The sequence below is a fragment of the Magnetococcus sp. PR-3 genome (assembly GCF_036689865.1).
Lineage (GTDB): Bacteria > Pseudomonadota > Magnetococcia > Magnetococcales > Magnetococcaceae > Magnetococcus.
Window position 1 is genome coordinate 1 of record NZ_JBAHUQ010000017.1, and the last position, 57,671, is coordinate 57,671.

Annotated in this window: 55 protein-coding genes and 1 pseudogene (1 of these 56 running past the window's edge); 17 read left to right on the forward strand and 39 right to left on the reverse strand. The window is 51.2% G+C overall.

Annotation, left to right across the window (positions count from 1 at the left end; genetic code table 11):
• The 17 genes from V5T57_RS11215 to nifH form a co-directional block, all read right to left on the reverse strand.
• On the reverse strand, positions 1 to 182 hold a 182-nt coding region (locus V5T57_RS11215; protein ID WP_332891305.1), incomplete at its 3' end, for a transposase.
• Between the two features lie 484 nt (positions 183 to 666).
• Complete coding sequence (locus V5T57_RS11220) at positions 667 to 978, reverse strand: hypothetical protein (protein WP_332891306.1); 312 nt, start codon at positions 976 to 978, stop codon at positions 667 to 669.
• A 2-nt stretch (positions 979 to 980) separates the two neighbouring features.
• Positions 981 to 1,175, reverse strand: coding sequence for a CCE_0567 family metalloprotein (locus tag V5T57_RS11225; RefSeq protein WP_332891307.1), 195 nt, complete (start codon positions 1,173 to 1,175; stop codon positions 981 to 983).
• Positions 1,176 to 1,193: 18 nt separating this feature from the next.
• On the reverse strand, positions 1,194 to 1,808 hold the full coding sequence (locus V5T57_RS11230) for a hypothetical protein (protein WP_332891308.1): 615 nt from the start codon (positions 1,806 to 1,808) through the stop codon (positions 1,194 to 1,196).
• Complete coding sequence (locus V5T57_RS11235) at positions 1,805 to 2,176, reverse strand: 2Fe-2S iron-sulfur cluster-binding protein (RefSeq protein WP_332891309.1); 372 nt, start codon at positions 2,174 to 2,176, stop codon at positions 1,805 to 1,807. Before V5T57_RS11235 ends, V5T57_RS11230 begins: the two co-directional genes overlap by 4 nt.
• 24 nt (positions 2,177 to 2,200) lie before the next feature.
• Positions 2,201 to 2,719 (reverse strand): nitrogen fixation protein NifZ, encoded by a 519-nt coding sequence (locus V5T57_RS11240; RefSeq protein WP_332891310.1) that lies wholly within the window; start codon positions 2,717 to 2,719, stop codon positions 2,201 to 2,203.
• A 54-nt stretch (positions 2,720 to 2,773) separates the two neighbouring features.
• Positions 2,774 to 3,949, reverse strand: a complete 1,176-nt coding sequence (gene nifV / locus V5T57_RS11245) for a homocitrate synthase (RefSeq protein ID WP_332891311.1) — start codon at positions 3,947 to 3,949, stop codon at positions 2,774 to 2,776.
• 23 nt (positions 3,950 to 3,972) lie between these two features.
• Complete coding sequence (gene fdxB / locus V5T57_RS11250) at positions 3,973 to 4,287, reverse strand: ferredoxin III, nif-specific (protein ID WP_332891312.1); 315 nt, start codon at positions 4,285 to 4,287, stop codon at positions 3,973 to 3,975.
• 43 nt (positions 4,288 to 4,330) lie between these two features.
• Positions 4,331 to 4,780: a NifX-associated nitrogen fixation protein gene (locus V5T57_RS11255; RefSeq protein ID WP_332891313.1), complete on the reverse strand. Its 450-nt coding sequence runs from the start codon at positions 4,778 to 4,780 to the stop codon at positions 4,331 to 4,333.
• Between the two features lie 41 nt (positions 4,781 to 4,821).
• Positions 4,822 to 5,307 (reverse strand): NifB/NifX family molybdenum-iron cluster-binding protein, encoded by a 486-nt coding sequence (locus V5T57_RS11260; RefSeq protein WP_332891314.1) that lies wholly within the window; start codon positions 5,305 to 5,307, stop codon positions 4,822 to 4,824.
• On the reverse strand, positions 5,273 to 6,694 hold the full coding sequence (gene nifN / locus V5T57_RS11265) for a nitrogenase iron-molybdenum cofactor biosynthesis protein NifN (protein ID WP_332891315.1): 1,422 nt from the start codon (positions 6,692 to 6,694) through the stop codon (positions 5,273 to 5,275). The genes V5T57_RS11260 and nifN overlap by 35 nt, the downstream gene beginning before the upstream one ends.
• The gene (gene nifE / locus V5T57_RS11270; RefSeq protein ID WP_332891316.1) at positions 6,694 to 8,082 is read right to left on the reverse strand and encodes a nitrogenase iron-molybdenum cofactor biosynthesis protein NifE; all 1,389 of its coding nucleotides are present in this window, start codon (positions 8,080 to 8,082) and stop codon (positions 6,694 to 6,696) included. Before nifE ends, nifN begins: the two co-directional genes overlap by 1 nt.
• A 537-nt stretch (positions 8,083 to 8,619) precedes the next feature.
• Entirely contained in the window at positions 8,620 to 9,303 is a 684-nt protein-coding gene (locus V5T57_RS11275; RefSeq protein ID WP_332891317.1) for a NifB/NifX family molybdenum-iron cluster-binding protein, read from the reverse strand.
• Positions 9,304 to 9,338: 35 nt separating this feature from the next.
• Entirely contained in the window at positions 9,339 to 9,554 is a 216-nt protein-coding gene (gene nifT, locus V5T57_RS11280; RefSeq protein WP_332891318.1) for a putative nitrogen fixation protein NifT, read from the reverse strand.
• 72 nt (positions 9,555 to 9,626) lie between these two features.
• Complete coding sequence (gene nifK / locus V5T57_RS11285; protein ID WP_332891319.1) at positions 9,627 to 11,198, reverse strand: nitrogenase molybdenum-iron protein subunit beta; 1,572 nt, start codon at positions 11,196 to 11,198, stop codon at positions 9,627 to 9,629.
• A 237-nt stretch (positions 11,199 to 11,435) separates the two neighbouring features.
• Complete coding sequence (gene nifD, locus V5T57_RS11290; RefSeq protein WP_332891320.1) at positions 11,436 to 12,881, reverse strand: nitrogenase molybdenum-iron protein alpha chain; 1,446 nt, start codon at positions 12,879 to 12,881, stop codon at positions 11,436 to 11,438.
• A gap of 116 nt (positions 12,882 to 12,997) precedes the next feature.
• Positions 12,998 to 13,882 carry a nitrogenase iron protein gene (gene nifH, locus V5T57_RS11295; RefSeq protein WP_332891321.1) on the reverse strand — a complete coding sequence of 295 codons (885 nt, stop codon included), beginning with the start codon at positions 13,880 to 13,882 and terminating at the stop codon, positions 12,998 to 13,000.
• 214 nt (positions 13,883 to 14,096) lie between these two features.
• Here nifH and V5T57_RS11300 point away from each other — a divergent pair, with 214 nt between their 5' ends.
• The 12 genes from V5T57_RS11300 (at position 14,097) to V5T57_RS11355 (ending at position 25,744) form a co-directional block, all read left to right on the forward strand.
• On the forward strand, positions 14,097 to 14,960 hold the full coding sequence (locus tag V5T57_RS11300) for an NAD(+)--dinitrogen-reductase ADP-D-ribosyltransferase (protein WP_332891322.1): 864 nt from the start codon (positions 14,097 to 14,099) through the stop codon (positions 14,958 to 14,960).
• A gap of 333 nt (positions 14,961 to 15,293) precedes the next feature.
• Positions 15,294 to 16,934 (forward strand): nif-specific transcriptional activator NifA, encoded by a 1,641-nt coding sequence (nifA, locus tag V5T57_RS11305; RefSeq protein WP_332891323.1) that lies wholly within the window; start codon positions 15,294 to 15,296, stop codon positions 16,932 to 16,934.
• A gap of 323 nt (positions 16,935 to 17,257) precedes the next feature.
• Entirely contained in the window at positions 17,258 to 18,646 is a 1,389-nt protein-coding gene (gene nifB, locus V5T57_RS11310; RefSeq protein ID WP_332891324.1) for a nitrogenase cofactor biosynthesis protein NifB, read from the forward strand.
• An 11-nt stretch (positions 18,647 to 18,657) separates the two neighbouring features.
• Complete coding sequence (locus V5T57_RS11315) at positions 18,658 to 18,942, forward strand: 4Fe-4S binding protein (RefSeq protein WP_332891325.1); 285 nt, start codon at positions 18,658 to 18,660, stop codon at positions 18,940 to 18,942.
• A gap of 11 nt (positions 18,943 to 18,953) precedes the next feature.
• On the forward strand, positions 18,954 to 19,397 hold the full coding sequence (locus V5T57_RS11320; RefSeq protein WP_332891326.1) for an ArsC/Spx/MgsR family protein: 444 nt from the start codon (positions 18,954 to 18,956) through the stop codon (positions 19,395 to 19,397).
• A 79-nt stretch (positions 19,398 to 19,476) separates the two neighbouring features.
• Positions 19,477 to 20,094, forward strand: a complete 618-nt coding sequence (locus V5T57_RS11325) for a nitrogen fixation protein NifQ (RefSeq protein ID WP_332891327.1) — start codon at positions 19,477 to 19,479, stop codon at positions 20,092 to 20,094.
• A complete protein-coding gene (draG, locus tag V5T57_RS11330; protein WP_332891328.1) occupies positions 20,067 to 21,029 on the forward strand; it encodes an ADP-ribosyl-[dinitrogen reductase] hydrolase in 963 nt (320 codons plus the stop codon). The genes V5T57_RS11325 and draG overlap by 28 nt, the downstream gene beginning before the upstream one ends.
• 25 nt (positions 21,030 to 21,054) lie before the next feature.
• Positions 21,055 to 21,612, forward strand: a complete 558-nt coding sequence (locus V5T57_RS11335) for a nicotinamidase (protein WP_332891329.1) — start codon at positions 21,055 to 21,057, stop codon at positions 21,610 to 21,612.
• The gene (locus V5T57_RS11340) at positions 21,612 to 22,967 is read left to right on the forward strand and encodes a nicotinate phosphoribosyltransferase (protein WP_332891330.1); all 1,356 of its coding nucleotides are present in this window, start codon (positions 21,612 to 21,614) and stop codon (positions 22,965 to 22,967) included. Before V5T57_RS11335 ends, V5T57_RS11340 begins: the two co-directional genes overlap by 1 nt.
• A 187-nt stretch (positions 22,968 to 23,154) precedes the next feature.
• Entirely contained in the window at positions 23,155 to 23,715 is a 561-nt protein-coding gene (locus tag V5T57_RS11345; protein ID WP_332891331.1) for a hypothetical protein, read from the forward strand.
• A gap of 103 nt (positions 23,716 to 23,818) precedes the next feature.
• Positions 23,819 to 24,169 carry a HesB/IscA family protein gene (locus tag V5T57_RS11350; RefSeq protein WP_332891332.1) on the forward strand — a complete coding sequence of 117 codons (351 nt, stop codon included), beginning with the start codon at positions 23,819 to 23,821 and terminating at the stop codon, positions 24,167 to 24,169.
• A 135-nt stretch (positions 24,170 to 24,304) separates the two neighbouring features.
• On the forward strand, positions 24,305 to 25,744 hold the full coding sequence (locus tag V5T57_RS11355; protein ID WP_332891333.1) for a hypothetical protein: 1,440 nt from the start codon (positions 24,305 to 24,307) through the stop codon (positions 25,742 to 25,744).
• Between the two features lie 12 nt (positions 25,745 to 25,756).
• Here V5T57_RS11355 and V5T57_RS11360 read toward each other — a convergent pair whose 3' ends face one another.
• The 3 genes from V5T57_RS11360 to V5T57_RS11370 form a co-directional block, all read right to left on the reverse strand.
• Positions 25,757 to 26,143 (reverse strand): hypothetical protein, encoded by a 387-nt coding sequence (locus V5T57_RS11360; RefSeq protein WP_332891334.1) that lies wholly within the window; start codon positions 26,141 to 26,143, stop codon positions 25,757 to 25,759.
• Between the two features lie 402 nt (positions 26,144 to 26,545).
• The gene (locus V5T57_RS11365) at positions 26,546 to 26,827 is read right to left on the reverse strand and encodes an aldolase/citrate lyase/malate synthase family protein (RefSeq protein ID WP_332891335.1); all 282 of its coding nucleotides are present in this window, start codon (positions 26,825 to 26,827) and stop codon (positions 26,546 to 26,548) included.
• A 123-nt stretch (positions 26,828 to 26,950) separates the two neighbouring features.
• On the reverse strand, positions 26,951 to 27,151 hold the full coding sequence (locus V5T57_RS11370) for an aldolase/citrate lyase/malate synthase family protein (RefSeq protein WP_332891336.1): 201 nt from the start codon (positions 27,149 to 27,151) through the stop codon (positions 26,951 to 26,953).
• 374 nt (positions 27,152 to 27,525) lie between these two features.
• Here V5T57_RS11370 and V5T57_RS11375 point away from each other — a divergent pair, with 374 nt between their 5' ends.
• The 4 genes and pseudogenes from V5T57_RS11375 (at position 27,526) to V5T57_RS11385 (ending at position 28,799) form a co-directional block, all read left to right on the forward strand.
• On the forward strand, positions 27,526 to 27,675 hold the full coding sequence (locus tag V5T57_RS11375; RefSeq protein ID WP_332891337.1) for a hypothetical protein: 150 nt from the start codon (positions 27,526 to 27,528) through the stop codon (positions 27,673 to 27,675).
• Between the two features lie 303 nt (positions 27,676 to 27,978).
• Positions 27,979 to 28,110 (forward strand): annotated as a pseudogene (locus V5T57_RS20945) (Rossmann-like domain-containing protein); the annotation flags it as partial.
• 153 nt (positions 28,111 to 28,263) lie between these two features.
• Complete coding sequence (locus V5T57_RS11380) at positions 28,264 to 28,452, forward strand: hypothetical protein (protein ID WP_332891338.1); 189 nt, start codon at positions 28,264 to 28,266, stop codon at positions 28,450 to 28,452.
• A 23-nt stretch (positions 28,453 to 28,475) separates the two neighbouring features.
• Positions 28,476 to 28,799, forward strand: coding sequence for a hypothetical protein (locus V5T57_RS11385; protein ID WP_332891339.1), 324 nt, complete (start codon positions 28,476 to 28,478; stop codon positions 28,797 to 28,799).
• An 805-nt stretch (positions 28,800 to 29,604) separates the two neighbouring features.
• Here the strand turns inward: V5T57_RS11385 and V5T57_RS11390 are convergent.
• From V5T57_RS11390 to V5T57_RS11450, 13 genes are all read right to left on the reverse strand, one after another.
• Positions 29,605 to 30,834: a hypothetical protein gene (locus tag V5T57_RS11390; protein ID WP_332891340.1), complete on the reverse strand. Its 1,230-nt coding sequence runs from the start codon at positions 30,832 to 30,834 to the stop codon at positions 29,605 to 29,607.
• Between the two features lie 58 nt (positions 30,835 to 30,892).
• Entirely contained in the window at positions 30,893 to 31,975 is a 1,083-nt protein-coding gene (locus tag V5T57_RS11395; RefSeq protein WP_332891341.1) for a class I SAM-dependent methyltransferase, read from the reverse strand.
• A gap of 655 nt (positions 31,976 to 32,630) precedes the next feature.
• On the reverse strand, positions 32,631 to 33,611 hold the full coding sequence (locus tag V5T57_RS11400; RefSeq protein ID WP_332891342.1) for a glycosyltransferase family 2 protein: 981 nt from the start codon (positions 33,609 to 33,611) through the stop codon (positions 32,631 to 32,633).
• A gap of 322 nt (positions 33,612 to 33,933) precedes the next feature.
• Positions 33,934 to 35,892 carry a B12-binding domain-containing radical SAM protein gene (locus tag V5T57_RS11405; protein WP_332891343.1) on the reverse strand — a complete coding sequence of 653 codons (1,959 nt, stop codon included), beginning with the start codon at positions 35,890 to 35,892 and terminating at the stop codon, positions 33,934 to 33,936.
• 20 nt (positions 35,893 to 35,912) lie between these two features.
• Positions 35,913 to 36,854 carry a transketolase C-terminal domain-containing protein gene (locus V5T57_RS11410; RefSeq protein WP_332891344.1) on the reverse strand — a complete coding sequence of 314 codons (942 nt, stop codon included), beginning with the start codon at positions 36,852 to 36,854 and terminating at the stop codon, positions 35,913 to 35,915.
• A 2-nt stretch (positions 36,855 to 36,856) separates the two neighbouring features.
• Positions 36,857 to 37,684 carry a thiamine pyrophosphate-binding protein gene (locus tag V5T57_RS11415; protein WP_332891345.1) on the reverse strand — a complete coding sequence of 276 codons (828 nt, stop codon included), beginning with the start codon at positions 37,682 to 37,684 and terminating at the stop codon, positions 36,857 to 36,859.
• Between the two features lie 11 nt (positions 37,685 to 37,695).
• Positions 37,696 to 39,210, reverse strand: a complete 1,515-nt coding sequence (locus V5T57_RS11420; RefSeq protein ID WP_332891346.1) for a B12-binding domain-containing radical SAM protein — start codon at positions 39,208 to 39,210, stop codon at positions 37,696 to 37,698.
• 99 nt (positions 39,211 to 39,309) lie between these two features.
• Positions 39,310 to 40,479 (reverse strand): DegT/DnrJ/EryC1/StrS family aminotransferase, encoded by a 1,170-nt coding sequence (locus V5T57_RS11425; RefSeq protein WP_332891347.1) that lies wholly within the window; start codon positions 40,477 to 40,479, stop codon positions 39,310 to 39,312.
• 84 nt (positions 40,480 to 40,563) lie between these two features.
• Entirely contained in the window at positions 40,564 to 41,139 is a 576-nt protein-coding gene (locus tag V5T57_RS11430) for an NUDIX hydrolase (protein ID WP_332891348.1), read from the reverse strand.
• Between the two features lie 11 nt (positions 41,140 to 41,150).
• Positions 41,151 to 42,167 (reverse strand): GHMP family kinase ATP-binding protein, encoded by a 1,017-nt coding sequence (locus V5T57_RS11435; protein WP_332891349.1) that lies wholly within the window; start codon positions 42,165 to 42,167, stop codon positions 41,151 to 41,153.
• Entirely contained in the window at positions 42,164 to 42,901 is a 738-nt protein-coding gene (locus tag V5T57_RS11440) for a sugar phosphate nucleotidyltransferase (protein WP_332891350.1), read from the reverse strand. Before V5T57_RS11440 ends, V5T57_RS11435 begins: the two co-directional genes overlap by 4 nt.
• 43 nt (positions 42,902 to 42,944) lie before the next feature.
• Positions 42,945 to 43,889: an NAD-dependent epimerase/dehydratase family protein gene (locus V5T57_RS11445; protein ID WP_332891351.1), complete on the reverse strand. Its 945-nt coding sequence runs from the start codon at positions 43,887 to 43,889 to the stop codon at positions 42,945 to 42,947.
• Positions 43,890 to 44,054: 165 nt separating this feature from the next.
• Complete coding sequence (locus V5T57_RS11450) at positions 44,055 to 46,055, reverse strand: hypothetical protein (RefSeq protein WP_332891352.1); 2,001 nt, start codon at positions 46,053 to 46,055, stop codon at positions 44,055 to 44,057.
• 279 nt (positions 46,056 to 46,334) lie between these two features.
• On the opposite strand from V5T57_RS11450, the gene V5T57_RS11455 reads away from it, so the two are divergent.
• Positions 46,335 to 47,960 (forward strand): ArnT family glycosyltransferase, encoded by a 1,626-nt coding sequence (locus V5T57_RS11455; protein ID WP_332891353.1) that lies wholly within the window; start codon positions 46,335 to 46,337, stop codon positions 47,958 to 47,960.
• A 179-nt stretch (positions 47,961 to 48,139) separates the two neighbouring features.
• Here the strand turns inward: V5T57_RS11455 and V5T57_RS11460 are convergent, their stop codons facing one another.
• The 6 genes from V5T57_RS11460 to V5T57_RS11485 all read right to left on the reverse strand — a co-directional run.
• Positions 48,140 to 49,558, reverse strand: a complete 1,419-nt coding sequence (locus tag V5T57_RS11460) for an FAD-dependent oxidoreductase (protein WP_332891354.1) — start codon at positions 49,556 to 49,558, stop codon at positions 48,140 to 48,142.
• A 433-nt stretch (positions 49,559 to 49,991) separates the two neighbouring features.
• On the reverse strand, positions 49,992 to 51,866 hold the full coding sequence (gene asnB / locus V5T57_RS11465; protein WP_332891355.1) for an asparagine synthase (glutamine-hydrolyzing): 1,875 nt from the start codon (positions 51,864 to 51,866) through the stop codon (positions 49,992 to 49,994).
• A gap of 218 nt (positions 51,867 to 52,084) precedes the next feature.
• On the reverse strand, positions 52,085 to 53,227 hold the full coding sequence (locus V5T57_RS11470) for a DegT/DnrJ/EryC1/StrS family aminotransferase (RefSeq protein WP_332891356.1): 1,143 nt from the start codon (positions 53,225 to 53,227) through the stop codon (positions 52,085 to 52,087).
• Between the two features lie 3 nt (positions 53,228 to 53,230).
• Positions 53,231 to 54,235 (reverse strand): NAD-dependent epimerase/dehydratase family protein, encoded by a 1,005-nt coding sequence (locus V5T57_RS11475; protein WP_332891357.1) that lies wholly within the window; start codon positions 54,233 to 54,235, stop codon positions 53,231 to 53,233.
• 243 nt (positions 54,236 to 54,478) lie between these two features.
• Positions 54,479 to 56,071 (reverse strand): Gfo/Idh/MocA family oxidoreductase, encoded by a 1,593-nt coding sequence (locus V5T57_RS11480; protein WP_332891358.1) that lies wholly within the window; start codon positions 56,069 to 56,071, stop codon positions 54,479 to 54,481.
• 239 nt (positions 56,072 to 56,310) lie between these two features.
• Positions 56,311 to 57,671, reverse strand: partial view of an MATE family efflux transporter gene (locus tag V5T57_RS11485; RefSeq protein ID WP_332891359.1) — the 3' portion only. It continues 142 nt past the right edge of the window; the window shows 1,361 of its 1,503 coding nt (coding positions 143–1,503); its start codon lies off the right edge, out of view; the stop codon is at positions 56,311 to 56,313.

Consider the following 57,671-nt stretch of genomic DNA (forward strand, 5'->3'; position numbering starts at 1 on the left):
GTTTCAGGAGATTTGCCGCCTGCTTTCTTGGTTGCCGCTTGTGCCCGCCAGTTGTAAAGGTTCTTTGAATTGACATCCAGTTGCTCGGCGATCTCCGGCACGGATTGATCCGTGCTGTTTATCAGGTCGACAGCACGATCCTTGAACTCCTGGGTGTACCGTTTCAATTGTCGTTTGCTCATCAAGACACCTCTTCTTATGTGGGAGTCCTATTCTCCCTCAGAAATAGTGTCCAAAAAAGTGTAACCACCTCAACTTTGTTGTACATAACGACCAGAAAATGGCGGCCCTGTTCATTGAATCGTACCGACTTGGTGTTTGGTACTTTGGCGCACGAATAAGAAAAGGTTACGTCAATACCGAGTTCCCACACAGGGCTGTTTCCCACAATTCCACAACCCCGAGGGAATTTGTGGGGTTCTTGTGGGCTATGGAGATATGGAAAACAGCCCACTGGAATTTGGTTGACAGGGGTGCCTCAGAAGAAGTGTATCCACCTCATCAATGAGTGTAGAAGATTTACTGGAAGATATGGAACAGCCAAGGTGTTGATTGTGCTGTGAGGGGAGATGAAAGGGCGGCTCATCAGAGCCGCCCTTTGCCACAGCGGGTGTAAGGAGTGAGGGAGAAGGCACACCCACTGTGATGGGTGGGACGCGTGGCGGGTTAAGCCTGCGCCCCCTTCTTTTTGAGATCTGCAAAGAGATCCCTAAGAAAGAAAGTGCAATGCAAGGGGTTGTCAAAATGTTCCACGGCCAACTCATCTTTGGTGTGATAAGCTCGTGCCGAATGACGTAGAACCATAGAAATCCGCCGGTTAAAGGGTGAGGGTTTGACCAACAGGGTAGCTAACGCCTCAAACAGTCCCTTCACCGCCGCGCTATTGGCCCCTTCTTCCAGTAGCTCCTCCCCGTGCTGAGTCAGTAGGGTGTAGTAGTCCTGCATCTGAGGCTCTTCAACTGTGGTGGGGTCCAACATGATTACAGTCCGTTCTCTTTTTGGAATGCCTTGGCCTCTTTGCACTGGCTTACGAGCGCTTCACTCAGCTCTGGCAGGCGATCAAATTCACTCCAGAGGGTATCTTCCACAATATCGTGGATCTCCCCGGCGGTCTCTGATGCAATACGTTTGAGCTTTGCTAAGCTCTTTTTTAACTCTTTTACTTCATTTGACATGGTATCTCCTTACTGTCTCTATGTGGTGGGGTCTGCCTCCCGCGTAGCCAAGCCAGTGGAGAACTGCTCCAGACTCAGGGCCACCTCACCAGGCATAAGATTCTCCAGATAGTCGGCGTACTTCACCGCTTTGTAGCGGGCCAAAACCGCATCCACATCCATCTCGTCGGTCAAACGTTCCCCATCCAGAAAATCCAACGCATAGGTGGCCATGGCCACCTTCTCATCCCTACCTCGCCAAGGCTTGCCGCCGACCTCCTCAAAGTGACCCTCATCATCCACCTGTAGAATCCAGTAGCAAGGTTCAATACCCAGCGCTTGCGGGGATTGGCCCACCCAGGAGAGTCGTTTAGAGGTTTCCTCATCCACCTGATGCTGACGGCACCACCCTTGGGCCTCTTCCTGCTCGTAGGTAAAGTTCAAGCAGCCAGACATGGAGGTGGTGAAGCGGTGGTAGGCGTTATCTGGGGCGGTGGTCTCCAGGCGTCGCAGATAGCCTACAAAACGTCCATTGCGAAAGCCAATGTGAAAGGAGAGGGGAGGCCCGCTATTGATATCGGGCCGCTCCGATTCTTCTAGAGGGGCTTGTGCAATGGGTATAATGCCCAATCCACTAGGGGTTGTGTTGATCATGGGGTAACCGTCGGCTGCCCTGAAAAGGTCACCAGAACGTCCTCATCTCGGGCGATAAACTGACACGCCAAACGGTATTTGGGGGGGATATCATTGACCTCACACTTCTCAATCTCATCTTTGCTGATTTTACCCAGAGAGAGCAGAATCTCTTTCTCTTTATCGGTCAGGTGCATACCCATGGTGGGTTTGCCAGAGAGCTGTTTTACTTCAATAATGCAGGAGCCACACTCACCATCCTGGCAATCAAAAGGGATCTTGATATCCTCTTTGTGCGCGATGCTCAGCATGGTGCCGTTGTGTCCGGCAATGGCATAGACGGTCTTATCCCGGCTCATGGTGGGGGAACTGAATGTAATGTTAGGCATAACTTACTCCTCTAGGGGGGGCCGTTAAACAATAGGGGTTTCCAGCGCCTTTTGGGTCTGGTTAAAGACATACTCCGGGTGGTTATCCAACTCTTGGGCATGCATTAAAAGCGGTTCGGGCAGGGTGAAAAAGCGTTCACCAAACTGAACCTGATAGCGCACTTTCTGGGGGGCATCAGTGAAAACATCGGTGATGGTGCCGTTCTCCCCCTCAGGGATGAGCAACTGTCCCTCTTTGTTAATCTCCACCTTGGCAACCACCCGGTCACGGGGTTCAAATTCGGTGTTAACCCAGGGAAGCTCCGCATCTTGCAACTCCGACTCGCGGCACCCGACCACTAGATCCTCATCAATGAAGTGCATCTCATAAATGACATACTCCTGCAGGAAGACCCCTGCGCGACGCACATATCCCACCGTACCTCGGCGGATGAGAATCTCCCCGGTCCGTTTTCCCGGAAAGGTGCCATCGTTACGAATAGTTTTGGTCAAGCGAAGGGCCTGCCCATCCTGATATTTTTGCTCAATAATGGCTTGATCCATTGTCTCACTCCTTTTAAAGCCTTCCTTAACAGGGGGCCGATGGGCCGCCTGTGATTATCCCGCTCTGCGCTGCCATGGCCTCACTCCATGGGGCACCGGGGTGGAAAAAATTTGGGTCTGTTGATAAAAGCGGCGTAATTCATTGGGTTGAGGGGGGCGCTTGTGCCGGGTGGCAAAACGACGCACCTTAGCCAGCAGATGGCTGGCCTGCTCGCTGGATAGGATAATCCCCAGACGTGCGTAGGCAGCCTCCACCCCACGACGGCCAGAGTGTTTACCCAAAATCAGCTCATGCTCCCGACCCAAGGGGATGGGATCCACCCCCTGATAGTTGCGATGATCCTTAAGCAGGCCATCGACATGGATGCCCGACTCATGTTGAAAGACGGCACTGCCAACGACGCTCTTTTGGCACGATATAGCCCGCCCCGAAGCGGTAGCCACTGCTTCAGAAAGGGGTTGTAGATGGTGATAGGCAATACCACTGTAACCCCCGTGGAGGGTCTCCAGAGCCACCGCAACCTCTTCCAGAGCCGCGTTGCCAGCCCGTTCACCCAGGCCATTGACTGTGGTGTTGGCGTGGGTGGCGCCACCTCGGATGGCGGCCAGGGTGTTGGCGGTGGCCAAGCCCAGATCGTTGTGGGCGTGGATCTCCAACTCCAGATCCAGGTTTTCCCTGAGCCGCTTAAACCGCTCATAGGTGGTAAAGGGATCCATAATGCCCATGGTGTCGGCAAATCGCAGGCGCGTGGCCCCCGCCCGTTGGGCGGTCTCCCCTATCTGTAGGAGAAAATCCATATCGGCCCGCGAGGCATCCTCACATCCCAGACAGATGGCAATGCCGGTGCTGTCGATGGTGTGACGAACCAAACGGTCAATGGAGGAGAGTACCCAGGCACGATCTTTTTTCAGCTTGTGCACAATCTGCTGATCCGATGCAGAGGTAGAAAGGTCGGCCATATGCACACCTAGTCCGGGGAGGTGTGCGATATCGGCTGTGTGCATGCGCAGCCAGACTAGAAGGCGGGCCTTCAGCCCCAAACCGGCAATGGCTTGAATCTCCTCCCGCTCCTGACGGCCCATAGCGGGAATACCTACCTCCAACTCTGGCACACCGGCTCTGTCCAGTAGGGTGGCGATCTGCAGCTTCTCTTCCTGTGTGAAAGCCACACCAGCTGACTGCTCCCCATCCCGCAAAGTGGTATCATCAAGAATTACAGGCAGTGTCATGACCTCTCTCCTTACGCAGCTGGTTAGGCTGCAATCTCCATCTCGGCGTGGCTGTGACAATCCTTGGGGCAGACCCGGGAACAGGCGGCACATCCGATACAGTCATCGGCATCGGCGATGCTCATTACATAGGCCACATCATCATCGAAGCCGTCGTCATCCCAATCTTCTTCCTCCTCATCACTCTCAATTTCATCGCTCTCAACCAGCTCAAAAACATCCCGTGGGCACACCTTGTAGCAGCGCCCACAGCCGATGCAGTTTTTGTGGTTTAGGTTGACGATAAATTCGGGAGTCCAATCATTGCCTCCCCGTGTGATGCTGGTAAAAACACCCATTGTTTCACTCCAGTTCAAAGGGTTACTTGCTGTGTCGTTATGCTTACATGCCAGCTACATCGGGATATTTTCCAATCAGTGCAATGGCGACGCTGAGCAGTTTGTCCGCCTCATCTTTCATCTTGGAGGCATCCTCAAAACCGAAGCGGTGGACATCCCGCAGCACTCGATCCAGTGCCACCAACTTGCCAACCAGAATGTGCACTGTGCCGAACCCTTCGTGGCTAATGTTGATGATGGGCTTAGCCATTAGGTTGCACTCTTGCTCAATGAGCATGGATATGGCGTTGTAGAAGGCAGCCACGCGGGAGATGGTAGCTGGATTCGGATCCCCCACAACGGGGATCTCTTTACGCTGTGCTTTGGTGATAAAGTAGGGGGTGAGTAGCTTTTCCGGGGTCTGCTTGTCTTGTACTCCATAGGTGTCCAGGGCGCGGAGTTGTTTGATCATCTCCTGAAAAAAGTCAGACTCATAAATGGTTGTATCACTCATGATATTGATTTCCTTGATTTCTGGGGCAGGTTATGCCCCGTTTATTCTTCCCACTGCTCGTCCAACTCAGCGTCGAAATTGCAGATTTTTTTATCCATTAGGCTTTTACTCCAGCTCATCCATGGGGCTGGGTCATACTGCATCTTGTGGCGGATTTCGCCGATCAATGTTTCGATGCGCATTTTCTCATCGAGTCGGATGGGGCTTGTACCCTGGGCCAGCAACTGACGGGCGGCGGAACCTCCTACGGCCAAACAGTAGATTGCTTGGCAGGGGGCAAGGGCCTTTAGTCGAGGGGGCAGTTTGGCTTCATTGCCATCCTGTTTTTCCTCCTCAAAGGTAATCACCTCCTGTAGTTGGCTGCCGCTGGGATGGATTAGATAGAGGGCAAACTTGCGGCAGGTGCCGAAGTGTTGATCCACGTTCTGCAAATCCCCTGTGGCAAAGGCAACGGTGAGTCCAGGCTGTACCGCGACCTCATGGGAGGTGGAATCAACCACCTTGAGACGACGCGGTGAACTGCTCATGGGTCTGCTCCTCCTGTGGTTGATCATTCACCGCTGGTTCCACTCGGTAGGGGGAGCGGTAGGGCTCCAGGCCATGTTTCTCCCGATGCATCATCAGATTGGCCAGGTCAAATAGGGCCTGACATCCTCCCTGATAGCCGATCCAGCAGCGGGACTGAGCCCCAATCTGATCGTAGAGGGGGTAGCCGGCACGCAGGATGGGGCTGTGGTTCCGCTCCGCCAACTCCGCCACATGGCTGTTGCCGATGAACAGATCAGCCTCACTGCTCTGGGCCATATCCTGAAGATCTTCCAGATCTCCAATCTTGACCGTTTCGTAAGGGCTCGCTTTTAGCTCATTGCTGCCCATGGAGCTGACTATCGCTACAGGATCCAATCCACACTCCATAAAGAAGGGGTGCCAACTGAGCAGCATCTCGGGATCCCCCGCGATAGCCACTTTGCGCCGAGTGAGGAAAAAATGGGTGTCCAGCAAGGCATCCTGGTACTGTTTGCGCTGGTGGGTGTAGCGACTGGGAACTGGTTTGCGACTCAGTTTGGAGAGCAGCATAAGCAGTCGATCCATGGCCCCGGCACCCATAAGGCTCTCAAAACGATGATCTTCCACCCCGGTGCGCTCCTTAAGGAGGTCGGCGCAGATGTTCATGCCGCTGCCGATCACCAATGTAGCGTGGGCGTAGCTCGCTTTTTTGAAGTCTTCAATAGTGGCTCCCCCGGTGGTCACAGGGGAGAATTCCGAGTCGTTCAGGTGGCCATCGAGAGAGCGGGAGATGTCCGGCATCACGATGGGGTTGAGATCAAATTCCTGTACGATGTCTTTGAGCGCTTCAATATCCCCTGGGGTGAGATTGGGGCCGACTAAAATATTGATGCGTTGTGAATCCCGTTGCAGTAGAGCCATTCTCTCTTCGGGCACCCAGCTGCGAATAAAGGCGCCCACCGCCCGGCCATAACCACTCTCCAGCGCGCCACTGAAGTCGGGGGTATTCACTGTAATTACCTCTGTCTGGGCATGCTGGGGGTAGTTTTCACGAAACTGGCGCACCACCCGGTGCACATCGGAACCCTGACATTCGGTTAACCCAGTGGTTACCAGACCCACCACACGGGTCTGCTCATTGCTGCACAGTACATTCAGTCCTTCGGTAATGTTATCATCCCCCCCCATCACCGTAGAGACCTGATCCATGGCGGTGGTTTGCAAAGGGATGGGTTCGCGGAAATGGCGCACAAAGAACACTTTGGTAAATGCGGTGCAGCCTTGTGAACCGTGAAGCATGGGGATGGCCCCTTCAATGCCCATGAAGGCCAGGGTGGCCCCTACCGGTTGACTCGCTTTGGCCGGCTCTACAGCCAGCGCTTTTTTGCGTCCAATTAACTGAGCCATTACACCATCTCCTCTTGCTGCCAAGGGGCATCGCTGCGGGCGATGGACCAGACGGGACTGTCTATGGTGATGCAGAGCTGCTTGGCAAGTTCTAGCATTCCTTCATACCCGGCATAGGCGTATTCCCGCTCCTGGTTGATATCCAGGAAGGGGACCCGCCCTTTGAGGGCGGTGAACATGTTGCGTCCACCGGCAATCAGCACATCTGCTTTCTGTTGCGCTACAATATCCAGCAGCAGACGGGGTTTGCCCTCTTCAAGCATAATCGCTTCTTCCCCCATCAACGCCTTGATGCGGGCCTTATCCTGTTCGGTGGATTTACGTGTACCGGTAGCCACCACTTCCATCCCCAAATCCTGTAGTGCGGAGACCACAGACCAGGATTTTACTCCCCCGGTGTAGAGCAGTGCTCGTTTGCCTTTCAGCTTCTTTCGCCAGGGCACCAAAGCGGCATCAATGCGGGCCTCTTCCTGTGCAATGAGCGTCTCGGTGCGTTGGGTGAGATCTGGGTCATTGATCAGCTCAGCAAAGCTGCGCAGCGCGTGGGACATATCCCGTACCCCATAAAAGCTGCCCTCAAACCAAGGCGTGTGGTAGCGCTCTTCCAACTTGCGGGAGAGGTTGATCAATGCTTTGGAGCAGACCAGCATGTTGGCCTCTGAGCGGTGCATGACCTGCACATCGTTAAAGCGGGTATCCCCTGAGAGCGTGCAGAGCACCCGCAAACCCAACTTATCCAGAAGAGGGTGCACATGCCAAAACTCACCGGCAATATTGAACTCACCAATCAGATTGATGTTGTGTACCTTGATACCGGGGCGTTGGGCGGATTCAGGAATGGGATCCGGCTCAGCGCTGCCTACCACATGTTTTAAAACCGCCTCACCGGCGATTCGGTTACCCAGGTTCTTGGTGCCGTAAAAGCCAGCAGAATCTACTGGAATAACGGGAATATCGTAGCGCTCGGAGGCTGCTGTACAGATGGCATCTAAATCATCACCGATGAGTGCCGGGATGCAGGTTTGGTAGACAAACACGGCAGCCGGTTTATAACGGGTGATGGCCTGTTTGATGCCGTGTAGCAGCCGTTTTTCCCCCCGACCCATAATGATGTCCTGCTCTGTGAGGTCGGTGGTCATACCCAGGCGGTAGAGTGCAGGCCCCGAAGAGCGCGCGCCCCGACCATCCCAGGAACTACCTGCACAGGCGATGGAGCCGTGTACAATGTGTGCCACATCCGCAATGGGGAAAAGGGCGATCATGCTGCCATCAAAACTGCATCCCCCAGCGGTTGCTCCGGGTTTTAGCTTGGCACACCCCGATTTAGACTTATCGTTGTGTTCGCATGCTGGCTCATCGAGCAACTCCGCAATCTCTTGCTGTTTCATGGGCCCTCTCCATGAAGGTTTAATAAAAAATAACTCACTCCTACTGTTCTCTGCTTCAAACAGAATGCCAAGTATAAGATTATGAAATAAAAGGATAACAGTTGAGTTTGTGTTGTCGTTGTTGTGCGATTGAAGGGTTTTTGTAAGCTTTGCGACACGGCTTTAGGGCAGGCTGTTTTTATAATGGAAAAGCGGAGGATGGGAAGGAGAGAGCGAATGCAACTGTAGGGGGGAGATAGAGAGGTTCGGTTTCCCTGGAAATGAGCGTATAGCGTATCTAGAGGAGGTCTAGGGGAGGGGATAGCTAAACGAATAGCAGAAGTTTAAACCTAGATTCGGTAGTTGTGTGCCTTACTTAACGCACCCTCTAAGCGCTTGCAAAAGCCTTATGACCAACAAGGTGACTGCGGTTTTTACAAACGCACGATGCACACTCCTATAGTACACCTTGTCATCACCCCTAACTGCCGAATCTAGGTTAAATGGGTGTGCTCAAAGCCAGGGAGCCTATTCTCCCCGGCCAGAGACCCGTTCCCTTTACGCCACGGACTTAGCCATTACTTTGGCCAGCCAGGGGGGTGGGGCATCTGCTAAGGTTTTTTGCAGATCCTCGAGCAGGGTTTGGGAGGTCCCCCCTTTTGGAAACTTCATGGGGTGGATGCCCGCCCGTACTACTTTGGCCGCAGCAGGGCCACCAACGGAGACCACAAAAAGCAGATTGCAGTCATTAATCAGCGCCACACGAGGATCGTTCTTAATGGCGGGATCATCGGTCATCTTCTCCGCATAGAGATGCAGCGTTGAACGTCGATCCACCTGTGTAATAGCACCGGGGGAGACATCATAGATCTCAAACTGGCTGCAGGAACCAAAGTGGCCATCGGTCTGTCCATCGGTTTGTGACGCGGTGGCGACACGCACCGAGTTGGGCTCTTTGGGAATCTCTTTTCGGTTCTCCTGCAACGTCTCTAGAATCTGCGCATTGGGGCCTTCTACCAGCAGGGTATAAGCGCTGTCTAACTGGGCCGTATCCGGGGCACTGCCCAGGATCTTCTGCAGGCCGGAAGAGAAGGCACTCTTGTCCAGTTTAGCAAATTTTTTAGGGGTAAAGGGTAGACCCAGCAGGGACTCCAGAAGGGTTACTAACTGCTTGGGTTCCAGATTGGAGATCTGCTTGGTCGCGATCCCCATGCGAAGGGCGAGTTCGGTGTTCTTGGCCATCTTCCACCTCGTTGGGTTAAGAGGGGTGGGGGAAATTAGTCGCCCCGGTTGGCACGTACCTCAATGGGGAGGTTCGGTACGGGGCAAATGGGATCAAACTTGAGCCGTGTGCCATCATCCAACTCAAAATTACCGCCAAATTTTTCTGCATCATCAAACTCGATGGAGATCACTTTGGCCTCTAGATCTTTCTTGGGTATATAGCAGGTCAGTACCCCTTGATCGTCTCTACGCATCATCACCTTGGGCATGGGCTCTCTCCTTATAATATAAAAGGGTAAGCCACTCCACCCAGGGGTGGAGTGGCTCTGGTGGTATCTGAATTAACGTACTAAATCGTAGTTATAATCCGTCGTACCATAGCCCATGGTCTTTTCGTCCAGATCTTCCAGTACCGCGTTAACCAGGGTGGTGAGAATGGTCATAGCTCCCTCGTAACCCAAGGTGGTGGAGCGGTGTAGGTGGTGACGATCATGGATGGGGAAGCCAAGGCGAATCAGCTTTACTTCATGCTCTTTACCTTTGTGCAAGGTGTCTCGCTGGATGAACTTGCCGTAGCTGTTGCCGATCATGAAGTCGGGCTTGCGGTCAAACACCAAAGAGCGGAAGTGCCACAGATCTTTACCAACATGCACTTCGGTTTCTTGACCATAAGGGGAGTCGCGCAACATTTTGGTCATCGCTTTGCCCCAACGTTTATTGGCATTGTTGCAGAGAATATGTACCGGCTCGGCCCCAAGCTCCATGAGGAAGTTGCTCATCCCCATGAGGAAGTCTGGATCACCAAAGAGGCTGAACTTCTTACCGTGTAACCAGGAGTGGGAGTCGGTAATCATATCTACCAGACGGCCCCGTTCCAACTCGATGGATGCAGGGATAGGCTTGCCAGTGAGTTCTGAGATCTTCATCAGATACTCATCGGTCCAGGTCAGACCCATGGGGGGGTTAACGACGTTGAGGGGCTGCTGCCAAGTATCCTTGAGATACTTTTTGGTCTTTACCAGACCCCAAGGCTGAAGTAGCAGTGTATCGATGGCATTGGGGGTATCTTTTACATCCTCCAGTTCGGTGCCGCCTTCGTACATGCGATACTTACCATCCGCTGGTGTGTCGAGCACCTCTGAGGGATCGGAGAGCAGGGTGTAGGGGACATCCATCTCTTCCATGTAACGTTTAAGAATCCGGTAATTGCCCAGATAGGTCTCAAAACCGGGAACCAGATTGATCTTACCGTTGGAACCCACCACGGCACTCTCGTGCTTATCCAGGGTGAAGTAACGGATGATCCCTTCCATCATGTTGTCCCACCCGGTGATGTGGCTACCCACAAAGCTGGGGGTGTGAGCGGAAGGTACAGGCAGTTCCTGGGGAACGCTGCCTTTTTTCTTGGCGTTGGTGATGAAAGAGTGCAGATCATCACCGATCACCTCCGCCATACAGGTGGTGGAAACAGCGATCATATCTGGCTTGTAAAGAGCGTTGGCATTCTCCAGGCCAGCATCCATGTTCTTGTGGCCACCAAACACAGCGGCATCTTCAGTCATGGAGTCCGATACACACGCGATGGGCTCTTTGAAGTGACGGTTAAAGTAGGTGCGGAAGTAAGCTACACATCCTTGGGAGCCATGCACATAGGGCAGGGTACCCTTAAAGCCCAGCGAGCAGAGCACAGAACCCAAAGGCTGACACGCCTTAGCTGGGTTAATGGTGAGGGCTTCCCGCTGGAAGTTCAGCTCTTTGTACTCTGGAGATGTGGTCCACTGGTACATCTCTTCCAGCTTCTCATCATCCACCTTCTCTTCATACTTCTTCTGCTTGTTTGTGATGGACTCGATGTACTCTTCATCACGAAACAGGGGGAAACAGGGTTTGATATCTTCGACAGTGTTACTCATTTTATCGCTCCTTCCGCGCCACTAATCTGTGGACTGGCGGATAAGATGTCTATTTGAGGCAAGCCAATTCTGTTCGCGCCACAGAGCGCGGGTGGGCAGGTGGTCTGTTTTACCATGTGACAACACACCTGCTACCCGCTGCTCCCAGGCCCGTTTGAACTCAACCAAATCGCATGCCGTACTTGAACGGAATCGGCTTGTGATACCCGCTATCCAGGTGTCACGAAGATCCGCAGATTACTGCTTCCAAGGGGCCTTCATAGTGCCCCAGCAGGGGTTGTTCACGGTCATATCCATATCTCGTGCAAAGATGGAGAAGCCATCGTAACCGTGATAGGGGCCGGAGTAGTCCCAGGAGTGCATCTGACGGAAAGGAATACCCATCTTCTGGAAGATGTACTTCTCCTTAATGCCACTACCGATCAGGTCGGGTTGAACCCGCTCAACGAACTTTTCAAATTCGTAACCGGTGACATCATCATAGATAAGGGTGGAGTCCTTCATCTCAGGCAGGGTTCGGTCGTAGTCATCATTATGACCAAACTCATAACCGGTACCCACCACCTCCATGCCTAGATCTTCATAGGCCCCGATGACGTGACGAGGGCGTAAACCACCGATGTAGAGCATGACCTTCTTGCCTTCTAGACGAGGGCGATACTTGTCGATAACCCCTTGCATGATGGGGGTGTACTTGGCGATCACCCGCTCAGCACCCTCTTTGATGGTGTCATCAAACTGTTCAGCAATCTTGCGCAGAGATTCGGCAATCTTGGTGGGGCCAAAGAAGTTATACTCCATCCAGGGAATGCCAAACTTGGCTTCCATATGACGGGAGATGTAGTTCATGGAGCGGTAGCAGTGGATCAGGTTCAGTTGTACTGCAGGGGTCATCTCCATCTCGGAGAGGGTGCCGTCACCGGACCACTGAGCCACCACATTCAGGCCCATCTCTTCCAGCAAGATCCGGGAGGCCCAGGCATCTCCGCCGATGTTGTAGTCACCGATGATGGAGACATCATAAGGGCCGGGCTCAGGCAACTTACCTTCGCGGCGATCTAAGACCCAGTCCCGTACCGCATCGTTGGCGATGTGGTGACCCAGAGATTGAGAGACCCCACGGAAACCTTCACAGCGAACAGGAACAACCGGCTTGTTGATCGCTTCTCCAGTTTTACGGGCAACCGCCTCGATATCATCCCCAATCAGACCGATCGGGCACTCAGACTGAACGGACATACCTTTCATTAAGGGGAAGAGACCTTCCGCTTCATGAACGATCTTCTCCAGCTTTTTGTCCCCACCGAACACCACATCTTTTTCCTGGAAGTCGGATGTGAAGTTCATGGTACCGAAGGTGTTTACCCCGGTGTGACCCACATAGTAGTTACGACGCCCAGCCCGGGAGTACTGACCACAACCCACCGGACCATGAGAGAGGTGGATCATATCTTTAATGGGCCCCCAAACCACACCCTTAGAGCCTGCGTAGGCGCAACCGCGAATGGTCATCGTGCCGGGCAAGGATTTACGGTTGGAGGTGATGCATTTTTTCGATTGGGTTACTTCAGGATCGTTGACAGCCAAATGCTTTGCGCGATCCTTCTTGGCACTATCGGGATAAACCTCAAGTACCTCATCAATGAGGCTTTGCGCCTCTTCACGGGTCAATGTAGCAGCCATTTTTTTCTCCAATTCACACCCTGGGAGCACTAATCTGTGCATCACGTCAGGGAGATTGGCTCTCTGACACACGGCTGGTGTGCCAGAGAGTGGATTCTAAAAGAGGGATTAGTTGCTTAAGCTGTTGCTACTTCTTCATCAGCGGTCTGACCGATGATGGACTCATCCTCTTCCTCCAGCATGCCGTATTTCATCAGCAGGTCTTCCAACTCATCCATGGTTAGAGGCGTTGGGACAACCATATTTTTGTTATCATAGATCTTTTTTGAAAGCTGGCGGTACTGGTCTGCCTGGCCTGCTTTAGGATCGTACTCAATCACAGTCATACGACGGATCTCAGCACGTTGAACCACGTTGTCACGAGGAACAAAATGAATCATCTTGGTGCCCAGAGCTTCAGCCAGCGCTACAATCAGCTCATCTTCACGGTCTACATTACGGGAGTTACAGATCAGACCGGCCAGACGCACGTTACCGGAGCTGGCGTACTTCACAATACCCTTGGCGATGTTGTTAGCGGCGTACATAGCCATCATCTCACCGGATACCACAATGTAGATCTCTTGTGCTTTGTTCTGACGGATAGGCATAGCGAAACCGCCACACACCACGTCACCGAGCACGTCGTAGAATACAAAGTCCAGGTCCTCTTCGTAGGCCCCTTCCTCTTCCAGGAAGTTGATGGCGGTGATCACACCACGGCCTGCACAGCCCACGCCGGGCTCAGGACCGCCGGACTCCACACACTTGATGCCGCCGTAACCCTCTTTCAATACATCTTCCAGCTCCAGATCTTCCACACTCCCGGCTTCAGCAGCCAAGTGCATGATGGTGTTCTGTGCCTTGGAGTGCAGGATCAGACGTGTGGAGTCTGCCTTAGGGTCGCAGCCCACGATCATGATTTTATTTCCCGCTTCAGCTAAACCAGCCACCAGGTTCTGAGTGGTGGTGGATTTGCCGATACCGCCTTTACCGTAAATTGCGCATTGACGCAGTGCCATGGTGATTCTCCTTAAGTCCGTCAGTAGTTTCGTTGCGAATAGATCGCTTGTTATGAAACTTCGATCCCGTCCAAGCTGGTCACCGGGAACAACAGAAATTTCGTTAGCCTGCCCTGCTATAACGCAGACCCTGTACCAAGCTGGTACAAAGAGTGCAAGGTGTTGGAATGATTGAATAAAAAACAGTGTTTTAACGGTGCCGGGAGGGTGTTAAATGCGACAAAATAAGAAGGATTGTAGGGTTGCAGACAATTGGAGTGAGCTGAGCCTGGAGTTGCCAGAGCATGGGCAGCAGAGATTCAACCGTTGCAACTTTACCGCTGATGTTTTGGGCTCGTTAGGCTATCAGAAACACCCTGTGCCACTGGAGATTGTGGGCAGCCATACCCTGCACAAACGGCTTTTTGAAAAATTGGATACGATGAAGAAGAAAAAAGAGCGCGCCCAACTTTTTCAGGACTATATGACAGTACATTTTACTCTGGAGCACCCGGAGGAGGCGGGGTATACGCCCGGTAGCCGTTTTCAACGCATTAAGGCAGATTACCGGCGCATGCTCAGGGGGTGGTTGTTTAATCCGGATGGTCAGGAGGCAGCGGTGATCAAGGGGTGGGTGGTCTCCCGATTTGGGCTGTTGCCCCGCTGGCATGAAGGGGTTTTGGATGATTGCCACAGCGAGGCCTACACCCGCTATTTAAGCATGCAGGCCAATGGACTCTACAACACCAATGCTCTGGAGTCTCAGTTGGATCTGGTCTATGCGTACTGTCAGTATGAGCTACAACGCCGTTTTCCCAGTCAAGTTCACTGGATGCTCTATCGGGGTGTGAATCAGGTGGATCAATATGAGGTGCTGGCGCGGGGTGAAAAGGGGCGGCGGGTGGTGCTGCTTAATAACCTTAGCTCGTTTACCGAAGATCGGGACCGGGCCGATGAGTTTGGCGACTATATTATGGAGGTAGAAATCCCTGTCTATAAGGTGTTCTGCTACAACGCTCTCTTTCCTGGTCTGCTCAAGGGGGAGGAGGAGGTGATGGTGATCGGTGGCTTAGTGGATGTGAAAATCTGCACGATGTAAAGTTACGCAGTGAGAGAGAATGGGTAGAAAATAGGCCATGCCCGATGTGATGAACAATCAATGGAACTGCCTTTTTTTTATCCAAACAGGGGGAGGGTGCATAGTAAATGAGCGGATAAAATGGGTTAATTGAATAGTAATGTATGCATAACATCTTGACAAAGCTTAGAAACGTGGTTGGCATGCTTTATGAAGTGAGAAGTCGGTCTGTAGAGCGCGACGTACTATGAATAAAGCGCCACGGCTTGCTGGATTTCCCTATGGTGGAGAGGGTGGGCTGAAGATGCCATTACCGCATGGGCGGATGACAACTCTGTGTTTTGGAGAATCAAGATGAACCCGACTTTTATTCCTGTTGAGCGACGTGAATCTGGTTCCTTTTTGCACCTGACGCGGGCTGCTCTCATCTCATCACAACTAGAAGCGCTCCATCAGGTTAGTCGAATTTTGGGAGAAGAGGGTAATCTCACCACCCTTCTTGATGGTGTTTTGGAAGCTGTCGAGCAGATGGCGGGTATGAGCAAGAGCGTCATTACCCTCAGTGACCCGGAGAGTGGGGGGTTGTTGGTGCGGGCCATCCATAATAACAACGATGGCTTTATGCCGATCAGTGATCCCATCACCTACCGTCCTGGCGAGGGAATTATGGGGTCCATCATCGAGAATGGAAATACCTACATTTGTGAAATTCCCGCCAATGAGCAGCGTTTTTTACACCGTCTGGGGTTGCTGGATCCTGAGTTGCCCTTTATTGGCGTTCCTCTGCTGCTGAATGATAAACCGGCTGGGGTGCTAGCGGCTCAGCCAGTGTTTGGCAACCGAGCTTTTTTGCAGGAGCAAGCCCACTTTTTGGAGATGGTGGGTAATCTCATCGCCCAGAAGGTGCGCTGTGCGCAACGTTATGATCAACTCCAATCAATGCTCAATGAAAAGCAGGCAATAGATAGTAGCCGGGCCAGTTTAAGTACCGCTATGCGCATCCAGCGGGATGTTCCCTCCGATAAGGTGCTGCTGGGGGAGGATCCCTCTATGCAGGCGGTAATGGATCTGGCCCTTAAAGCGGCCCAGTGGGACAGCACGGTATTAATTACCGGGGAGTCCGGGACAGGTAAAGAGCTGGTGGCCCACACCATCCACTATCACAGCGCCCGAGCCAATCGCCCTTTTGTTAAGGTCAACTGTGCCGCTCTTTCAGATAATCTGCTGGAGTCAGAACTGTTTGGTCATGAAAAAGGGGCCTTTACTGGCGCCATTGGCACCCGTAAGGGTCGTTTTGAGATGGCCGACGGGGGGACGCTTTTTTTGGATGAGATTGGAGAGATCTCCCCCTCATTCCAGAGCAAGCTTTTGCGCGTACTGCAGGAGGGGGAGTTTGAGCGTGTCGGGGGCACCCGTACCATTCGGGTTAATGTGCGCATCGTCACCGCCACCAATCAGGATCTGCTGGCCCGCTCCCAGAGTGGACAGTTCCGTGCAGATCTCTTCTACCGTCTCTATGTGCTGCCCATTGAGATTCCCGCCCTGCGGGAGCGGATGCAGGATCTACCCATGTTAACCGAGGCACTGTTGGGGCGTATTGCCAATAAGCAAGAGCGGCCTTTGAGTATCACCAAAGAGGCCATTCGTCGTTTGATGATGTATGAGTGGGCCGGTAATGTGCGTGAGCTGGAGAACTGTCTGGAGCGGGCCTCTGTGCTCAGCCATGAAGGCCATATTGATGCATCCAACATTCAGTTTGCCCACGGGGCAGGGCGGGAGCCGTTGGTACTGCCTGCGCAGCACAGCATCCAGAATAGCACCACCCCCCTTAAAAGTGATCTGCAGGATCCCACCTTGGAGGAACGGGAGCGTGTGATGGCAGCTTTGGAGCAGGCAGGATGGGTGCAGGCCAAGGCGGCCAGGTTGTTAGGGATGACCCCGAGGCAGGTGGCCTATCGAATCAAGGTTCTGAATATCCCCATGCGTAATCTCTAAAAAGACCTTTTACAGACCAAAAAAGCCGGTGATCATTCACCGGCTTTTTTTTTAAAGAGGGTCTAGCCCTTGACTGGATTAATAAGGCAGCTCCGCTATGCCTGTTTCTCAATTGACATGAGAGTAAGGCCAAGCAGTCATGCTCCCTCCATACACAAAATGTCGCATCTGCGACAAACCCTTCTTCCAATTGTCATCCATGCAACAATGTTGCAAGTCAAATAGCTCATAAAAAACAAATAGATATAATGCTATTAAGTTGGCCTTTGCTTTGCCCTATAGAGTTACAGAAATTAATTTCTGTAACTCCATGGGAGGAAAGCATGTCTGCATCCTGTACCCCATCCAACGGTGACCCTTCGGTGAATACCCATCCCTGCTTTTCCAAGGATGCCCACCATAAATATGCCCGTATGCATCTGGCGGTAGCCCCTGCCTGTAATATCCAGTGCAACTACTGTAACCGCAAATATGACTGCACCAACGAGTCCCGCCCCGGCGTAGTCTCCGAACTGCTCACCCCTGATGAGGCGGTGGCCAAGGTGGCTGCGGTGAAAGAGAAGATTCCCCAGCTCACCGTGGTGGGCATCGCTGGACCAGGGGATCCCCTGGCCAACCCGGAGCGCACCTTTGAGGTGTGTGAGAAGGTGGGTAAGGCATTTCCCGATATCCAGCTCTGCCTTTCTACCAACGGGCTCACTCTACCGGCCCATGTGGATCGCATTAAGGCGCTGGGGGTACACCATGTCACCATCACCATAAATACCTTGGACCCCACCATCGGCAGCTATATCTACCCCTGGATCTACGCCAAAAACCGCCGCATTCGTGGGGAAAAAGGGGCGCGCCTTCTGCTGGAAAATCAGCAAAAAGGGCTCAAGGCGCTGGTGGAACAGGGGATGTTGGTGAAGGTTAACTCGGTGCTGATTCCTGGTGTAAATGATCAGCATCTGCTGGAGGTGAACCAGTGGGTGAGTGATCAGGGGGCCTTCCTACACAACATCATGCCCCTTATCAGTGCCCCGGAACACGGCACCTACTATGGCCTGATGGGGCAGCGGAACCCCTCTGATGAGGAGTTGGAGCAGATTCGTATGGCATGTACCGGTGATGTGGAGCAGATGACCCATTGTCGCCAGTGTCGTGCAGATGCCGTGGGCATGCTGGGTGAGGACCGAAATGCAGAATTCACCAAAGATCAGATTGAACTCCCCTCTCCCGCGGTCCTTGAGTTGCCCAGCTTTACCGGCCGTTCCATCATTCCCATCTCTGTGGAGCGTCCTACCAGTGAGTCTGCCTCCGTCAATCATGGGGCCCCGATGGTAGAGTCCGGGCCGGAACGGCTCATCGCCATTACTTCTGAAGATGGGGTAACCATCAATCAGCATTTTGGCCATGCAAAGCGGTTTTTGGTCTATCGGGCCAGCGCAACGGGGGTCACCTTCCTGGAGGAGCGAGACGCCAGCCGCTACTGCCATGGGGATCAGCAGTGTGGGGAGAAGGAGAGTGCCCTGGAGTTGGCCCTCAACAGCCTCAACGACTGTGAAGCGATTCTCTGTGAGCGTATCGGTTTTATGCCGTGGCAATCCTTAGAAGAGGCGGGTATTCAACCGGTTAACAAGTTTGCCGGAGAGGTCATTGAAGACGCGCTGAAGGCCTACTGTCAGGATCTGCTGGCCAAATCATCCATCAATGTGGCACAAGCCGGTTAAGGAGAAGCCCCATGGCACTAACCATTACCGACAAATGCGTCAACTGCTGGGCCTGCGATCTGGTCTGCCCCAGCGATGCCATCTCAGCGGCTGATCCGGTCTTTGTAATCGATGCCAACGCCTGCAGCGAGTGTGAGGGGGACCACGCAGAGCCCCAGTGTGCCGCCATCTGTCCTATTGAGTGCGCTATTTTGGACAGTAGTGGCACCCCCATCAATCCAGAAGGCTCCCTCACCGGGGTGCCTCCTGCGGTGCGGGCGGATTATGAAGCCCGGCAGAGTAACCAAGCCAACTAAGGGGCGCAGCCATGGCACACATCATCTTTTATGAAAAGCCGGGATGTCTAAACAATCGCCTACAAAAGGTGATGTTGACCAATGCCGGACACACCCTGGAAGTGAGAAATTTGCTGGAAGCGGCATGGAGCCCCATGACCTTGCGTCCTTTCTTTGGCAGCAGCCCGGTGACCGACTGGTTTAACCGCAGCGCACCTCAAATCAAGAGCGGGAAGTTAGACCCAGCCACTTTTGATGAACTCTCTGCCCTGCAGATGATGGTGGAGAACCCGCTGCTTATTCGCCGTCCTCTGATGCAGAGCGGCAGTGTGCGCAAAGCGGGTTTTGAACCGGAAGAGGTGGATAGCTGGGTGGGGCTACAGAAGGGACCTCTTTCGGCTGAGGAGCAGGGAGCAGTGCTGGAACTCTGTCCCGCAGAGCATCGGGCGCAAAAATGTACCGTACGTGCGGTTTAGAAGAGGTTTGGGGGCTGCAGCAATTGAGCCCATGCCCTTTTTAGGTGTCCAAACAGGTTCTCAGAGGAGGAGTCTGAGTATGAATATGAGTGCAGCAATTCGGTTGGCTTCCAGCCTGATATCCTCTCGCCCCGAGAGTACACCATTGAGCTACCGACTACGTATGCATCAGTCCGGTAATCCCAACAGTATCTTTCTGCTGGAGATGCTCTGTAGTGCAGCCATTGGGGTGGGGGGTATGCCCCGCTACTTGGGGCTGGATTGGGAGGGCTTTCGGATCCTCATGCAGCGGCATTTCTCCGGTTTGGAGCTGCACCACCTCTCCTTTATGGAGACTGCCCCTACGATAAGCGATTGTCGTAAAGAGGAAATTGATGAACTGCTACAGCTTTTTTTGGAGCATGTGGGACCCGATGGGGAGCTTGAGAAGGTGCTGATGGCCCGTATTTTGGCCGCAGGCTGCATGGCGGATAACCATCTGTGGGAAGACCTTGGCCTCACCTCCCGTACTCAACTCTCCTCCTTGATTTTAACCAATTTTCCAACCCTAAGCCAATTAAACAGCAAGAACATGAAGTGGAAACGCTTTTTTTACAAACAGCTCTGTGAGCGTGAAGGGATCTATACCTGTCGCGCGCCCTCCTGTGCCGCGTGTGGAGATTATGCTCTATGTTTCAGTCCCGAAGAAAAGTCGTAACCTCCCCTCTTGCCATCACAGATCAGGAGTCCCGTGGGGTGGCTGCCTATTGGGGGATGGCTATGGGGGATGCGTTGGGTGCGACGGTGGAGTTTATGATGCCCGCCGAGATCCAGGTCAAGCATGGCACCCACGACGCCATCATCGGTGGTGGTTGGTTGCACCTGAAAAAAGGGGAGGTTACCGACGACACCACCATGGCGCTGGCCCTGGGTGAGGGCATTCTGAATAGCCAACAGGGGATTGACCCCATTGCCATTGGGGATGCCTACGACCGTTGGATGAAGTCCAAACCGGTAGATTGCGGCAACACAGTACGCCGGGGCATCGTCCACTTCCGCCAAAAGCGGGAGAGTGGGGGTGTGATGGTGGAGGAGAATGAGTTTGATGGGGGAAATGGGGCCTGCATGCGAACCCTACCCATGGCACTGGCCACCTTGGGGCTGGCCGATGAAGAGATGGTGGCTGCCTCTCGCCTGCAGACCCATCTGACCCATAACCACCCCCTCTCTGATGCCGCAACCGAGTGTGTTAACCGTATGATTCAACAGGCCGTGCTGGGTAAGGATATCTCAGAGATTCATGCCGGGCCGGTGGTGGACCTAATTGAGAATCATAAAACCTTCACCTACCGTCGCAAACGGGCCCCCATCAATCCCGATGGCTATATTGTGGATACCATGCGGGTGGTGCTTTGGAGCCTCTTTACCACAGACAGTTTTGAAAGTTGCTTGGTGGATGTGGTGAACCGCGGGGGAGATGCAGATACCACCGGAGCCATTGCCGGGGCTATCGCAGGGGCGTTGTACGGTCTGGAAGGTCTACCCCAGCGCTGGTTTAAGGCGATGAATCAGCAGGTAATGCAACAGTGTGAAGAGCAAGCGGTGGCCTTGATTCGTCAGAGCCCGGAAAATCAGATGAAAGCGGCAGGTTAAGCCCGCTTGAGTGAGGAGTATACCGATGTCATTCAGCTCGCATGACGCCTTGATTATCGTAGATCTGCAGAAAGATTTCTGCCCTGGAGGTGCCCTTGCGGTGCCTGGTGGGGATGAGGTGGTTCCGGTGGTCAATATCTGGCAGCGCAAGATGGTTGAGGCAGGGGCGCTGATTGTGGCCTCGCGGGATTGGCATCCGGCCAACCATGTGAGCTTTCAGGGTACCTGGCCTCCCCACTGTGTACAAGAGAGTGAAGGGGCAGCTTTTCATGAGAGTTTCAACCTTCACCCCACGGCAGAGGTGGTGAGCAAAGGGGATCAGGTGGATCATGATAGCTACTCCGCCTTTAGTTCACCGGCTCTCCCCCCGCTACTTGAAAAGAGGCAGATCAAACGTGTGTGGGTATGTGGGCTGGCACTGGATTACTGCGTCAAAGCCACCGCTTTGGATGTGTTGAAAGCGGGTTATGAGACATTCCTGATCGAACCGGCCACCCGTGCGGTTAACGTGCAGCCAGAAGATGGCTCCCAGGCTCTGCAGGCGTTGCGGGATGAGGGCGTGCAGATTGTGAGGATATTCTGATGAGTCCATCCCCCCTAGCCCCCATCTCCGCCCTGCTTACCGATCTCTATCAGTTGACCATGCTGCAAAGCTACTGGCAGGAGAGCATGCAGGGGGAGGCGATCTTTGAGATGACCATCCGCCGTCTGCCCCACCAGCGCAATTTTCTCATTGCAGCGGGTATTGAAGAGGCGGTTGCCCAACTGGAGCAACTCCGGTTCAGTGAGGAAGATATTGATTACCTTCAGCAACAGGGGTTGTTTAAAGGGCCTTTTTTGGCTTGGCTGAAGGGGTTCCGCTTTAGTGGGGATATTTATGCCCTACCGGAAGGAACGCTCTTTTTCCCCCCGACACCTCTGCTGCAGGTGGTGGCCCCGCTGCCCCAGGCCCAGTTGGTAGAAACCCTATTGATGAACCAGATTCACTACCAAACAGCGATAGCCAGCAAGGGGGCGCGGGTGAAGATTGCCTGTGGTGATAAAGGGTTCATGGAGTTTGGTCTACGGCGTACCTATGGGCAGGATGCAGGTATTCAGGCCAGCCGCTGCTCCTACTTGGCTGGGGCGGATGCCACTTCTAATGTGGTGGCGGGTCGTCTTTATGACATTCCTATCTCCGGTACCATGGCTCATGCTTTTGTCATGGCCCATGAGAGTGAGTTGGCTGCTTTCCGTGCCTATCAAGCGCTCTACCCCAAGGGTGCGCTGCTGGTGGACACCTACGACACCCTGGAGGGGGTGAAAAATGTAATTCGCCTGCGGGATGAGAACCCCTCAGAGTTTGCCATCCGCGCCATCCGATTGGATTCCGGGGATCTGAATAAACTGGCGCGAACTTGTCGGCAGTTACTGGATGGGGCGAGCCTGCAAGGGGTGGCAATCTACGCTTCCGGGGGGCTGGATGAGCAGAGTATCGCCCAACTGGAAAGTCAAAAGGCCCCTATCGATGCCTATGCGGTGGGCACTAACTTGGGGGTCTGTGCCGACGCCCCCTATCTGGAGTGTGCCTATAAGTGTGTCTGGTTTGATGGCCGCCCTTTGATGAAAAAGGCCCCCGGTAAGCTCTCCTATCCCGGTCAAAAACAGCTTTACCGCCATTTTACCAAAGGGGGGGGGCTCAAACATGACCTGTTGGAGTTGAGCCATTTGCCCGCACCAGAAGGGAGTACCCCACTGCTTCAGCAGATGATGCGCGGTGGCCAACTCTTGGCTAAACCTTCCAAAAATAGCTTGGTGCAGGCCCGGAGCCGTGTGGCCGAGCAGTTAAGCAGTCTGCCGGAGCCCCTGAAAAATCTAACACCGGCCGATCCCCAGTGGCGTGTCGAGTTGGGCAGTGGCTTGTTACGTGAGATTGAGCAACTGACACAGGTAGGGTGAAGGGTGTCGCAGCTCCGACAAGGGGTTGGAATTGTTATGAATAGGACATTAAATGTTTTTAGTTTAATTGTGAAAGATCAAGTAAATCAAACTGATGTATGGCTTGAGCTGGTGGCATGCGGGGTGCTTTTTAAGGGCAGTAGTCCTCAAACCATCAATGAAAGAAATTTCAACAGGAGGAAGCGTAATGCTGCTGGATACCTACGACAACGAAGAGTTGCTGATCAACATCAATGTCAATGGCGTCACCAGTGATGGGGCCCAGCGGGCCTTTCGTGGCGACTTGGTTTTGATTGAGGGAGAGTTCCATGAGCTTTCCGGTAAGAAACTGGCTCCAAAGGCGGTTTTAAACGATGCCGTAATGCTCACCGATACGGACAAGATCAAGTTTATGGGGGGCTGCTTACGCAACTTGGATCTGCTGCCTGGATTTATTGAGAAGTATGGTGCTGCGTTGGCTGAGGAGTGTACTCCTATTCTCTATGTCAACAATCTGCGTGACAGTTTTATGGTGGATCTGGATGGTAAAAAATATGTTCTGATCGGGCTCGAAAAGGGCATGGTTTGGAACGAGTTGATGGAAGAGCTCTATCTGGAAAAGTCCGACTTTAAAGGTCAGGCCGGTGCCGATAAGTTGATTACCATGTATGACGGAGCCAAAGATTATAAGCCCAAATACCCGGAAACCCCCTTTACAGAAGTAAAGAGTAAAACTGTGGAGCTGGACGAAGGGCGTGGACCGGTATAACAGCCTGTTCATAGTAGGACCTGAAGCGTAAAAAATAGGTGTCTGTACCCTCTGGGTGCAGACACTTTTTCCGGGGGGGATAACCACTCATGATAAAGGCAAAATGATGTTTAATCTGACACCAGGGGCTGTGAAAGCGGCCAAACAGTTTATGCGTTTTTCAGAGGAGCCGGTCTTGGGCCTGCGTATTGGCGTAGGTGGTGGCGGCTGTTCCGGTTTTAAGTATGAAATTGAGCTTTGTAAAGCCGAGGAATCCGGTGATGAAATTATTGAAGTAGAGGGCGTGAAAATCTACTCCGACCCCACCAGCATACCCTACATCAAGGGGATGACCATCGATTTTAAAGAGACCGTGCTTGAAAGTAACTTTGTTTTTGATAACCCCAACGCGTCCAGTTCCTGTGGATGTGGTAACTCTTTTGATATTCATACCATTGAAGAGGTTAGCCATTAATCCTCTGCGTATCCTCCGTTGGATGCGAGAGCGTAAAACAGGCTTTATACGTTACGAAAAAACTAGATTCCATTTTCTCCAGCTTAGCCGCTCTGCACGTTCAGTAGAGTGGCCTTTTTTTGAAATGGTGTCCTCATGTGGATCTCCCCATGGATTGATGGCCCGATTTTTTTCTTGCTGACACCTCTGTTTACCTGGAGTGGTGCATTACTCTATCGGCTGGCATTACCTTCAGGAAAGAGCCATGTTTTGGCGATGCAGTTGGGTGGGGGAACCACCCTCTCTCTCCTGTTTTTCCTCTTCTGTTACCTGCTACTTATCCCCTATATATCGCCTGTTGCTGCTCTGTTGAGTGGTGTCGTGCCGTTGCTGGTTCTGGCACTGTGGCAGCGGAGGCAGGGGGAGGCGTTGCTAAAAGGGGTGAAAAAAGCCTTCTTCAGCCAGGGGGTGAAACAGCAGCTTTTGGGATCGTTTCTGCTGGTTATGTTCTGGGGAGTAGGGTTCTGGGCCGTAGCTCAGAACAGTGAACAGGTCCACCGTTCTACGCCCCAACTGCTGCAAAGTTACCCCCTCCTAGTGCTCTTGATTCTGGCCACCTGCTCTCAACTCTTTGGATTGTTGCGCTGGTTTGGCATCAAGGGGCGTCGGCAGTGGATGGGGTTGGCTGTTGTGTTGGGGGGGCAGAGTGCCCTCTCTGCTTTGCCCATCGTGTTGAGTGGGGATCAAATTGCTCTGTTTAGTGTGTATGAAAGCACAGTTTGGTTGGCCGTGAGCGGTTCAATTCTGCTGTTACTCCACCTTAATGGCACCCTTAGAGCAGGAGAGAGCCTCTCTCCGACACGCTTTATTTTGCCTCTGGGTATTGGCCTGTTCTGGGCGGTTTGGTTGCCGATGATGGGGTGGCTTTTCCTACCTGGGATCATACTCTTTATGGCCTGGATGCAGTTTCGTATCGGCTGGCCAAAACGATATACCATCTATTTTGGTATGCCGTTGATGACTCTGCTTATGCTCAGCTTCTGGGTACAGGCCCCCCCTTTGTTTATTCAGGTGGGGTGGGTATCTCAGCAGTCGGTGATGGGGGTTGGTCATACACCGCTCCCTGTAGAACAGCTTCAACAGACTTGGCAGTTTGGTCAAGCACAAGGGGCGCTGTATCATCTGGAGCATCAAGCCTGGATGGGAGTTAAAGCCCTGTTCTATCCCCTGGTGGGAATGATTTTAATGACCGTTTGGGTGCTGACGGGCCAGGAACATGCGTTGGGGCCTCCTGCTGAAGGTCGGTTGCTTGGGGCGCGGGAGGGGCCGTTTGTGGTGCTCTCTTTGGGACTTTTTCTCACCGCCTATCTGATGGTGCTGTTGACTCAGGGGGCGGATGGTAAAGAGATACTGGCCCTTTGGTTGCGGCCCGGTGTGGTGTTGGGTTTGTTGTTCCTGGTGGTGGGGTTGAAGCGGTTTTTGGCTGCCCTGCAGGGGTGGCATCGGGAGATGATGTGGGGGCTGTTGATGGTGGTCACTCTTTTTGGCCCCCTCTCTAACCTGCTGGCCCTGCTATACGATAGGTTGGTGAGCTGAAGCGTTTTCTTATTACAGAAGGCTCCAAGGCGTAGGCTGAAAAATCTTGGTTAAGGTGATCTCAATAGTCTGGTAGGCCCGGTCCAGCCCATTGTTGATCTCCTTCGTAGTGGCATAGTTGGGCAGGTTGGGTAGTTCAAAGGCGATACTTCGTGCATCCAGTTGGAATAGGACCCGTTCAAAATGGAGGTCCCGGTAGTGGGCAGTGATACGAAAACGGCGATGGCTCGCTTGCTCCATCTCTGCGGTGGCATCTAGCCGTTTCTCCCGCTCATCTGCAGTCAGCGAGGTCTGTTGTTCCATCAAGCTTTTATCGGTAGCTTTGGTTTTGTGCCAGTGTTTCTGCCACTGGGCATCATAACGCGGCAGTGAATAAAGTAGGTTGTTGTTTCTGTTCATACTACTCGGTATGGGCGGCTAGGGTGGCATCCATGACCTCCCCGTGGGTAGTAAACCTGCGGGGGCGTTGCTCACGCAAAAAAGTGATGATGGCTAGAGCGCTCCCCTGTTTGGAAACACAGCTGAGCATGGCACTCTAGGCTGGGAGTCGTTGATGATCTCCCGTATGTTCAGAAGGTGGCACAAAAACCGTTGATTCGCATCCGTTCCTGCTCTTTGGCAACGTGTTGGGTTAGCGGCTCTCCAAAATGTGAGGAAACTGGGCCATAAAGGTGCTCTCCTGAGCCTCCTGAAGGTCATGTGGGGGCTGAACAAATGGAGCATGCCTAGAGGAATCATCTTGGCTTCTCTCATGAGCGCTCTGCGGCCTGTTTGAGTACCTTGATAGATGGGTAAATCAATTCATCCCCGCGCTTTATGCACAAATTCGGTGGTTCCGAGGGCCCGTTTTTCTTCAAATCTCTTGATGATTCCGCGAGTACGCAGCACCGTCGCCTCATCTGGCGAACATCCTTGGTTGATGATCTCTGCCTGGGCCAGTGCGATACAGCCCATAGTGGTGAATCCCACTTTACGTAGCTTGGTGCTCCACAGGGTCAGGCCAGCCTTATCCTTATAATCCTGGTAGGTAAAGCCGATGGGTAGGAGATCCGCCCGGCGGCCGTCGAGAAGATACTTGGCCAACAGATAGTGAATGGTCGGGTTGTCCGGTTATAAGATGGATTGGGTCATATTCATGTCCGAAAGCAGATCCAGCATTCCCAGGTAGACGGCTGTAAAACGACTGTCGATTGTAAACCGAGTGATCTAATTCAGTGTCCGAGCGGTCTCTACAGTAAAATGAAGCTCCACCTCATCGGGGATTCTCTGAAGCGCCATGTGCAAACGCTCTTGATGATCTACCTTGGGTAGATGAAAGGCATGCGGTTTTAACTTCCGCAGTGCGCACAGATCTTTTAACTCCCCTTGCTCTAAGGGGTTAATGCGAATAACCGCACGATCCTGCAAGAGGGTGGGGTTCAGGGTGGCGAGCTTCTCTTTGATCAGGGTGCGGGCTACCTGTTTTTATCTCCAAGCCCATCTTCCCGATTGACCATGGCCTAATCTGGAAGATGGGCTGGGGAATCTTTTCCAAATACCTGGGCTTGTCGCCAGCGACCATCATCACACTGCGTACGGTTGATATCTATTTCTTCACATTGTGGGATCGCTTTTTGCACTGAATCCACCTGTGGTTCTGAATGAAAACATTTATGCCGCTAATGTATAAGAAATTTCAGACGCTTGTTGATGTTCTTGGGCAGGTTGTCCGAACAAGAATGTCGTGTTTCTAACAAGGTTGGTGAAGAGATGACAGCTCAGATGATGGTTTCTCATAACCGGTGGAAATCCATGATGGGCTGATGGAAGAGGCGATGGTTCAATTGGGAGAGCAACAGGTTGCTCAAGTGGTGTGGGCTCAGTCTGCAGTTTGGTCGCTGGCCAGGATGGGGGGCATGACACCCACCCAAGGAGCGCAAACCCTCACCTAGCCAAGCACACTACGTCGAGAGATGTTAAAGCTGACCTCTTGGGTAAAAAGTTGGAACCCTTATGAGGCGACCGTAGGGGCCGCTACCCTTAACGATTCTTTGAACCCTCTGCCCAAGGGAGCACAGCCCTTTGGCCAGGTGAGCTCGGCTAACCTCTCTCTATTTCATCATTTTCACCCCGCTTATTAAAGAAAGAGGGTGGTGGTGATTGGGGGTTGTCCTGGCTTGGACCCGTTGAAACCCGAGGGCGCATGGCAGGTGCTTGAGCGGCAACCAGGGTGTGGGGAATAACCTGATAGTACAGCAGAGTATCTGCTGTCGGAGGCCGAATGGGTCTTCATTACCGCCAGCAGTTTAATTCATAAAATCCTCCCCCATCTGCTGGCCTTGAGTCAAAATACGATTACGGCACTCATGGGGTCGACAACTCCGTAGAGTGTTCATTGTACCCAGTAGGGGGTGGGTTTTATTGCTGGGGTAGAGGTCTCCTTCCCAGAGCTGATGGTGTAGGTGGCGTCTGAGGAAGGAGGGATGCCGCTATTTGAGTAGGGGGTGACCGACCATCAGTGGGATGTTGGAGCCCCAGATATGGCCTTTGTGAAAGGGCAAATTAAACGGTGTTATGAGCAACGTGCAGCACTGAAAAAAGAGATGGCTCAGTGGTATGAGAAGGGAACAGGAAAGCGGTTTCCCCAGCGGGCAGAACTGGACCGGTTACAGCTTGCTTTCTCTGAGCTGGATATCCGTTACCAACGACAATGGGCCGCACAAAACTGAATGCTGGACGAGGGGTGAACAGTGTGAGTAGCCAGAGCGCCGTAAAGATGCGGCAACCCGAGTTAAATGACTATCAGAACCTGTTTAAGCTCTATCCCGATGTGGAGTTTTGGAAGCTGGATAGTCATCTAAAAGGGCAGGCAGATCCCTACCTGTTCCTTTTTCGGCAGATGATGGGGCTGATGGAGGAGGAGTCCCCCTTCAACCGCACCCTACCCATCACATTTCGTGAAACGGCCAAGCGGTATATGAAGGGCGACCCGGTGACCACCAAACATTTCAATGGACCAGAAAACCGTTACTTTCTCCTCTCCGACCTGAAAGATTGGCTACATCTGCAAGGGTAGTTGAGTGGAGAAGGATTACTGAAAGGGAGGAACCGTCAACAGTGATGAGGCAACACTTCCTTATGAGGCGCCCCTGTCAACCAAATTCCGGTGGGCTGTTTTCCATATTTCCATAGCCCACAGGAACCCCACAAATTCCCTCGGGGCTGTGGAGTTATGGGGAACAGCCCTGTGTGGGAACTCGGTATTGACGTAACCTTTTCTTATTCGTACGCCAAAGCACCAAGTACCCATTCGGTACGAAACGTGTGTTTTACTGGATCTCCCTGGCAAAGTATGCTGCGGTTTGTTTTGGGATGGCTTGCTCTTCTTTCAGTTTGGCGATCTCTTTTCTCAGTTTTTTATCTTTGTGCGGAAGCTTTATTATCTCGGGAGAGTAGCCAGCAGCTTTCCTTGCCTTAGTGTGTACTCGCCATTTGTAGAGATTCTATGGATTGACATCCAATGGCTTGGCAATCTCAAGTACCGATTGGTCGAAAGTGTTAACCAAGTCAATCGCTTGATCCTTGAAGGCCTGTGTGTATCATTTCAATCTTTGATTGCTCTTTAGGACACCTCTCTACGGGCGTATTATTCTCCCTCAGAACTGCTATTCATAGAAGTGTACTTCCCTCAAAAATAGCCTGACAACAGCAGCGGACATCATGGCTTTATTCAATAAGTTTGGCTTCTTTTTGTCTTCCTGTGAGATCCATCCGACCCTCTTTTATGTCAATAATAGAGTAAAGCGGTCAATCGTATATTTTATGAGAACACTATAGATTTATAATGTGTTGTCTATATGTGTGGTGTGTTGGCATTGTTGTTAGCAGCCCAAAGCGTTTTGTATAATGATCTGCAACCCGCTACTGGAAGTGGGTTGTTTTAGCAGTGCCGAATGAAGGGTGTCCCGCCGTTGTTTTCGATCTTGTGGATTTTCAATTAACTGTGTGACTTCCTTGGCCATGGTGATCTCATGATCAAAAATAGGGGCATCTGCAACTTGACCAAAAAACATGTGTGTATCAGGGCGGCGATAACTTAGAAGTGTTCCCTTCCACTTAATAATCTCTAATGTGCGGGGAAAAAAGCAGGTTTCAAAAGATGTAGAACCAAAATCAATGCTTATCGGTATTTGGTTATACAGGGCGTGTCGTTCAACCAACGCTTTAGGGTTGCCGCCTAGACCTTGTTCAATCCATGCATCTCCGTAGAGAAGTAGCCGATCTTCTAGCTGGCCAACCAATGCTTTGACAAAACGGCCCCGAGTCAGGCGTGCGTGATGATAGAAAAACCAGTTATGGAAGTGATCAAATGCTTTTAGGCTGTTCGGTGAACCATCTGGAATAATCTCTGACCAGAGATCTGTTGATTGATAGCGGCTAATGCTGGTATCTGCAACGCAGTATTGGGCAACCTCTAAAGCAAGTTGTTGTAGCTCTGGAGAACACGTGGGGGGTGTTTTTAGAAGGTCGCCAAGATAAACAACATCATAATCATTGACCTGTTTGTCATTAACAACCGCTTGTGAAAAGTTGATTTGACTGGGGGCAAAGTAGGAAACACGATCTTTCTGCAGCCATTGATAACGATAATCACCAGCCAGCATGATATCTAAGAGCGGCAGTGGTGCATAAATACCATTTTCATAGCCCAGTTTTTTATACTCCATGGCCGCAAAGGGGCATGGAATCCAAAAATATATACGCTGTTGTTTAAAAAAGGCATTACAGGCTTCCACCCCTTGGCGCCGCCACGGTTCGGGGATTTCTGAAACAGGGTGGCTCCAGGTAATATTTATTAGGGGAAAAGAGCCTTCAATACGATCTGCTGTTTTAGATACTTCTGGATTTCTGAAAAAATTGGCGCATAGGACCAGATCAATGGTCTGTGTATGGGAGTCTGGTACAGCAATATGCCCTTCACGTTTGAGTTGATCTTGCATAACCGCTGCATCAACACAATAGACATAGGTTTCAATACCGATGGCCACAAGTTGACTGGCAATAGTCCGGAAGGTCTCGTATGTACCGGATTCTAAGATTAAAGCTCGCATAAAATGAATACTTTCTAGAGATTGAGAAGGCAGGGGAAATCATTTTTTAACGCTATGTTTATCCGTCTACTGGCTTGGGTTCTGCGCTTAAGTGAGATGCGATCTCTGCCCAGGTGTTTTTAATGGTATTAAAGCGCTGAGACCATGACTGTTCATAATCACTAAAGCTCAAATGGTTAAACTGTTCGACCATCTGTCCATAAGTGTTGGCCATCTCTTCATACCGGTGTGGATTCGCGTTACGAACAATGGCTAGGCCGGATGGCGCTGTGGGCACCATGGTGATCTCAAGATCAGGTCTAAAATGCATAAGTGTGGGTATAAGTTTCCAGACATCTCCCGTCCAAAAACCAGAAATTCGATTGGGGTTTGATGTGACGGGGTCTAAGGGTAAGCAGTCGTGAATGCAAATGACGGTATTGGGGTTGGCATAACGCTCTACATGGATGAAATCTTTTAATACTTGTACATAAACATGGAGTCCATCGATAAAAGCCATATCCAAAGGACGATTTTTCAAAATTTCATTTAAATCATGCTGTTGAAAAAAAGCATCACTGGTTAAGTTGAAAAAATCACAAGAGGCCGCGATGGGTCGATTAACGGCTGGCTGAGGATCAATGGCTACCGCATCGGTTTCAGCTTGTACCCGGCAGAGTGACTCCCCAACTGAAACACCAATTTCCAAGTAGGTCTTGGGGCTTAATAGCTGATGAAGTTGAGCCAACCTTTCAAGATAGTTTTCACCTTTCATCTCCAGTTTAACCAGTGATTGAACCGCTTCATCTGACATCGGGTTGATCTGTAGCGCTGTACGATAAAGTTGCCGCGCCTCTTCATCTCGGTTCTGGGTTAAGGCTTTATCTGCGATGTGAAGAAGTAAATGCGCAAAGTCTTGCCGGCATGCATGATCACTGGGTTCCATTTGTAGGGCTTTTTTATACCAGGCCATCGCCTTCATTGAATCCTGATCTTGCGCGGCGATTTTCCCTTTAAGGTGGAAAAGACGACTTGGCGTGTCTGTCTCCGACTGCTCCAATACTGTGTCACAAACACGATCAGCCATACGATATTCACCTTGATTAAATAAGTGAAAAGCGTGTTCTAGGCTGGATTGCGTATTGGCGGGCTCAGTATTCATGATAAAGGGCTCCCGTAACATTAGAAGATAGGATGGCGCTGATATCCTCTTAGAGCCGCAAAGTTTGTGCCGATCGTACGGTATCGGTAGGTGAAAGAACCATCATAATGGTTGCCCTGATAAGAAAATGAATGGGGAAGGTTTGATAAGATTAGAGGCTTCAGTGTGTGCCTTAAATAGCTGATCACGGTTTTGAAAGTGCCCGCTTGTATGAGAGGTCTTGATGGTCGTAGGCGCTCGAGCATGTCGCTGGGTAAACCATCGTAACCAAGTATAGATTTGGTTGCTATGAAGATGTTTTTGATCGTAAAAAGCTAAGATTTTTAGTGTATTGTTGTGTGAATGTGTTGAGATTACAGGATGATAGAATGTTCTGTTTGGGCCGGGTATTTAGGGTGTTATGGTGTGCGAATGAAACGGTTCTCTCAAGCGGCAAGAGCGTAAGACGAGGCGTGAGCTGCTCGAGTAATGCGTAGGTTGCTCAAATTGGAGTGTTTATTAGGCTAAGTGCAAGCGTGTTGGCCTGTTTGCGTGAGACGATACATGATCACAGGGTAACCACGCGTGCCAGAAATAAGCTTCTTGAACCAAGCCGGATATGGGGCTTGGTGAGTACCATCTCTAATGGTGAGAGAAAAGAGTAGCTGAAAAAGAGTCAGGCTTTCTTATCAATACCCAAGGTGTCTTGAACAATATAGAGGGGGCGCTCTTTAACTTGTCGGTAAATTCTTGCCACATAGAGGCCTTGGATGCCGATGGTAAAGAGAATAAGGCCGCCCAAGAACAAAACCGTGGCCATTATGGCTGGCCAACCAGGCAGATGCATATCAAAGAAAAGTCGAGTGATGATGATATAGAACAGATAGAGAAAGGCCGATGCAGAAACCAGCATGCCCATGAAAAGTGAAAAATAGAGGGGAATGGAGGAAAAAGAGACAATGCCGTTTACAAAAGCACGGATGGGATTACGCGAAAAGACAGGAAAGTGTGTCTCCCCCGAAAAACGTGCATCACGATCGTAGTAGATGACTTCCTGACGGTAACCGACCCAGCGAACAAGCCCTCGCATAAAGGGGTCATCCTCTTTGAGTTCCAAGAGCTTATCAATCACCCGTCGATCCAGAAGTTTGAAATCTCCGGTGTTCATTGGTATCTCAACATCTGAGAAATAATTGATGATCTGATAGGCTTTTTTGGTTGCCCACAATTTAAAGCGACCTTCGCCGTGGCGCTTAAGGCGTGTGGTGTTGACCACATCGGCACCTGACCGCCATTTTTCAATCATTTGAGGAATAAGTTCTGGGGGATCTTGCAGGTCTGTATCCATATAGACCACGGCATCCCCTTGGGTATAGCTGAAGCCAGCCATGACACACTCTGCAACCCCCCAACGGCGGGACATGTTGACGACCTTAATCCGAGAGTTCTCCTTGTTGGCTTGTTCAAGTAGAGCCAGTGAGTTGTCGGTGGAGTCATCATTGACAAAGATCAGCTCATAATCACAAGCCAGTGGAGCAAACGTATCATCCAGTCGTTTGAGTACGGTAGGGATGTTGCTCTCTTCATTGCGGAAGGAGAAAACCACGGAGATAACGGGGTTCTCTTTGCGGGGGCTTGGATCAGTTAAACTGTTCATGGTCTGCCGTGGGTCGCTCGATTAAAGGGGCCGATGACCCAAAAACCGTCACCTGCAAGAAGGGTGATTGTAATCAACGGGGCTTCCTCAGGTCAAGTTGGCACCTGGGAAACCTGCCCTGTCCTTAAAAGGTTAGATTTTAAGGTGTCCGGGTCAAGAGTCGCTTCTCATCCCGCATCCTGCTGTATCAAGAGGGGTGTGCAACAGCAGTGGGGTTTGCCTGGTGCCACGCAGGATTTCCACGCTGTCCCTAAATGGTGAGATCTTCAGGTGTTCGGGTAGAACCTCGCCTCTCATCCATTATCCTGTTGCTTCAAGGGGGTTATGCAACAGGCTGTGGGGTTTGAATGGTCACACCAAGGATGTTGGTACCACTCTTACGGCCCCAGAGTACATTTTTCTTTACATACTCTTTAAGACCTTCAGGGAAGCTTCTTGCCTCAATCTCCATACTCATGGATGTGGCCTCTAAAGCAACGGGATCTGGCGTGAGCATTCGTTCAAAATAACGGGGAATATTGTGGTTGAACGACAGGCTACGGCTGGCTGGTGCTGTCAGTGTGGGTAAACGTGCGCGTTGATAGGTCAATACTTCCTGTAGCACAGGTTTATTGACCGCGAGCCCAGCCTCCTCAAGCATGTCGCAGGTCAGTTCATAAAGCTCTTCATAAAAGCGCGGTGCTTCTAGGCAAGCATGAACAAAAGCAACCTCTTCAGGTTCCCAGTAAATCTCACCGTAGTCAGGGGCGAGCACACCCCGCCCTCGACCCGCAACCAGATGGCTTAGATGATCACGGAAGAAGCTCAGCTGTTCATGAATAAAGCTACCGGGTTTGGCCCGTTGCATAAGTTGAGAAATCATCTCTTGATAGCTGTAACCATACTGATCATGGAGGTAGAGCATCCAAAAAAAGCCTGATTTCATGCCATGTAAGAACATGGTGGTCCAGTTGAAAATAACCGCTTCGCACCAATCTTTATGGGGCATGGCACCACTGCCAACAATAACTTCATGGTATTCGGTGACCAGAGAGCTCTCACGAATGGAGCCATGGATTTCTGTGACAGGTAAACGGAGTTTTTGAATACCAAAACGCTTTTGGTACGCCGGGTCGCCTAGTTCTGTATTGTTATAAATTTCACAGAGATAGAGAAAGAGCTGGTTTTGCATGCCAGATTGCAAAATACTCTCAATACCTGCTTTCCAACTGTTAAGCGTCTCTCCAGGTAACCCCAGGATCATTTCTGAGTAGACGGGTACACCCGCTTCGTTAAAGCGACTCTGTAGCTTGCTAAAGGTGGAGAGTTTGATGTTGCTACGATTGATGAAATCCAGGGTTTCCTCATTCATGCTTTGAGGAGAGATGGTGATCCCTTTTTCCAACTGATATTTATGAAAAAGTGTGGCGACAGAGTAGATCTTCTCATCGGTATTTTTACCGTAACAGGTTCGGAATTTCTCTGGATAGCCACTTTTTTCTTTGGTCTGGGCAAGAAATTGGGCGATCTCTTGATCCCGTTTGTGTGAGCCAAAGTTAGAGTCTGCATTAAAGACATAGCGGATCTCATGATCTGCAATCCACTGCACCTCTTCACGTACCCGATCTAAGCTGTGGAAGCGATACTTTGCCGCCAACCCCCCTTTACCCCAGTTGCAGAAGGTGCAGCCAAAAGGGCACCCTCGGTTGGTCTCAATAATGGCCTGAAACTCAATTTGCGGATTGTTCTTAATCAGGGGTTCAAACACACCACTTAAATAGGCGGAAGGATAATCATCCAGATCTCGGCTGATGGGGGTGCGCTCGGGCTCATGAATGATCTGCCCTTTGTCATTGCGCCAGGATATGCCTTCAATCTGTTCAAAGTTTCTACCCTGTAAATAGCGCTCTAAAACGGCAACAAAGGTCTCTTCCCCTTCACCACGAACCGTCATGTCTACAAAGGGGTTCGCCGCAAAATAGTCATCGTCATTATGGGGAATTTGTACACCGCCAAAGATAACCAAACAGTTGGGATATTTGGCTTTAATAGCGCGGGCAACCTCATTGCTAAGCTGTTCGTTCCACATGGAAACGGAAAAGGCCGCGACCGCCGGTTCTTCCACCTGATCCAAACTGTTTTCCAGCGTGTCGATATGAAAGTGTACCGGCATAAATTGGTAGTGTTCGGCGACACTTGTATTGGCTTGAACCTGCGCCTGCAAAATACCGCTCACCAAGGGTAAAAAGGTGATGTTACCAATGAGAATATTGAACTCAAATAGATAGATTTTACGTGGCATAACACACCTCAAAGCACCCTTTAGCGGGATTTAAGCAGCGCCTTAACGCGCTCTTCACCCATACCGTTACGACGATGCAGCTCTTCTCTAGGGGCAAACACAAACTGATGAACGTGGGGGAAACCTAAATGATTCACTTCCGCTTGTAACCCATGGTTCTGCTTAAGCTGGTCTAAGACCGTATCCAGACTGCCACACCCCAAAAAGCCTTCATGCAAAGTGACCCAACGCTCATATTTACCCAAACATTGGGCCAGGGCCTTACCATCAAGCTCCCGCCCGAGCTGAAAAAGGTCAATCATGCCGATGGACTCATCCGCCAACTGCTGTATAAGACGGTGACCTTTTTGGCTGGTAAAGCCTGTTGTGATCAATGCCGTATGGCTCCCTGGAACAATTTCACAAAAGCCTTGTTGCCAATGAAGTTGTTGGGCCAAACCGGGAATAGGGGCATGGCCTTTACCATCCAAACGGACATATTTGGGGTAGGGCGCTGTAGCTGCAAAGTCGGGAAACTGCTGGGCACATTGCCAATCTGCCGGAGATACAATGGCCACATTAGGTTGGGTTTGCATGGCACCAATATCGTCCAGTGCATGATGAGATGGACCAGAAATATCGTAACTGATACCACCCCCCACACCCAGCATGTTGACGTTTAGATCACGAAAAGCGGCCGCAATGGATAGGTTGTTACGAATCTGTTCCAGTGCCCGAAGGTAGAATGGTGCAATGGCCAGGGTGTAGACGGTATACCCCTCCATAGCCAAACCTGCGGCAATGGCGATTAGGTTTTGCTCGGCAATGCCCACATTAACAAAACGGTTTGAAAAATCCTGACGAATTTTATCCAGTGCAGGAGAGCCCATATCCGCAGAGAGAAAAAAGATTTTTTCATCCGTTTTCATCTGGTTGTGGACTTGGGTGATCAACGTATCACGCATGGTTTTAAGGTCAGACATGATTATTGATCCCTTTCCAAGGCTGTAATGGCCTCATCCACCTGCTCTGGGGAGAGGGAGAGAACATGGCTGAGCTCTTTACCCATTAAAGCTTCAACACCGTAGCCTTTGATGGTCTCTAAAACCAGGGCGCGGGGTTGACCATTGTTGGGTTGGCGCCAAACCTGTTGTAGATAGCTGGCAATGGCCTGTACATCGTGCCCGGGGCAGGTTGTGGTGTCCCACCCAAAAGCGGAGAGCTTTTGGGCAAACGGGGTGGGGGTGAAGAAATCTTTTTGAAACCCCAGCATCGATTGCTTGTTGTCATCCACCACCAGAAGCATATTATCGAGCTGATGTTTGGGGGCGAGCATGACAGCCTCCCAAATAGAGCCTTCATTCATCTCACCGTCGCCACACAAAATACAGACCTGAGCAGGGTTGTTTTGGTGTTTAAGCGCCATAGCCATACCCAAGCCAAGACCAGGGCCATGACCAAGAGCGCCATGGGTGCTCTCAATGCCTGGAACCCCAGCGTCGGGGATAACCCCTAAGAAGGAGTCTTGTGTGGAGATGTTCTCCAGTTCACCAGCCTCATAAAAGCCACGATCAGCCAGAATGGGGTATAGGCTTACCACACCATGGCCTTTGCTCATGATCAGCCGGTCTCGTTGTTCCCAGAGAAGATTATCAGGGTCGACCTGTAAGGGGCTGTTGTAGTAAAGCGCAACCAAAAATTCGACCGGAGAAAGCGAAGACGCAATGCGTGTGCCTGGGGCTCTCTTATGCAGCAAGAGCGTTTGTTCTCGCACCTCACGGACTTTGTTTGACAGGTTGTTTTCAGATGTCATGGCGGGCTCCTCTACCCCAGGTTGGGCCAGCCTTCCGGCATGGGGGTTTCATCCAACAGGCGTCGTTTTAACTTGATCTTGACCATCTCTTGCATGGCATGGCGGATGTCTGAACCAAAAGTTTGGCCCACCATGTTTAGATAATTTGGGTCTGTAAAATAGGCATCGAAGGCATAGTCCCTAAAGCCTAAAATCTCTGCGGCAGAGAGTTGGTCATTGGCTAAAGGTTTGGTGTCATAGGCATGTTGTGAATAGTGGTGCCACTGTTCCGGCAGGTCCAACCCCTGGTCCACCGCATTACGGTACAGCTCTGATCCTGGGTAGGCCATGGCGGAGTAGAAGTTGGCAAATTCACAGTTGAGCTCTTTGGCCATGTTCAGGGTTTGGTGCATGCTCGGTAGGGTCTCATCCGGCAAACCAAAAATATAGTTGCCCAGTACATAGATACCACTACTTTGAATACGCTTAACCACATCCATGATGTCATGGCTGTTCAGGCTTTTTTCTGCACCATCACGCACAAAATCACTGGCACTTTCAATGCCCAAAGCCAGCCAGCGGAAGCCAGCTTGGCGCATTTTATCCAACAGCTCGGGGTAGGCGGTATCCACACGGGCATAGGCCCAAATGTTTAGATCATAGTCTCGCTCAATCAGTAGATCACAAATTTCCGTGACATGACGTTTGTTCAAAACAAACATCTCATCGGCAAATTTAATGTTACGGATCTGATAGGTCTGTACCAGATGATCAATCTGTTTGACCACCTGTTCCGCAGGCCACATACGGTAGGAGGGCTGACCAAAAGGGGCGTTAATACAGCAGAAATTACACTTAAAGGGACACCCCAGGGTCGTGTAGAGGGAGACATAGGGCTGGCGATTTTGTAGATCATCAAAGCAGTGCCAGTTATGGGCCCGGTAGCGTGACATCTCCAGCAGATCCCACGCAGGTTCCATCATCTCTTGCCCCAAGGGTTGCATCAATGGGGCTTGCTTGGAGGGGGGGCATACCTCGCCCTCATCATCCCGATACCATAAGCTGCCGACACCTGCCGGACTTTGGCCAGATTTTAAGGCTTGAAGGGTTTCCAGAATGGTCAGGGGGCCTTCACCCGAGCAGACATAATCAATGGGTTCTTCCTGTAAAGTCCGGTGGGGTAGGGCTGCGGGGTGGGGGCCGGTCATCATAATGGGTAGGTTGGGCTGAGACTCTTTCAGACGTTGAGCCACCGCTCTAGCCGCACTCATGGTTTGAGTCGATGCCGATGGCTGAAAGCCGTAAACAGGAATGACAACCAGGGTAGGGCTATAGAGCTCCGTCAGGGTGGTCACAGCCTGTTGGGCCGACTCCATACGTGCAGGGATGTCATAAATCGCTACCGACAGGCCCTTTTTTTTCAAAAAACCGGCAAACAAAGCCGCCAGAATGGGGGGCTCTACCGCACTCAGATTATTACCCAGATCCTGATAAACCTGTTTTCGATCGCCAGGGTGGATTAATAGCACATCTATGGAGTTGGCCATCACCAAATTTACCTTAATCTAGGGGTGCTCGAGAAGGAGATACTCTCTTCCATGAGACACCATGGAGGAAGGTGAGTTTCTCTACACTTCTTTAATGGATCAGATTTCATTAAGAAAACGGCAAAGATCATCAATACGGTCAGGCTCTAATGAAGGGTAGTTGCCAATATAGTAAGCGTAAAAGTGGACATGCTCTACATGGGGATACGCCAACCAGGCTTCGGCTGGAATATGTTCACGCAGGTAGGGTTGGCGTAACTGGTTTCCCCCACCCGCACTACCACGGCGGAACTCAATATTGGCTTGGCTCATGGCCTTTTCCAGTCGGTTCCGCAAAGCATCGTCTGCATCCTTAAGGATCAGATTAAACGCATAATTGCAGCTACCTTCCAGATCAAAATCTGTACGGTAGCGTTGGCTGTCCAGTTGATCGAGAAAACGGGTAAAATTCTCTGTACGTTTGGCATTGTTGGTATCCAGTCGTTTTAATTGACTGCGCCCCAAAACACCGCCGATTTCGGTATTGCGTGCGTTATATGCAGGCATGGCAAAGATAAAATCAGGGGAGAGATCGGGGTGTTTGCTTGCCCATTCATCGCGGGTTTGTGCATTGCGCATCTCACGGACCATGCCGTGTGAGCGCAGGGCGCGGATGGTGTCGTAAACCTCATCATCATTGGTGCAGACCATGCCCCCCTCAATGGTGCTCATGTGGTGGGCAAAGTAGTAACTGAAGTTGGAGGCTAAACCAAAAGAGCCCAGTTTCTGCCCTTTAAAGGTGGCCCCATGAGACTCACAAACATCCTCAATTAAGGGAATGTTGCGCGCTTTTAGTACCTTTAACAGCCGATCGCTTAGACCGTTAAATCCCTGAACATAGGTAATAAAGACAGCTCGGGTTTGATCGTTCAATTGAGCCAGAACCTGATCTTCATCCATACACAAATTACGGGGGTTAATGTCTACAAATACCGGGGTGAAACCGTGCATTAAAACCGAAGAGATATCAGAAACCCAGGTAAGGGTAGGAACAATGACCTCGCCCCCTCCATGTAGATGCTTAATCGCGGCCATGGTAAGCATGTTGGCGGATGCGCCTGAGTTAACAAAGACGCTGTGTTTAACCCCAAGCCATTGGGACCACTCCTGTTCAAAGGCTGCTACCTGTTGAGATTGGGTAAGGCGCGGGTTGCTCTGTAAAAAGGTGATCAGAGCATCCAGATCTTGCTGGATGATGTTGTTATCCATCAAAGGCCAGTTCAGGGTCACGCGTCTTCTCCTACCGTGAAACAACTTGATAAAGGGTCGTGTGGCTATTCAATAATTACCAATAAAGGCTTGTGTTGAATAGGGTTATGCCGCTTCTTTTTGCAGATAGAGCAAAATCATCATCATGGTCACAGCGTCCTGTATGCCATCAGGTCGGGCCATTAAGCCTACTAACTCTTTTTGGTCCATCCATTTTCCTTGTCCCAAACCGGGCTCCTGGGTATCGGTTGGAGGACCCACATGGGTACAGTTTTTTGCCACAAACATGGCAATACGACCATTTACAACACCGGGGCAAGGGGCGGTCTCTCCCAGGTTGATCAGATCTTTGGGGTGGCACTCAAGACCTGTCTCTTCGCGCAACTCCCGGTGTGCAGCAAGGTGCAGGGCCTCATTCTCCATAAACCCCCCGGGTAACTCCCACCCCCATTTTTTGATGGGGTGGCGATAGATACGTAGCAGAAAAAACTTTCCTTCCGCTTCCGGTAAGATCATGACGCCGGTCAGCCCTTCAGCATTGCTTTGCTGGGGTTCGACCACCAGATAATCATTGACCCGGTAGCCATCCTCTTGCACCAGCGTATCGGCATGGATATTAAAACGGCTGTTCTCAAAGACCGATCGACGTGCCGTACATTGGAAAGGAGGTGGTTTATTCATGGTGGCCCTGTTTAAACGCCACAGTTAACGGCCGATTGGCGTTCGGGATCATAAGCGACCACCTGCGACCCGCCATGATCGATGGCACAGTCCACATGAATTAACCGGGAGAGCCGTTCACACACTTTGCGTCTTAAAGAGGGGTGAACAATAAAGACCATAAAGCCACCGGCCCCCGCTCCCATCAGTTTACCACCACTGGCTCCAGCGGCAATGGCCTCTGCATAGATCTCATCAATCAAGGGGTTGGTGACGGCATCGGAGAGAGAGCGCTTTAGCTTCCAGCTTTCGTTAAGTAAAGTGCCAAAATTCTCAATGGGTTGATTCTGGTCGTTTAAGATAGAGAGCGCCTCATTAACCATGCCATGCATGGTGGTGAGCTCGTCTTGCCGTTTATCAAAGTTGGCGATTTTTTTACCGGCAACATTGGAGGCAAAGCGCTGAATACCTGTAAAAAACAGGATAATGGAGGACTCCAGTTCCTGATAACGATCCGCCGATAGAATGACTGGGTTGACCGAATAGTCCCCCCCTTTTTCAAACTCAATGTGGTTAAAACCACCCCAAGCTGCAGCCAGTTGATCCTGACTACCAACATTCTCTTTAAGCACATTCTGTTCAATATTGATCGCCTCAGCCGCTAAGGTGCGGTTGCTGATCATCTTACCTTGCAGGGCGTAAATGGCCTTAAGAAAACCCACTGTAAACGATGAGCTTGAGCCCATGCCGGAGCGGGCTGGAAGATCAGCGTCGTGATGGATCTCTAGGCCGCTCTCAATATTTTGCTGCAACATAATGGCCCGAACCACGGGATGTTGAATCTGCTCGGCATGATCCACCAGCTCTACTTTGGAGTAGACCACCCGATGTTTATGTTCAAAAAAAGGTGGCAGGTGGCGAACCGTTAAATAGCAATAACGGTTGATAGCCATGGAGAGTACAGCGCCGCCATGTTGGTTGTACCAGGCTGGATAGTCTGTACCACCACCAAAAAAGGAGACGCGAAAAGGGGTGCGGGTGATGATCATGGCGCGATCTCCATATAGCGTGCAAGCTGCGGCTGGCGTTGGGCAAAAAAGGTTTGAGCCACTTGGTAGCTCTCAGGGGTGCCAAAGTCGATAAAGGGGGCTGAGATAGGTACCCCATGGATGGCATGTTCGGGCAGGGTAGTAAAAAAGTCATGCTCAATAGAGCTGCCTAGGCTATCTGCCAGTAGCTGACGGGCTTGGGGCTCTAAAATATAAAGGCCTGCATTGATCAGCCCAGAGTGCCCCTTGGCGTGTGGATTTTTTTCCGCAAACTGAACCACACGGTTTTGGTCATTAAGTACAACCTGGCCATACCGGCTGATATCCTCAACTTCCACGCAAAGCATGGAGATGCTTGCACCTGAACGACGGTGCTGGGCATAAAAATGGGCCAGATCGGCATCGGTGTAGCTGTCCCCATTCATGATGGCCAAGGGGGTGCCACTGGGCAGCGCTTGCATGGCCAGACGAATGGCCCCTGCGGTCCCCAAAGGCTCTGCCTCAATGACGGCATCCAAGGTTAAATCCGCGGGTTTGCTCAGCTGTTGTAGGGCGGTCTCAATGGCGTGGGCTTGATACCCTAGGGCAAACTGAACATGGCGGAAACCTGCGGGATAGAGCCACGCGAGCAGATGCTGCAAGTAGGGTTGACCATCAAGCGGTGCCAAGAGTTTTGGCACCTCACCCAAGACACCACGTATACGGGTGCCTTTGCCCCCAGCCAGAACGATCATGGGCAGTTCCTGCAACGAGCTTTCGTTGTCAGGTCGGTACGCTTTAGACATTGGTATAGCGTGTGTTGCGGATCATGGTATAGCCCTTGATCAGCTCTTTAATACCATCTTGCAGGCTGTAGTTGGGGGACCAGCCTGTGGATTCAATTTTTTCATTGGAGACGATATAGTCTCGTTTATCGGGATCTTCTCCAATGGGGGCTTCTAGATAGACAAACTCCTGAAGCTGTTTTTGAATCTCCTGGCACAGCTCCAGCTTAGAGAGGTTGGCGTCGGACAGACCCACATTAAAGGGGCCGCCGCGCATGCTCTCAAACTGATCCAAACCATGCATGAAAACGCGGGTTACATCCCGGACATGGATGTAGTTGCGCTTAAAATGAGACTCAAACAACACCACGGCACGATCGTACACCGCACGGTAGACAAAATCGTTAACCAGCAGGTCAATCCGCATACGGGGGGCCATGCCAAAAACAGTGGCCAGACGGAAGCTCACACTGTTCTCTCGCTGCAAAATGGCATCCTCAACCTCAACCTTGATCCGCCCGTAGAGTGAAATGGGGCGCAAGGGTGAAGTCTCATCACAGAACTTATCCTTCTCACCAATGCCATAACCGGAGTTGGTAATGGGCATAAGAATGCGCTGCTGCTTACTCATATGGCGGATCATCATCAGTACACTGTCACGGTTAACCGTGATGGTGCCTGTCTCATCTCTGGCACACAGCGGGGCACCGACCAAGGCGGCTAGAGGAATAACCACATCAAAGTCAGCAATGATGCTCTTAATCAGGTTTTCATCCCGCACATCACCATGCACCACTTGAAAGTTGGGGTGGGCACATTGAGGGTTTAACGAGGCTTGCTGGAACATAAAGTTATCCAGCACGGTCACCTTATGCCCTGCCGCCAAGAGTTCAGGGACCATGATGGAACCCAAATAACCTGCACCACCGGTCACAAGAATAGAGAAGGCTTCACTCATTACGGTTAAACTCCCAAATAAAATGGCCCTCTAGGCCTAAGCAGGTTTTCCAACAGCGACTGATACCGTCTGCGCGATCGCCTTGGTCCCCTATGTTTGGTTTGATCAACGGATGTACCGTGCATCTGTCTTGAACAGCAGGTTTTATGCCACGCCGGTATGGGGCTAAGGTTGTTTGTGCCAAGAGAGCCGACCAGCATAGGTATAGCCCTCATCATTGAACACTTCTACCTGTGTAGCTTTTTGATTATGCACAAGAAGTTCAGGATCAAAAGTGTATCTGATGGGCGTTGTATCTTTCGTGTTATAGCTGGGGGATTCAATAAGAATACCCTGTCCCCAGGGCCAGCGTAATGCACCTGGATTGCCTGCCCTGACCCCAACAAGTGTATTTCCTGCCTCTGTACTGTGTAGCATCCAACGTTTTCCCTGCGCCCAATCCGCTTGGGAAATTTCAAGGTGTGTGGGCTGCTCGGAATGAACAAGATGGTCTCGTTTTTTATCTGGCGAGCCTTCTGGCCACACGCTTACACGGCTCTCCCCGGATCTACTTTGGATGCTAAGGTAGACACGCTCACTATGATTGGCCTTAGAGGGCTCAATGATAATAGGGTGTGTGGTGATCTTTAAGCCGTTCTGCCCATTTTTGGCGATGGGATTGAGCCGGATAAAATGCGTGACCTGGCTGAGCCGCTCAAGATACGTATGTTTCATATCTTCTGAGCGGTGCAGATAGGCAGCCAGGACCCCACAATCTTCGGCACCATGTAACATGGAGCTGCCCATAACCAGCAAATTATCGTAGTAAATACGGCCACATGCTTGCTGCGTGTCGGCCGTAACCTGTGCCACCTGTTTTGGCTCAAACAGATAGTTATACCGTTTGGCCTTCATATCAAAAATGGTGGATTGGTAACTGATCCCCAGATAGGTAGCGTGTAGTAGGCCTGCCGTGCAGGCCAGAGCTAAGAGCAGTCCGGCGGCTTTTAACGGTCTGTTTGGCTGCGGTGTGGTGGCACGGAAACGGTTGTAGCCCACAAGTGCCAAATAGCAGAGCCCCCCAATCAGCCAAATGGCAATGGGGGCGAAGAAGCGGGGAAACACAAAGGTCGCATAGCCATCATACACAACCATTAGGGTGCTTAGGGCCGCACCTGTGATAAAAAATAGAACGGCTAAGCTACGTAGGCGATGCCGCGGCAGTAACCACAGCAGCAAGATCAATAAAGCCAATAAGCCCCACTTGCCCACCACAAAATGGGCCATCCAGTCCCGAATAACGGAAATGGCACCTTGTAGGTTCTCCATCACCTTGCTCATGAACAGAGGGTGTGTCACGGGAAGGGAGGGGATCGAGGCCCCTGTGATGGGGCGATCCAATAACCGTGGGGTTAAAACCACCAGTAGAGGCGCCAAGGTGGCGGTGGCCAGGGTATAGAGTGTTGTCTTAGATAAGTTGATGGGGTTAATGAACAGATAGCTGGCCATTAAGATCGCACTAAGAACCATGCCAACGGGCATGTGCAGCAGGCACATTAACCAGCAGAGGAGTGGTAGATGCCACCCCACGGCTTTTCCCTGCTCCAATAGGCGAGCAAGCCCATAAAAAAACAGGCCAAAAACAGCTGTACTGGCCACCGTTCCCATTAAACTGGGTAGCGTGGTTCCTAACATCAGGGCAATAGGGATGGGGGCAATCATGGCCACACCGGCCCCCCATTGCGCCCGTAAAAAATGAAAAAGCCCCCAAGTAAACAGCAGCAAAGCCAGTAGATGGGTGAGCTGAAAAGCGCGCCACCAATCCATACCAACCCCATGTAGAGCCGTAATGATGACCGACTGCAAAGGGGTGTAATGGGGGAACATAAAAGCTTTGCTCACCCCTTTTTCTGCCTGAACTTGGGGATCTGATGTGGGTTCATTGACCTGTTGCAGTACATCTTCCATGGCCACACAATCCTGGGTGGGGCACTCGGCAAGATGTAATGAACGTTGCAAAATACCCATCACATCATCCCCTTCAATGGGGTAGAAGGGCAGTGATAGGCTGGCATAAAAAAAGACCGTGAGATTAAGCAGCAGAAAAAATGCAGACCCTATCCACCATAACCGTGGTGACATGGCTAAGGTTTGGGTGGTAATTGGTGTGTGATTATGGTTTGGCATGGTCAACGGCTCTCTTTTGCTAGCCTATTGAAAAGGATAGTAAATAGCAGTTTTAGGCGGTCTTTTTTATGGTCTCTGGATCATAGCATGCCCACTAAAGGGGGGGAAGGTCTGGGTATCGGCCAGATCTGGGCAAGGGGTCCTGGTTTTTGTGTATGGGTAGTCCCTGCCTTGGGCTTGGGTGATATGCTACCCTGGCTCAATGATTCAGTATCCGAAGACCTGGATAGGCTTTTTCCGAATCAAATAATTAACCCATTCGTTGTAAGGATGAGATGGATGCAGAACGCCACCAAAATTGTTTTACTCATTATGTTGGCCAGTGCGCTTCTGCGGCTATTGGGCATAACGTGGGGTGTACCCTTTTTTGATGACTACTCTTGGTATTACCATCCAGATGAAGGCAAAGTGACCAGTGGCGTGGTGCATTTTCCACGAGATATCTTGATCCGGGAGACCTTTAAGTACCCAACCTTCCTTCAATATTTTACAGGGCTCATCACACTGCCAGTACATGCGGTAACCAGTGTTTTTAACCTGGGTTGGGATGCTTGGGTTGCTTCTGCAACCTTGGGGGCTAGGCTGGTTACCTTAGCGATGGGGGTGGGGACAATGTTTCTCACCTACCGTATTACTGAGCGGCTGTTTAGTGCCAAGACCGGTGTTTTGGCGGCTCTGCTGCTTGGTTTTTCGCTCTATCCGGTACAAAACTCCGCTTGGGCGTCGACAGATGTGGTAAGTGGTTTTTTCCTGGCGTGGTTTTTCTTACAGATCATACGTTGTCATGACCAAAATTGGTCACGGCGCACCTGTCTATGGGCTGGGGTGTTGTTAGGGGCGGGCATTGCCTCAAAATATACGGTGGCATTGATCCCTGTGGGCGCTGTCTTTATCTATCTTTCAGCCGGTTGGTTGGGGGCCAGAAGTGGGCAAGAGAGCTTGGGTGGTTTTTTCAAACGTACCCAAGGCAGTGTGCTGGCGGCGATCATCGGTACGTGTGTGACCTTTGTGCTGTTTGTCCCTGCCATCGTTTTAAAACCCATGAAGGTTTGGTCCTCCATACAATATTTGGCGGATGAGCATGCCCCGCGCCATGGTTCTTTATGGGATATCCAGGTTTGGATAAAGAGTTGGACCACCATGACGGATGCCATGGGCTGGCCCATGATGGTGCTCTTTGTGGTTGGGGTTGCTGTTGTTCTTATGAGACCCCGCCGTTTAGAGCTGGGTTTGCTCTTTACAACACTGTTCTTGTTGGCGTTTTTCGATCAAAGCCTCTCCACGCGCTATGTCATTATGTTTAGCCCCCTGTTGGTGATCTTCGCTGCGCGAGGCGGGGAGGCCATCATGGCCCAGAGTGTTGGTTTGGATAAACCATGGGTGGGCTATGCGGTTGTCGGTGGGGTGGTCATTTTCTCGGTCTTGAACTGTGTGTCTGGGGCGATTATGCGCCATGGGGATGCCCGAATTGAGGCGCTACGCTACATCGATCAGCAGATCCCCGCACAAGCGACGGTAGGGTTTAACTATCTCACCCCAAGGTTTCGCAATACACACCCATGGAAATTTCCTCATCTGCCAACTTTGGGAAGAGAGTGGACTGAGATTTTAGACAAGCCAGAGTATGTGGTTGTTCATCATCCCAACCGGGATCGGGTGCTCTCAAAATTTCAACGGGAGAACTATTTTTCAGCCCCCTATACGGTCAAGCCTGAGTTTTACAAAGAGTGGTACCGGATGACTCCGCCCACACCAGAGCTCTTTGCCTTTTACGAGCGGCTGTATGATCCCCGCCAGTCAGAGTATCAATTGGTACAAACGTTTACAGCCACACCTTCCTGGCTATGGCAGGCACCGATTGAGTTTCGATCACCAGGTATCGCCATCTATAAGCGTAAAGGGTAACCGTTAAGGGCAGGGGGGCGCCACAGCATAGGCTTAAGGCCGAAGTGGAGATCTGTAGATCAATGGGGCTCTGCTTTGGCTGAAAAGAGGCTTTTTAGCGCAAAAGAGGTTAAAAAAAACAGCCCAGCACACAAAGCGGTGCTGGGCTGTTTATGAATCTATGCGCGCCTTTGGAACGTTTAGTGGGCTTCCCCACCTTCATGATATTCCGCATCAATATTGACATTCCATGGATCCAACTGCTTCTCTCCCATGGCAATGCGTGCACCGATTAGGCCCGTCATCATGGCGTGGTCCTGATTGTTGTACTTAAACATGCCCGAGCGACCAATGGGAACTAGGTTTTCCATCTGCCCCAGCCAGCTACGAATGGTGTCAATATGGTCCTGGTAGCCTTTGCGGATGACCGGGTAGGCTTTGGCATTGCGTTGCACAAAACCATCCACCACCTGGTTGGGCTTGATCAGGCCAATACGCACCATCTCTTCGGTGGCCAACTCAATGAGTCTACGGTCATCTTGTTGCCAAACGGCATCATGAGAAAAGCAGAAGTACTCAACCGTTAAAGGGTTGATCTCAGCTCTGGGTGACATGTCTGGTGAGAAGTTTCTATAGTTGGCAATGCGGGCCATGGCAACCCGGCTATCGTGAATATAGATCCAGTTATCTTTAAATAGCTGGCCTTCTACTTTGAGGTTTACCCCAATGTGATTGCGGTAGGCCAAGGATTGTGCGGCTTGCAGAACCTCCGGGGGTGGTTCTGGGGAGAACATAGCCAGCATCTCCGTCAATGGGGCACTGCTTAAAAAGAAGTCCCCGGCGATCTCTTGTTCACCATCTGGGGTATCACACACCAGGGCTTTGACTTTAAAGCCATCCCGGATGATGCGTTTGGTCGTATGTTGTAAGTGCACCCCTCCACCATGGTGTGAGACATGGTCGGCCATGTTTTCATACACCTGACCAGCACCTAGACGGGGATAGATAAACTCATCCACCAAGGTTTTGACCTGCCCCTTTTGGGCGTTTTGAAACAGTGCATTTTTAATGACGGTGAGCAGGTTTAGCCCCTTAATGCGCTGGGCTGCCCAATCTGCGCCAATCTCTTCACAGCCAATGCCCCATACTTTTTCTGTATAGGTTTTAAAGAAGGTCTCGAACAAGCCGCGGCCAAAGCGGTTGACCACCCAATCTTCAAACGTTTTGATCTCTTGGGGGGAGACACGGTCTTTAATACGTGCATAAGCATAGCTGAGCATAATATGCGCGCTTTTGGTGGGGTTCATGCCCGTCAAAGCGTTCATCGCTGTCAGCGGATAGTTGAAAAAGGTATCCCCATAAAAAATACGGGTTAGGCGAGGGACGTGAATAATGCTGTCACCCCCCATATCCACAAAAAGCTGGTGGACCTCTTGATTCCGCGTAAAAAAGCGGTGTGGTCCAATGTCGTATCGGCAGTCATCATGGCGCAGGGTTCGTGAGAGCCCGCCAGGAATATCCAGACGTTCCAATACCACCGGCTGACCGCCACGTTTTTGTACTTCCTGGGCGGCAGCCAGTCCAGAGGGACCTCCTCCGATGATCACAACGGTGCTCATGAAATATACGCCCCTCTTCATTGCCAAAGGGTGGTTTGGCAAACTACGGTCACTGATAAGATTAAAGACTCGCTGAAATATCGCAAATTCCAGGCCGTATGAACCATAACTTAGAATTTGCAAGATGGTAGCATGGATACACGCAGTGGGAAAGTCAGGGTGTGGTCTTTCCTACGTGATGAAAAACCTTGTATAGAGACACCGTGTATACCAAGAGCGGGTGTCGATGCGACAGCTACTTTTTAGGGGGGGTAAGCCGATGGTTTAGGCTGGTTGTACTGTCGTTGGGGTGGGGGGAAGTGCGGGTAATGCTCTGTTAACGCTTTATATTTTTGTGTGTCTTAAAATAGGTCCGCTGTTTCAAGCTTCGGCACAGCTCTCTGTGCGATCGGTGGTCTTTATGTTTCGAGCTGGCTGTTTGGGCACTCTTTTATTAGGTGAAGCGTTTGAGCCACAGATCAACATAGATCAGAGACCAAACCAGTAGGCGGTTATTACGTTTACCATCCAGGTGCTCCATGACCTTGGCTTCGACCATGGTCCGGTCCAGATAGTCAAAAATAGGTGACTTTCCTGTCATCAAGCTCTGTTTGACATACTCAATGCTCTCTCCCTGGAACCAGCTGGCATCTGGGGCCGAAAATCCTTTTTTAACAGCTTGCGCAACCTCTTCAGGTACATAACGTTGCATGGCCTTGCGCAGGAGCAGCTTGCCATCTTTGGTTTTTTGGAAGTTGCGTTGGATCTTGTTGCCTGGATCGTTTTCGTTCAGTCGCACCACCTGTTGAAGGTTGCCCAGTTTCATGCTGACGGGTACCTGCATGGCAAAATCGACCAGATCATTATCCATAAAGGGGACACGCATCTCTAGGCCGTGGGCCATGCTCAGTTTATCTTCAACGGTCAAAAGGCCATGCAAAAAGGTTTTAGCCTCTAGGTACAGGGAGTGGTTAACATAGTCCTCAGGCTTGCGCAGATCTTTAAAATGCTCCTGAAAGATATCTTTAAAGGTATTTTGAGGGTTATAGTGCTTAACTTGGTTCCAGATCGGGCTATAGAAGGTAGACATTTGATCTGAGCTGACCATGCGTTGCCAAAACTCATAGTATTTGGCCACATAGTGATCAAAATCCTGGTTAACAACCGCACGGTAGTAGCGCCAAGGGTACCCCCCAAAAAGTTCATCGCCACCGGTGCCCCCCAGCACCACTTTATTGAATTTTGAGGCAAGGCGGGAGACGTAGTAGTTGGGGTAGCTTTGGCCAACTCTGGGCTCTTCCAAATGCCAAACCAGATCCTCCAGGCAACGCTCCATATCCCCAGCTTTGAGCACAACCTCATACTGTTCTGTCTGGAACAGATAGGACATGTGCTCTGCCGTGGCCCGTTCATCAAACCCCAGCTCAATACCCGAAGCGGAGTGTAGATCAAACCCGCAGGTAAAGGTGCGCATCTGTTTAAGCTGTTTGGCTGCAATGGCGGTAATGGAGCCTGAGTCCACCCCTCCGCTTAGGTAGGCTCCAACATCAACATCCGCCACCAGTTGGCGATTGACCGCCTGCTGAAATAGAAAATCAAACTGTTCCAGATACTCCGCTTCACTGAGTCTGGATTGAGGCTCTTGAAAGCAGTAGTCCCAGTAGCGGGTTGTGATGATTTTTTCTGGGTTATCCAGGTTAACGGTCATATGGCTGCCTGGAGGCAGAAGTTGAATATCTTTAAAAAGAGTCTGTTCGGCAAAAAAGTTTTGAAAAGTAAAATACTCAACCAGACCTTGTTGGTTCATCCCCGATGGTGTGTCGGGGTGGGCTCGGATCGCTTTGATCTCGGACCCAAACAGCAGTTTGCCTTTGTTGACCGTATAATAAAGCGGTTTGATACCATAACGGTCTCTGGCCAAAAAGAGTGATTTCTCTCTTTGATCCCAAATGGCCAAAGCAAACATGCCATTAAAGCGATCCACGCAGGCCGCCCCCCACTGGGCAAAGGCCTGTAGGACCACTTCTGTATCGGTTTGGGAGTGAAAGGTGTGACCTAAACTCTCCAGCTCAATACGCAGCGCTGAAAAATTATAAATTTCGCCATTATAAATTAGATAGTAGCGGCCATCTTTGGTGACCATGGGTTGGTGGCCAGCGGGCGTAGGGTCAATAATGGCCAAGCGACGGTGGCCCAGACCAATGGGACCTGCAACATAGATACCCTCACCATCAGGACCCCGGTGGGCGATGGCTCGGGCCATGTTGCGCACAATGGTCTCTGAAGTTGGGTTGCCTGTAAGGTCCAGAACCCCCGCAATACCACACATAATTCACCTGTTTCCATCTAAGCCTAAGCCGGTTATTGGCTTGTAAGGGCCAAGCTTATTGCGGCTTTTAAGCTTGGTCTTGTTGGGGGTTTGGTCTGCGCACTTTAATAGATGTCACCCTGGCAGCACAGCCCAGATGTCACAAGGTTTACGATCATCTTTTTTGGTGTGCAGCCTTTTTGTTCCTATCCCGCAGATGTTCAAATGACGGTTGCAGGCTAGAGAGCTTTAAGGGCTGCCACCACATACTCATAATCTGCTTGGACCATTTGATTGTGCAAAGGTATGGCCATGGTGTGCTGATCACAGGCCAAGGCACCAGGAAAATCATGGGGTTTTAACCCAAAACGTTCACGATACACATCAAGCATATGCACCGCGTGGGTGCCGGGGCGGGTGCTGATCCCCTTCTCTTGCAGTTGCATCATCAGCTCGTTGCGCTCAGCTGGGGCTTTTTCAGGATCCACAAAGGTTACGTAGGATTGCCAGCCATGCTGCATATCTGTGGTGACTTGAGGTAGTTTAAGCCAGCTTATGTCAGCCAGTGCTTCCTGATAGTAAGCGGCCCACTGGTTGCGTTCTTCCAGTATGCGGTCCAGCTTGTCCATCTGGGCCAGTCCGACAGCACCCTGCAGGTCTGTCATGCGGTAGTTAAACCCCAGCAGGTTAAAGTCTGGCAAGATAAAGGGCTTTGGACCATGGTGGCGCTGCTCTTCAGAGATGCTGGCACCATGGTTACGCAGGGTAACCATGGTCTCTGCTAAGGCATCATCATTGGTGGTAACCATGCCCCCTTCACCTGTGGTAATCGCCTTGCGAGGATGGAAGGAGAAGGCACCAGCCAGCCCTAACCCCCCCGCATAGGTCCCTTTGTAGGTTGCACCTGTGGCACAGGCGGCATCCTCGATCATGGGAATACCCGGAGCGGCTTGCGCAAGGGCATCCATATCCGCACAGAGGCCAAAAAGATGCACAGGTATAAGCGCTTTGACGCGATCTGTAAGCTTGGCCGCTACATCCTTGGGGTCCACGTTAAATGTGACTGGGTCCACATCCACAAAAACTGGTGTCGCCCCACAGTGCATGACCACATTGGCTGTAGCGACCCAGGTAAAGGCTGGAACAAGCACCTCATCCCCAGGGCCAATACCCATAGCAGCTAAAACCAAATGCAGACCCGTGGTGCAACTGGTGGTGGCAATGGCATGCTTAACCTGGTGGCGTTTGGCAAAGGCCTGTTCAAAGGCGTTGACCTTGGGGCCTTGTGTTAACCAACCTGAGAACACAGGGTCTCGGAGCGCTTGCCACTCTTCCTCTCCGGTTAAGGGGAGAGAGATTGGGATGTTGCGTTGGTTGCTCAAGGTTTATGCCCCTTCCTTACGGCGTCTTTCTACTTCACGTATATGGCTGCCGCGCCATTCGATCAGTTTTTCTAAACCTTGCCGCAGCTCTGTGCGGGCTTCAAAGTCTAGCTCTTTACGGGCTTTGATGGGGCAGCCAATACGATTTTTTACAAAGGTTTGTCCAGCAGGCTCGTAGTGGATCTTCTGGTCAGAACCGTAGACCTCCAGGATCATCTCAGCCAGCTCTTTAATGGTCGTGCGGATGCCGGTACCGACATTATAGAAGGCGTCGGTGCTGTCTGATTTCATGGCGCAAACGTTGGCGCGACCACAATCGGCAACGTAAATAAAGTCATAGGCTTGTGTGCCATCACCATACACAACCGGGGGCAGACCTTGGTCCAGGCGGTCCAGAATTTTCATGATCACCGCAATGTAGGCCCCATGGTAATCCTGCCGGGGTCCATAGACGTTCATATAGCGCAGGCCAACATAATCAAAATGCTGATCCGTACCTTGATAACGATGGTAGAGGGAACGGGCCATATGTTCCCCAGCAATTTTGGTAGCGCCATAGAAGGTCTTATTGTTGTAGACATGGTCCTCAACCATAGGCTCTTCCACCGCATCCCCATAGACCGAGGCGGAGGAGGAGAATACCAAGCGTTTGACGCCATTATTGACCATGGCTTCCAGCACATTAAAGGTGCCACCAATGTTGACCTCAAAAGCCGAACGGGGGTAGTCGTAGCAGTGCAGCAGCCACATTGCGGCAAAGTGAAAGACCCCATCAATATCCTTCATGGCGGCATCTAGGATATCCCGCTGCATTAATTCCCCCCCCAAGGGGAAAATATTGACTCTGGAGTCGCCAAAGGCATCGGCAAGGTTATCTTCATGACCACGGGAGAAATTGTCGAAAATCCGGACCTCAGCAACATCCTCCTTCAACAGTTCATCCACAGTGTGGGAACCGATGAGACCGGCGCCACCAATGAGCAGTAGCCGCTTATCCTTGAGATCCATGTGTCACTCCTTGCCCTGTAAATGGGATCAATCAATCAACCGATTGGCATAAGGATGCGTGGGAATGGTGGTTGGTTCAAGAGCTAACCTTCCATACCCATCGATAATCCTGGAATGGGATCTGTTTCAAGAATCGTGCAGAAATGGGCGGGGGCATGATTTTTTAAAGGGGGTGGCGCAGGTAGGTACGTAACAGCACAGAGTCTATACCGTTACGTACCTAGGTATGTCAGAGGAAAAAGGCTATTCCGTCAGTCCTTCAGCATCCATCATAGGTTTGCGGCGTAGCCCGCCGGCGGTCTCTTCATAAGCCAGACCGGTCCGAGGGCAGATAAGATCTTCTCCCATGCGCTCACCGCTCTCACTGACCCAGCCCATCTGCTTCGCAGGGTTACCCACAACCAGTGCATGATCGGGTACACTCTTGGTCACCACAGCGCCCGCACCAATCATGGCGTAACGACCGATGGTGTTGCCGCAAATAATGGTGGCATTGGCACCAATGGTGGCCCCCTCTTTAACCAGGGTTGGCGAGAATTCATCTTTGCGGTTAATGTGGGCCCGAGGGGTCATCACATTGGTAAAGACACAGCTAGGCCCACAAAAAACATGTTTCTCCAGGGTTACCTTGTTGTAAAGAGAGACATTGTTCTGGACCTTGCAGCCATCCCCTATGGTGACATCTGGTCCAAGCATGGCGTTTTGACCGATAATACAGTCTTTACCAATGGTTGTACCTGACAGCACGTGGGAGAAGTGCCAGATCTTTGAACCCGCGCCAATCTGTACATTGGCATCTACCGCAGCGGTTTCGTGCGCAAAGTATTCGCTGTTGCTGGTCGGCGCAGGGGCGGGGCGGGCGATCTCTTTTTGAGCGCGGTTGAGCACACTTAAAACACGGGTGCCTTCCCAGCCGTCTGTACGGGGCGTGGTTCGGGTGGTGACGCAGTGGTGAAAGTGGGAAAGCTCCAAGCCCAAAGGTTCATCTTGGGTGACAGGAATAAGCTCCCCAGTCCCTTTTTCAGCAACAGGTACACCGTTATCCCAATTCACTTTATGACGGTAGAGTTGTAGTTTTTCATCCCAGCTTAAGGTGTCATTAAAGACCAGCATGCCCTCTTCACAGACCACCACCAGCTTCTGCTCCTTAAACGGGTGTAGCCAGGAGACAAAAATATGGCTGCGCACCCCGGAAGTGAATTGAAGGTGGGTCAGGGTAATGTCGGCCACATCTTCACTGACAAATGAGTGGCCTTGGCAACTGACATCGCAGGGCTCTTCCCCAACCAGATCCAGGATCATGGAGATATCGTGCGGGGCAAAGCTCCACAGGACATTCTCTTCACTGCGCAGTTTGCCCATATTTAAGCGGTTGGAGTAGATATAGCGCAGCTTACCCAGGTCCCCTTTTTGTAGAACCTCTTTAAGCTTCAGGTAAACCGGGTGGTACTGCAACAGGTGCCCCACCATTAAGATGCGCCCCTTATCATCGGCCAACTGGGACAGCTCTTTGGCGTTCTCTTCCTTCAGAGCCAGTGGCTTTTCCACAAAGACATCCAAGCCCGCTTCAAGCGCCTGCTTCACCAGTTGGTAATGGGTTACGGCAGGGGAGGCAATGACCATGGCTTTAATATCCAGCGCAGCCAGGCTTTCAGAGAGAGTGGCAAACAGTGGAACTTGGTACTCTCCGGCCAGCTTGCCCGCCATGCCCGCATGATCAGGGTCACAAATGGCCGCAAGGCAGCCTTTTTCATGAAGGACACGGGCTAAGTTCTTACCCCAGTAACCGGCACCAACAAGTAGTGTCTTAACGGGTTGTGCACTGTTCTGTTGCATCGTATGCCTCAAAAAAAAATCGAGTGAACTGAACAATCAGGGCAGGTATGACCGTTCATTGACCGAGAGATGAGCCGTTAGGGGGCAAATATACCCTACGGTACGCTTCTCTTGACGGGGCTATGGTACTCCATATTTCTATCAATGTGGATGGTCCACCTGCGGCATGATTTTGTTTTTTAATGATGACAGGGGTGCTGTGCAGGGTGTGTTCTCTATCGTTTCGGTTACATAGAGACTTACGAGGTTGTTTTGGGCTTAGAAAGCCAGTTGAGAAAAGCCACCCAACGTGGGTTCTGGAGCCAAGGGGCTTTTCCGTGGGTGATGATGTCATAAATTTCTTGTAGTGAAACCAGCATGCCATCCCAACGGAACAGCAGCAGCATGACGGTCGTTAGAGCCAGAGATAAAAGAAAGTTGCTTAAACTGGCTCCGCTTAGGTTGATCCAGCAGGCGAGAACAGAGAAGGTTGGTATAAGAAGATAGAGCTTTTTCGCAAAGAGTTGTCCACCGTAAAAACGCTCTGCCATCCAGATACGGGTTGTGAAGTTCCACGCCAAGGCCAGTAAGGTGGCCAGAGCAGCCCCTTTAATGCCGTAAATGGGAATAAGTAAGGCGTTACCTGCAAAGTTGACTAAAGCTGAGAGAATAGAAAAAACAGTGCTCAGGGGGACCAGCTTTGCATCGGATTTCCATATGTTTCCAAAGAGAATAATCCCCATTTGAATGCAGGTGCCAATAAGCAACAGAACCAGGACAATTTCAGCCCCCGCATATTGGGATAACCCCAACAGAGGGAAGAGTGTGGTGACGGCAACCTGCAAAAGTGGTAGCAGCGCAAAACTTATTAATAAAAGCGTCGTCGCCCGTTGGCTGTAGAGACGAATGTGCTCTCGATCTTGACGGATACCAACATCCATAAACCGCACGGTCAGCATATTTGATAACGGGGTGAGGATAAAATAGGCAAAATTAATAAGTAGGTAGGCAAAAATATAGATACCAGCCTGTTTTAGATCCAATAGGTAGGAGATGGACCAAAGGTCGATCCAATTAAAAATAACCCCACCAATAATACCAAAAGGGGTGCTCCATCCATAATGGATCATAGCCATCATGCGGGGTTTGGCGATGTGAAAAGTTGTGGTTTTTCGTTGTACCAGCCGCGCTATAAAGAGACCAATGGCCATGCCATATCCTGCCAGATAGGCGTAGGCAAAATAGCTCCAATTAAGGGGAGTGTCCAATAGGACATGGGTTACTAAGACAAACAGTAGGTTTGCCGAAACAAAGACTTTGATCAGGATGTTGCCTGTAAAATAAGATTGGGCAATGAGCAGGTAGTTATAGCCATCAGCCAGGACCACAATGGAAAAGGCGATGATGAGGAAAAAGAGTCCAAAAAGGTGATTGTCACCTAAGAGGTTGAAGTGGTGATTAACGATGAGCCCAACTAAGATAATGGCAGCAAAAAAAAGGCCTCTTAAAAACAGAAAACTACCTGCACTGGTTGCCATACTGTTGTGGTTTTGTAGCTCTTCTCGGGCTTGACGCACAAACGCTTCATGGGTCCAGCTCATTCCTAAAGCAATGGCTGTGG

Excerpts from the sequence above, each read along its gene's own strand:
- nifB (WP_332891324.1), top strand. The coding sequence starts at position 17,258 with ATGTCTGCATCCTGTACCCCATCCAACGGTGACCCTTCGGTGAATACC.
- V5T57_RS11255 (WP_332891313.1), bottom strand. The coding sequence starts at position 4,780 with ATGAGTGATACAACCATTTATGAGTCTGACTTTTTTCAGGAGATGATC.
- V5T57_RS11445 (WP_332891351.1), bottom strand. The coding sequence starts at position 43,889 with ATGAGTGAAGCCTTCTCTATTCTTGTGACCGGTGGTGCAGGTTATTTG.
- V5T57_RS11340 (WP_332891330.1), top strand. The coding sequence starts at position 21,612 with ATGAGTCCATCCCCCCTAGCCCCCATCTCCGCCCTGCTTACCGATCTC.
- V5T57_RS11350 (WP_332891332.1), top strand. The coding sequence starts at position 23,819 with ATGATGTTTAATCTGACACCAGGGGCTGTGAAAGCGGCCAAACAGTTT.
- V5T57_RS11220 (WP_332891306.1), bottom strand. The coding sequence starts at position 978 with ATGTTGGACCCCACCACAGTTGAAGAGCCTCAGATGCAGGACTACTAC.
- V5T57_RS11460 (WP_332891354.1), bottom strand. The coding sequence starts at position 49,558 with ATGAGCACCGTTGTGATCATCGGAGGAGGTCCCTCTGGACTGGCTGCC.
- V5T57_RS11480 (WP_332891358.1), bottom strand. The coding sequence starts at position 56,071 with ATGCAACAGAACAGTGCACAACCCGTTAAGACACTACTTGTTGGTGCC.
- V5T57_RS11345 (WP_332891331.1), top strand. The coding sequence starts at position 23,155 with ATGCTGCTGGATACCTACGACAACGAAGAGTTGCTGATCAACATCAAT.
- draG (WP_332891328.1), top strand. The coding sequence starts at position 20,067 with ATGTTTCAGTCCCGAAGAAAAGTCGTAACCTCCCCTCTTGCCATCACA.
- fdxB (WP_332891312.1), bottom strand. The coding sequence starts at position 4,287 with ATGGGTGTTTTTACCAGCATCACACGGGGAGGCAATGATTGGACTCCC.
- nifT (WP_332891318.1), bottom strand. The coding sequence starts at position 9,554 with ATGCCCAAGGTGATGATGCGTAGAGACGATCAAGGGGTACTGACCTGC.
- nifV (WP_332891311.1), bottom strand. The coding sequence starts at position 3,949 with ATGACACTGCCTGTAATTCTTGATGATACCACTTTGCGGGATGGGGAG.
- V5T57_RS11235 (WP_332891309.1), bottom strand. The coding sequence starts at position 2,176 with ATGCCTAACATTACATTCAGTTCCCCCACCATGAGCCGGGATAAGACC.
- V5T57_RS11420 (WP_332891346.1), bottom strand. The coding sequence starts at position 39,210 with ATGGCCAACTCCATAGATGTGCTATTAATCCACCCTGGCGATCGAAAA.
- V5T57_RS11475 (WP_332891357.1), bottom strand. The coding sequence starts at position 54,235 with ATGGATCTCAAGGATAAGCGGCTACTGCTCATTGGTGGCGCCGGTCTC.
- nifH (WP_332891321.1), bottom strand. The coding sequence starts at position 13,882 with ATGGCACTGCGTCAATGCGCAATTTACGGTAAAGGCGGTATCGGCAAA.
- nifE (WP_332891316.1), bottom strand. The coding sequence starts at position 8,082 with ATGAAACAGCAAGAGATTGCGGAGTTGCTCGATGAGCCAGCATGCGAA.
- V5T57_RS11320 (WP_332891326.1), top strand. The coding sequence starts at position 18,954 with ATGGCACACATCATCTTTTATGAAAAGCCGGGATGTCTAAACAATCGC.
- V5T57_RS11400 (WP_332891342.1), bottom strand. The coding sequence starts at position 33,611 with ATGAACAGTTTAACTGATCCAAGCCCCCGCAAAGAGAACCCCGTTATC.
- V5T57_RS11390 (WP_332891340.1), bottom strand. The coding sequence starts at position 30,834 with ATGCGAGCTTTAATCTTAGAATCCGGTACATACGAGACCTTCCGGACT.
- V5T57_RS11275 (WP_332891317.1), bottom strand. The coding sequence starts at position 9,303 with ATGGCCAAGAACACCGAACTCGCCCTTCGCATGGGGATCGCGACCAAG.
- V5T57_RS11325 (WP_332891327.1), top strand. The coding sequence starts at position 19,477 with ATGAATATGAGTGCAGCAATTCGGTTGGCTTCCAGCCTGATATCCTCT.
- V5T57_RS11410 (WP_332891344.1), bottom strand. The coding sequence starts at position 36,854 with ATGTCTGACCTTAAAACCATGCGTGATACGTTGATCACCCAAGTCCAC.
- V5T57_RS11450 (WP_332891352.1), bottom strand. The coding sequence starts at position 46,055 with ATGCCAAACCATAATCACACACCAATTACCACCCAAACCTTAGCCATG.
- V5T57_RS11225 (WP_332891307.1), bottom strand. The coding sequence starts at position 1,175 with ATGTCAAATGAAGTAAAAGAGTTAAAAAAGAGCTTAGCAAAGCTCAAA.
- V5T57_RS11230 (WP_332891308.1), bottom strand. The coding sequence starts at position 1,808 with ATGATCAACACAACCCCTAGTGGATTGGGCATTATACCCATTGCACAA.
- V5T57_RS11240 (WP_332891310.1), bottom strand. The coding sequence starts at position 2,719 with ATGGATCAAGCCATTATTGAGCAAAAATATCAGGATGGGCAGGCCCTT.
- asnB (WP_332891355.1), bottom strand. The coding sequence starts at position 51,866 with ATGTGTGGTATTGCGGGGGTTCTGGACCTTACAGGCAACCCAACTTCA.
- V5T57_RS11435 (WP_332891349.1), bottom strand. The coding sequence starts at position 42,167 with ATGATCATCACCCGCACCCCTTTTCGCGTCTCCTTTTTTGGTGGTGGT.
- V5T57_RS11455 (WP_332891353.1), top strand. The coding sequence starts at position 46,335 with ATGCAGAACGCCACCAAAATTGTTTTACTCATTATGTTGGCCAGTGCG.
- V5T57_RS11315 (WP_332891325.1), top strand. The coding sequence starts at position 18,658 with ATGGCACTAACCATTACCGACAAATGCGTCAACTGCTGGGCCTGCGAT.
- V5T57_RS11260 (WP_332891314.1), bottom strand. The coding sequence starts at position 5,307 with ATGAGCAGTTCACCGCGTCGTCTCAAGGTGGTTGATTCCACCTCCCAT.
- nifN (WP_332891315.1), bottom strand. The coding sequence starts at position 6,694 with ATGGCTCAGTTAATTGGACGCAAAAAAGCGCTGGCTGTAGAGCCGGCC.
- nifA (WP_332891323.1), top strand. The coding sequence starts at position 15,294 with ATGAACCCGACTTTTATTCCTGTTGAGCGACGTGAATCTGGTTCCTTT.
- V5T57_RS11355 (WP_332891333.1), top strand. The coding sequence starts at position 24,305 with ATGTGGATCTCCCCATGGATTGATGGCCCGATTTTTTTCTTGCTGACA.
- V5T57_RS11440 (WP_332891350.1), bottom strand. The coding sequence starts at position 42,901 with ATGATCGTTCTGGCTGGGGGCAAAGGCACCCGTATACGTGGTGTCTTG.
- V5T57_RS11335 (WP_332891329.1), top strand. The coding sequence starts at position 21,055 with ATGTCATTCAGCTCGCATGACGCCTTGATTATCGTAGATCTGCAGAAA.
- V5T57_RS11430 (WP_332891348.1), bottom strand. The coding sequence starts at position 41,139 with ATGAATAAACCACCTCCTTTCCAATGTACGGCACGTCGATCGGTCTTT.
- V5T57_RS11395 (WP_332891341.1), bottom strand. The coding sequence starts at position 31,975 with ATGAATACTGAGCCCGCCAATACGCAATCCAGCCTAGAACACGCTTTT.
- V5T57_RS11380 (WP_332891338.1), top strand. The coding sequence starts at position 28,264 with ATGGCCTTTGTGAAAGGGCAAATTAAACGGTGTTATGAGCAACGTGCA.
- nifK (WP_332891319.1), bottom strand. The coding sequence starts at position 11,198 with ATGAGTAACACTGTCGAAGATATCAAACCCTGTTTCCCCCTGTTTCGT.
- V5T57_RS11300 (WP_332891322.1), top strand. The coding sequence starts at position 14,097 with ATGCGACAAAATAAGAAGGATTGTAGGGTTGCAGACAATTGGAGTGAG.
- V5T57_RS11405 (WP_332891343.1), bottom strand. The coding sequence starts at position 35,892 with ATGCCACGTAAAATCTATCTATTTGAGTTCAATATTCTCATTGGTAAC.
- nifD (WP_332891320.1), bottom strand. The coding sequence starts at position 12,881 with ATGGCTGCTACATTGACCCGTGAAGAGGCGCAAAGCCTCATTGATGAG.
- V5T57_RS11360 (WP_332891334.1), bottom strand. The coding sequence starts at position 26,143 with ATGAACAGAAACAACAACCTACTTTATTCACTGCCGCGTTATGATGCC.
- V5T57_RS11415 (WP_332891345.1), bottom strand. The coding sequence starts at position 37,684 with ATGACATCTGAAAACAACCTGTCAAACAAAGTCCGTGAGGTGCGAGAA.